Source organism: Mesorhizobium sp. B1-1-6, from assembly GCF_006443035.1.
Lineage (GTDB): Bacteria > Pseudomonadota > Alphaproteobacteria > Rhizobiales > Rhizobiaceae > Mesorhizobium.
On sequence record NZ_VFWR01000015.1, the window covers coordinates 57,672 to 115,031 of the forward strand.

Consider the following 57,360-nt stretch of genomic DNA (forward strand, 5'->3'; position numbering starts at 1 on the left):
TGACGGCGTCAACGAAGCCGCGCAGAAGCATCAGTGCCGCCAGCACGATATACATGACGCCGATCCGCTTGTGGTCGACGGAGGTTATCCACTCATGCCAAAGATAAGGCCAGTAGCCTTTGATCGTTACCCAGATCAGAACGGCGGCGGCGGCCAGGAAGACGATCAGGGCCGCGCCGAGCGGAATAGGCTGGTCAAAGGGAACGGCCGACCAGTCGAGCTTGCCGAGCATCGTCATCCTCCTTCATCGTGCTGGTGAGCCATGGGCGGCGCTCCCGCCTTGGGCTCAGCTTTCGGGCTCACCTGCGGCTCTCCGGCGGCGGTTCCAGCAGGTCCCGGCCCCGGAGGTAGCGTCTGGTGCACGACCGCATCGAACAAGCCCGGCTGCACATGGCCGAACGAGGATGCCGGCGCGTTGATGCTTTGCCTGGCAAGCTGGCGATAGGCGCTGGCGTTGAGCACGCCGCCTCCGCCATGCAAGGAGGAGGCCCAACTGGCGAAGGCGTCAGCCGAGACTGCCCTGACACGGAAATTCATGTCCGAAAAGCCATCGCCACTGAAATGCGCCGACAGGCCGAAATACTCGCCCTCGCGATCAGCCTGCAGGTTGACCTCGGTCTGCATGCCGTTCATGGCATAGACCATGCTGCCGAGCTGGGGCACAAAGAAGGTGTTCATGACGCTGGCCGAGGTCAATCTGAAACGCACCGGCATGCCGGTTGGAATAACCAGCTGGTTGACCGTTCCGACACCTTGATCGGGATAGAGGAACAGCCACTTCCAGTCGAGCGCCACCACTTGGATTTCGAGTGGCGGCCGGCTGGAGTCGATCGGCTTGCGAGGATCGAGATGGTACGATCCATAATAGATCAAGCCACCGAGGAAGAGGATGGTCAGCGTCGGAATCGACCAGACGATGAGCTCGATCCGGCCGGAATAGGTGAACTCTGGATCATACCGAGCCCTGCGGTTCGAGGCACGGTATATCCAGGCGAAGGCAAGCAGCGCGACCAGCGTCGGAATGACGATGACCAGCATGACGGCCAGTGAGTTCAGGAGGATCGTGCGGTTCCCCGCGCCGACCGGTCCCTGCGGGTCGAGCACGCCTCCCGCGCAACCCGACAGGGTTACCGCCGCGAAAATCCAGAGAAGCGATAGGCCTCGACTACAACGGTGTAACACTGGAAAACATCTTAGCCAGCCGCCGTCCCGGGGATGAGTACCTGCATAACTGAGGCGCGGGCTGCTTGTTCCGCAAAGATGCGCTTTTGTCTCCAACGGCGAAGGGCGCTGCATCGAGATGACGGAGCGTCTCGCGCGCCCCATGCTCCGATCTCAACTTGTTCTACGTCAGCGTTACGGCAAGCTGGCGCCCGTGTGGTCGGCCTGCCTTGTCGGCCACGCAATTCGCCTCAACATTTCGCGAAAAGAGACCGCGCCTAACGTGCTGCAGGCTGGATGCTTCTCCTGCGGAAACGGACAGCAAATGTCCAACTCGGGGGTACCGCCGGTGCTACGGCGAACGCGAGCCCTACAAGATGCAACCCAACCTCGGGCGAGACGCCGTTGCGCGCTGGGACGTTTCGCGATCACGCAATATCGGTTGGCTTGGCTCTTAAAGGTTCCGCCCCCGTGTGCTCCTCCCCGGCGAGCTGTTGAGCCCGCGGCTCGCGATCCGCGTCGGCACGTCTCCGATTGCCTGCTATGTAGGTGCGATTTCAGGCAACCAACTCGAGCTGCCAGCATTGATTTGGGATAGTCTCGGGAGAAATGCCATGCTGCAATTAAACCTGCCTCGAGAAGTTGCAATCGGTGATGAAGTTGCCCTGACGAGTACGGTCATGGACATGCTTCCCAGTGGGCGCGCCAGGGTGAGCATCCCCTCCTATGATCGTCCTTATGCGATCGATGCGCCCCCCAGAACTCACGTCGGAGACAAAGTCGTTCTTGTTGGGGACGTCACTCGGGTCGATCCTGAAACCAACAAGCTGAGCGTACGGATTGACTGTGGCGGGGTGGTTACCGTCCACAAATCGGCGATCATAAGGCTCAAGAAAAATTGCGCGGCCCGAAATGGCTGACGCATCACCCTGCGACGTAAGGCTCGCCAACGAGGCCGAGCTCGCGGGATGGGATTATCCACGCCATCTCACCGCGCCAGCCTTACCGACGGGCTGCGCTCGATGAAGCTTGACCCCAACCCGCGCGCTGTATCGGCTACGGGAAGCCCTGTGCGACGAGCCGTGACAGGCATGATCGAGATAGGTCGCGACGCTCCGCGTCCCATATGGCGTGACTGGTGAGGGGAGATGCCACACTGGGTTCGCGGTACCTGGATTCTCTTGAAGGACGCCGTCACCGGCTTCATCGACGATAATGCGTTGAGCCACGGGGCGGCGGTGGCTTTCTACGCCACGACATCGCTGGCGCCGATCCTTCTGATCGTCGTGGCGATCGCCGGTCTGGCCGTGGGCAAGGATGCGGCCCAGCTCGCCCTGTCAGCGGAGATATCCGGCGCGATGGGCGCGCAGAGTGCCGATCTGCTCAAGGCGACGATCGAGACGGCTTCGCACAGATGGTCCGGGACGCTTGCCACGCTCATCGGATTGGTGACGCTCTTCTTCACTGCCTCCGGTGTTTTCGGTGAGATGCAACAGTCGTTGAACGAGATCTGGAAGGTAAAAGCCGACGGCCTGTCGCTTTCGCGCCTGGTGCGGGCGCGGGCGGCAAGCCTCGGCCTGGTTGCCGCGTTGGGCTTCATGCTGCTGGTATCGCTGGCGGCAAGCGCAGCGATCACCGCGCTGAGCGATGTCATCAATCACCACCTGCCGTTCGGCGAACTGGTGCTCGGCACCGTCAACACCGTTGTCTCTTTCTTGCTAATTGGGCTGCTCTTCGCCGCGATCTACAAGGTCTTGCCGGATCGCACGCTCAAATGGCGCGATGTTGCCGTCGGTTCGGTGGTTACTGCGTTGCTGTTCACCATCGGCAAGTCGCTGATCGGCTGGTATATCGGCACCAGCGCGATAGCGACTTCCTACGGAGCGGCAGGCGCGCTTATGGTGGTGCTGCTTTGGGTCTACTATTCAGCGCAGATATTCCTCTTCGGTGCAGAAATTACGCGCGCTTACTCGGTCAGGCGCGGAAGCCGGCCAGACCTTGCGCCGGTAGTGGCGTTGAGCGGCGACAAGATAGACACGCCGCGCCGGCCTGAGGTGCATGACGGCGAGATCGGCGCATGGATTGTGGTAAGCAGCCTGATCACCGCGCTGCTCTCGCATTTGTCGCGGCGAAAGCAGGATTGACGCCGCGCGGGGGCACCGTTGGCATGGAAAGCCGCACCATCCGTGATGCGATCGCGTGCGTCGATGCTGATCAGGCGGGCGGAACGGAACGATCTGGCTGACGTTTGTGCCAAGGATCGGCGCGACAGGAGGACTGCATGGCGGCCCCACGAGCAGTTTGGAAAGGGTTTCTGAAAGTCGGGTCCGTGTCGTGCGGAGTGAAGCTTGTGGGTGCAACCAGTGAGGCATCGAAAATCCACTTCAAGATTTTGAATCGGAAAGATGGATTGCCCGTCAAGGCTGCCTATGTTGACGAAGAGACGGGCGATGTCGTCGATAGCGAAAACCAAGTCAAAGGCTACGAGGCAGACGCGGGCGATTTCATCAAGGTCGAACCGGACGAGATCAAAAAGCTAAAGATGACGTCTGAGCACACGCTTGAGGTCGACGAGTTTGTCGCCATCAAGGATATCGATACTCGCTACCTGGAAAAGCCTTATTACCTGATCCCTGCCGACGGTGCTTCCACCGAGGCCTTCTCCGTGCTGCGCGAAGCGATGGCCAAGAAGGGCGTGGCGGCGCGGTCCTGCGTGGTGCTGTACCAACGCGGGCGCGAAGTCGTGATACAGCCATATGGCAAGGGAATGCTGCTTACCGAGTTGCGGACCCATGACGAGATGATCTCGGAAGAGACCGTATTCAAAGACCTGGAAAGCCATGAATATGACCAGGAACTGCTCGAAATCGCAGGCCTGCTGATCGACAAAAAAGTGACCAAGTTTGATCCGTCGAAATTTGAAGACACCTACGAGGATGCGCTCATCGCGTTGATTGACGCAAAACGCAAGGGCAAGCAGCCGCCCAAACCGGTGCTCCCGCCCAAGGAGAACGTTATCGATCTGGCGTCGGTTCTCCGCAAGAGTCTCGCCAAGGAAGGGATCAAGGACCGCCCCAAAGCCAAAGCCGGACGCAAATCGGCATAGTCGCGGATCTGGTTGTCTGCTTTCTTCGAATTATGACCGAAAACGATCCTGTGCCGGGATCAGAAAAGATCGATTGGTCGCTCGGGCTCGGGGCTTCCGCCCGAGTCATTCGCGCGGTGCAGGGGCGCGTCGCCTTTAACCCCAAGATGCACGTCCCATCGACTGCGAAAAGGCGGGCTTTGCAGACAGGCGGTGACGGCTGCCGCCCCTTCAGTCAATAATGTGCTTCTTTTCACATGGAGATACTCACCGAAAGATACATTGATCAAATCATATTGTTCGATTTTGGGGTCGAAAGGGGAATCGCCAACATATGCACGTCGCAATAAGGAGAATTGGACGAGATGCAATTCATTGGGATAAATTGCACATAACGCAATGACTCGATGAATTGTAGGTTGAGCGGGCAACAAAGGCATTGCGAACATCTGTCGTCTTGTCTGTGATTTAACCATAGCTGGTACACGAAAAGGCAATTGGTGATCGTCGGGCCGGGCTAGCGCTATTCCTCCGCGGTTTGGAGATGGTGCGTCCGCTCCCGAATGTGCCCAGCGTCGCGATACAAGCGGCGTGAGTTGGATGTCCAAGAGAGGGCTTGCAGTGCACCAACGTGCATATCTCGACGAGTGTTGGTGTTGCCGGAACCGTGGTCGACCAGGCAGGGAGAACTCAGATGTACACTCATATCCTCGTGAGCACGGATGGCTCCGACGTCGCCAGGAAGGGCGTTGAGCAGGGGATAGCCCTGGCGAAAGCCTTGGCTGCCAAGGCGACAGTTGTCACGGTCACGGAGCCAATGCTGATTGACTATGGAACCGGATTTACCTCCGGGTCTATTCCTTCGCAGGAGGAGGTTGATAGTTTTGAGGCCGCGAGCAAGGAATTCGCAGGGCAAGTCCTCGATCAAGTCAGGGAGGCAGCCGACCGGATGGGGGTTTCCGCAGAATTTCTACATGTCCCGGATACCTACCCGGCCAAGGCGATTATCGACACCGCCAAGTCACGAGGCTGCGACCTGATTGTGATGGCTTCCCATGGCCGTCGTGGCATCAGAAAGCTTTTGCTGGGAAGCCAGACGTCGGAGGTTCTCGCGGATGGAAGTGTGCCTGTATTGGTCGTGCGGTAGCCAAACGAAACCGGAGAAGCGCCGGCTTCCTTTGCGCTCAACCTTCCGGAGAGACGGTGTCCTGTGACGAGGATGTCTCCACGCGTCGGCCTCGGCATTTAGAGGTGCCGCTCAATGGCATTCATGATTGCCGCAGGCTAGACAACGATAACGCGCGCGCCGTTGCGCACCGTTCCGAAGAGTTCAAAAATATGCTCGTTCAACATCCTGATGCAGCCGGATGATGCAGCTTTTCCAATGGTCCACGGCTCATTGGTCCCATGAATGCGATACAGCGTGTCCTGGCCATTGCGATACAGATACAGCGCCCGGGCGCCGAGAGGATTGTTTGGGCCTCCCGGAACGCGCTGCGGCAAGCTCGGATTACGGCGTCGCATGTTGGCGGTGGGGGTCCAGGTCGGCCATTGGGCTCTTCGTTCAACGATGGCCTCTCCACCCCATCGCTGTCCATCCCGACCGACAGCGATGCCGAAGCGGATCGCCCTGCCTGCGTCTTCGACATAGTACAGGAAGCGCTCCTGCTTGTTGATTAGGATTGTTCCGGCGGTTTCCCTACCCAAGTAAGGCACTGTTTGCCGACGGAATTGCTGGGGGATGCGCGTCTTGTCTACGAGAGGGATGTCAAAAGGCTTATCTGGAATTCTCCCGATATACCAACTCTTTTGGGAAGCTTCCGCATGCCCGGACAGCGCCAGAAATGATATTCCCCCAACGATCACGGATCGTCTGCTCAAAGAATTCACCAAATGAACCTCCGAAATTTAATGACTTCTTGGCTGGCATTTTATGAGCTTCGATGAGCCTGCGCTATCGGGACAAACATTTCTGACATCGGCCTCTCCGCTGAGGGTGCAATCTCTTATGTCATACGAGCGCCTCGTCAGACTGCGTGGTGTTCCCGGCGGGCAGTTCGAACCGGCGTCCAATCTCCAGCTTCGCCAAGGAATGGGTTCACTCTTGTCTTCGACAAGATTACCTCAGCCGAAGACTCCAATCACGTAGTCGAAAGCTGATGGCTGAGAAGGCAATTGTTGGCCAGGAGGCTGTTCAGAGAAGGTTTGCCGTTGTTCGACCGCTCCGCCAACGGAGGGTGCTTGAGGCCCAGCCAGCCCGCCTCCCGCGCCTCTTTGGGCGAGATTCCGAACTCGCGCCTGAATGTCCGGCTATATGTCGAGGGATCCATGAAGCCCCACTCCTCCGCAATGCTCGAAATCGGGCGTCCATCCGCGATGTTTCCGAGCGCGTCCCTCGTTTTCAGCAGCCGCTGTCGCCGGATATAGTGCGAGATTCCTCCGGCTGGTTCGAAAATCCGATAAAGTCGAGAGCGTGAAATGCCGAGGTCTTGCGAGAGCTTTCCCGGTGTCAGATTCCGGTCGGCCAGATTGGCTATTATGATCTTGTTCGCGCGGGCCATGATGACCGCGTCGATCGGCTCCTGTGCTTCGAAAAAGTGATCCCGGGACGGGGAAATGCACGCGGCAAGCAGGCTGGTGGTCGCCGATGCGACATACGGGACGTCGCTTTCCGTGCGATGGGGGAAGGAATGATAGAGCAGCAGAACATAGTCGGCGACGAATGCGGCCATCTCGGGCCGGATATCGAGCGTGAAGGGTTGCGAGAAGGCGAAATCCCGCGGAAGGAATAGCGCAAGGACACCGTCATCCTCACCCTGGTCTTCATGGGGTGCACCCAGGCATTGCCAGCGCAGCTGTCCCATTCTTGGCGTGCCGCCGCCCGCGGGGATTGTCTGGGGCACCGAAAGAGCCCAGTGGTCGAACACCGGATTCTTTCTGCTGCGCCACCGCCGACGGTACCCCATCCCGGGGTATTCGATGAAAGCCAGCACGAGGCTCTCCAACCGCCACGCCCGCTCGCGCGCAGAGAACGAGCCGAACTCGTCTCGCAGCAATTCGACGTCGGCTATATTTGAGTGCCAACTCCGGAAAAGGTCGAATTGCTCGGGCGGTGGCGCCTGCGAGGTATCAACGTCTACGACGCATCTTAGAGGTTCTGGGGTCCCGATCGTTTCGCTTTCGCTGACAATTGATGGCTTGTCTTGCATTGAGGCAAACTCATTGCTTGAAAGAGGGTGACGGCAACCCCATGGAATTCTCGATCAAGAGACCAGACGTATCGGGCTCATCCCCGGCGGATGTAGCCGCGGCGAGATCGAGGTTATGGGACTTGAAATCCTGACACCCGCACCTGCTTGGGTGGTATAGAACCAGTCGACAAGAACATCTCGCCCAGCCAGCAGAATCGATGATGTGCGGATGTCGGCAGCGTGTATGGCAACTGCTCCAGCGATCGGCTCGCCAAGAGTATCGCTTCGTACTGTTACCTCCATCACAAGCTCCTATCGAGCTAGCAGATCAACAATGAACGATGTGCTTTTCGCAAGGAGACGGTCCTGACAATTAAAAATCCAGAGTGGAGTTATCGAAAATCGTGATGCTAATGACGAGGACACGGCCGAGCTTAAACGGTCATCGATTTTTGAAAAATATGCGAGGAATCCATAATATGGGTTTGACGTATATTTCTTGTAGCTTGTGGGATGATCTCCAGGCGCCCCGACCTAGGCCAGGAATCCGTCACTGTCTTGAAGAAAGGGACAATCCCAATGAATTGTTGATCAGAAGGTTGCTCAGGATGCCAGCATCCGCGAGGGGCTCATCCACAGTCAGCCAGGTCGAATGCTTGACGCCCTGCCACCCGAGTTCGCGCGCTTCCCTTGGAGAGATGCCGAACTCTGTTTTGAACATCCGGCTGTAGGTAGACGGATCTTGGAAGCCCCATACTTCGGCAATGCTGGAGATCGTTCGCCTGTCCGAACTGTCCGCTAGAGCGTCGCGCGTTTTCAGCAGCCGCTTGCGCCGCACATAGTTGGACACACCGCCCACCGGCTCGAAAATCCGGTAGAGACGGGAGCGTGAGACACCGACCGCACGGCAGAGTTTGTTGGGCGTCAAGTCGGGATCGCTCAACCTCTCTGCGATACGCTTGGCAATCCGAGCGGCAGACACCGCGTTCACAGGCCCTTGCGCCTCTGCCAGATGATCTTTTGTCGGCATAAGAGCAGCCGCGGAAATGTTGGCAGTCGCGGTGACGATATGAGGCAGATCCGCTTCTCTCAAATGAGGAAGTGAGCGGTGCAGCAGAACGGCGTAGTGCGCAAGAAAATCCAGTGCCTCGTCGCTGACTTCGATTTTCGATGATCTGGTTGCCGGCCATGTGCGGGGCAGAAACAGTGTGATGAACAGATCATCGTTGCTCACTCCAACATCGGGCAAGGCCAGACACCTCATGCGGGGCCGACGAGATATCATCTCGCCGGCAGCAGACTGCGAGAACGGCACGGACAGCATCCAGTGATCCAACAGGGACCGTCTGCGATGTTCCCATTGTATCTCGTAGCCGGAGCCTGGGATTTCGATGGAACTCAACGCCAGATCGCCCAACTGCCATACCTGATGACGAGCCGGGAACACGGCGTGCTCGGCCCGAAGAAGCTGTATTTCGGCAACCCCGGCAAACCATGATCGATAGAAATCAAACTGTTCGGCTGGGGGTGCCGACAAGCTATTTACGTCGATGGCGCATCTTAGAGGCTCATCCGCAAAAGGGTCGGTGGGAATGCCGGCAGCGGTTACTCTCGCGTCCATAACAAACTCCTGTCGTACATGAGACGCCGAAGTATAGGCAGCTCAAGAGGTCGGCAGGCCGTTTCCCGCAAGGAAACCGACAATAAAACACACCCTCAACCTGCCGCCGCGGATGAGATTGATTTTGAGGCAATCTTAAGCCGGAGATGCTCCCCTAGAGTGGGCTAGGAATCCCAAACGTAGACAATGCGTTTATTTCTCGTGGAAGCTAGGACAGCGTTTTCGCATCGTATTTACCCTTGCGACTATGGCCATTCTCATCGGCGCCGAGCGCGCCATGTGGAGTGACCTTGCGTTTCTCTTGCTTGCGACCAACCGGTCGGAAGGTTTGTCGCGGCCCCACTGAGGTCGCGCCATCAGAATCTCCTGACGGCCAACCAATTTCTATCCACTTTCCGACGGAGTGCCCGAAAGCTCTCGGATTGGGGTGGTTCAGTAGGCAACTAGGCCGAATGCGGGCTGCACATAGCTGTGATGAGGCCCTACGCGTAGGTGTGTCGTTGGCTTTAGGATTCGCCGACCGCGGGGGATCCGGCATTTCTGCCGACTGCCTCCGTCCACAGGAGCCGACGGCTTCATCGTCTTCCATCCTGATCAAAATGCCTGGGGCACCGCGTTAACCAGCCTCGGATCGGCAGGTTTGAGCATCCCATCAGTCTGGTGCTGCGTGTCTCCAGAAGCGCCGACGCGCCTCACTGGGGGAGCATCCGAAGATTGACGTATAGGCTCCAGCGAAACGGCCCAGGTGCCAGAAACCAAAGCTCATGGCGATGTCGGTGATCGAGAGGCGATCGCCCTGCGTCAGGATAAGGCCGTGCGCGGCCCGAAGCCGCCGCTCCCGCTCGTAAGCTCGAGGGCTGACTCCCAGACGTTCCTGAAAGGCGCGCTCCAACATTCGCTCGCCAATGCCCAGTACCTCGCAGACTGCACTGACGGAAACAGGGCTATGAGGCCTTGCCTCCAGAATGGCCAGGGTGGCATCAACGATATCGCGCCGATCGCTGGAGCCGAGGGCGCGGGGGGATGGTTGCTCCGTGAGGGAAAGCACCCGCGCGAGCGCGGCGCCCGCTTCGCTCGCCGCAACGGCCAGGCCGGCACTTAGGTCATAGCCACGCTGTGCTGCAGCTTCCGCGAACCCGACGGTTCGCAGCAGCCTCTGCTGAAGCTCCAGCTCGGCTCCTGCCGTGAGGCGTTGCTCATGTATCCCTGGCATCAGCGCGGTCCTCTGGCCCAGGTGGGAGGCTGATGCCGTGCGCAGAGACTCGAGCGCGGACCCACGCAGACCGATCCGCATGAGGCGATAGCTTCCTGGCATCTCCAGCTTGAATTCTGTTCCCGGGCCGATGATCCGCAACTGCGGTACTTCACTCCGTTGTCCGTTGAAGGTCGTGCCTTCGCCCCAGAGGAACACCGCCGTCAACGCATCGTCATTGATCGCCCCGGACATGGCGATGCCACCCTTGTCCCGCAAATCGAGGACGAACGCGTCGCCATAGTCTATCGTTGCAAGGCTCGATGCATGGCGCTGCTCGCCAATCTGCTGGATATGGAATTCCGCGTCGGGATCGGACTCGCGGGTGCGCGCGACCACGGAATTATACTGGCGGGCGTACCAGTTAGGAGCCTCCAACAACGAGGGCCTCTCCAAGTCTTTTGTCCGGACTGGAGTTGGACGCGATCGCTTTCGTCCAACTCGATAAGTCAAGCAACCGAGTCCGGCTTGTTTCTGCGGGCGATCTTTATAATCAGAAGAATGATTCCGATAGCAAAGAGAAGACAGCCAACCATGATGCTCGATGGAGAGCCATAGCGATAGCCCGATGCAAAAATGAGAAAGCCTATGAGCAAGAGGCCGATAGCTATCAATTTGTTTGCCAACAAGGCCTTGGTGTTTCCTTCCATTGTAGCAGCTCCTTAAAATTTGACGTTTCGAGGTGGTGTCGAGGGTCTTTCTGGCTTTCGCTCTATTCGGTCTTTTCTTCCGGCTCCCAGGAAGCCGACTGAACATTCGAGTCGAGCGCGAGGTGAGCGACGACGCGTTCGACTGATTGCGCATCATCACGGTTGCTGAACAACGTTGCTTCTATTCTCATGGCGTCGCCCTCATTGATGGGATGGCTGTTAAGGGAGCGTAGGCGGAGGAGGTTTGTATTGATGGTCTGAAGCAGAATCGATCTGAGCAAATAAACATTATCTCGTGAGCATACGATCTCTACGGTGTACGTGTATTCGACGGCAGGTTGTTCCTGAGAGTGCCTTCGAAAGAATCTTGAGAAATTAGGAAGAAGCGAATTGAGTATAATAATGAGCATTGCGGTTTCCGCGGCCAGCAGCAGAAAGCCAAAGCCTACGAAGACCCCGACAGAGCCAGTGCTCCAGATCGTCGCGGACGTACTCAACCCTCTTATGTTGGAACCGTCCCTGATGATCAGGCCGGCGCCAAGGAAGCCAATGCCGGTTACGACCTGAGCCCCCATTCTAAGATCGAGACCTGAGCCAAGAGCGCCCGGCAGCGAGGAGTATGCCGCCGCGCCCAGTGCGACCAGCGCGTGCGTCACAAGTCCTGTATATTGTTGCCGGTACTGGCGTTCCGCACCGATCAGCGCGCCGAGCAGCAACGCAAGCACGAGCTTCAGCAGGATTGATTGAGTTATCGCGACTTCAGCTTCCAAATGTTCATTCCGTCTGATTCAAAATGCAGGGGCTTTCATCACATGGCGCCGATCTCGGACGCCGGCTGCTGGGACACGGATTGCCGGGATGCCGACAGCTTCAGGATTGTGAGCGGCAGATGGAGAACGAGGGAGGCGTTATCGAAGATGATCTGCCGGGTCTCTTCGGCTTTGTCTTCGACCGGCATATCTTCGTTCACGATGAGACGGCGCAGCAGGGGCCCGGACCTCAACAGCTTCATCAGTGTTTCCGACGTTGCAAAGCCGCTGTGGCCGCCGCCGTCCACGTCGGAAATGTCGATAACCTGAATGTCCTTTTTCTGAAGGAGCGGGATATCGAAGCCACTGCCGACTCGTGGCTGGCCACCTGCAATGCGCCGCGACAGGCTCAAGGCGCGATCTCGCCGAGAGACAACGATCGTGAAGGGGTGCGGCAGTTGGGGTATGTCCCTGACTTGGCTGCTGAAGACATCTGGATCGATATCGGGCGCGGCAAGCAAGACGCCGCGGATTCTTGAGGTAACCGCCGCCTTACCTTGCAATACAAGGGTGCGAAGCGCCTCCATTACGACATACGCGCCCATGGAATGGCCGACGATGAAAACACCGCTAGCGTTCGATCGAGCTGCGATTTCGATCGTTTCGGCCAAGCCGTCCCGCGCCTGGAGAGCGCTATCGCGATCGAAAAGATAGGCGCCGATAGATCCCGCCGACGCCCAGGAGAAATGAACCGGAACCGAGGAGATGCGGTAGTCGTGGACGACTTGGGCATTACGAAACAGGCCTTCGGCAAAATTGTTGTTGTAGCCGTGCACGAAGATAAACACCTCGCGCTCCGAAGGCGGACGCTTCGCCAGCATCCCGTTCAACCGACCTGCGAAGGATGCTCTGTTCTCGAAGCGGACAAGATCACGAGCGGAAAAATGGCGCTTCGGATCGGGTGATGTCGATGACGTCTCGACGACGCCCGGCCGGTGTGTGGCCGGCACGACGACAGTCAACTGCGAAAAACTCAATGTCGGGGAACGATCCCGCGAATAGGGCGGTTCGGAGGTGGGGAACCTTGTGCGCGTGGTGGCAATCAGGAAGGAAATAGCCGACATTTCGTTGCTAATTTGTACAGGCGAGGCAAGGCCCGTCACGGCTCTTGGACCGGCGCAGCTTTGCACCAGCAACGCCAGCGAGATAACCAACACAAATCGTCCTGCGGGGTTCTGCATGCTGCTGGCCGCGCCGGCTTATCTTCGTAAACTCACCAGCGTTTGGCCATCCTTGTCCAACAGTTGCACTCGTCCTGTCTGTGGGGCTTCAAAACGATGGACGGACCCGAGTGCCTTCAGAAGACTGCGCTCTTGATCCATGAGGGGCTGATCGCAGATCATCCTGGACGAGCCGGTTTCCGAGATCGTCAGCGCTTCTCCGGTCAAGGCGAAGCCGCCAAAGAACCGATTGCACGAGCCATTCCCATGGATGCGTCCATCTGGCTCGAAGGCAAGGGTGGGTTTCGAATCGGAGACCGTGGTTTCTTCTCGAATTTCGTCCACGAGCCAATCTCCGTGAAGGAGGTCGCCCGGCTCTCCGGCGCAGCCCCCAAATTTCCGGTCGCCAAGGATGACGGTCGCGGTTTGGGGGTATGGCATTCCGCTCATGGTATCGACGCATATTTTGGCAGCGATGGTCAGCGCGAGTTGCCGGCCGTCTACCGTCGCCAGATAGGTGTCGGCGTCGCCTTGCCTTGTGGGACGCGGAGCCGGCTGAACTGTGAAGGTCTCGCCCCCTAAGGCGTTAAAGCTGAGCGCGGTGTCCGAGATGCTGATTTGCCAACCGGGTTCGTTGCCGCGTGCAGCCAACGAGGCAGCCTCCGCATTGCTCGTTGCGGTGGCGTACAGCGACAACACCGCGAGCGAAGCGGCCAACGGCAAGGATGAGCAGGACTCTGGACTCACGGTTGCAGCCTCCAGACGATGCGTCACTGAACTCGAAGGCCGCCCGGAAACCGGCCTCTGGGGGCAACTTCGCCAAATATTGCGCCGAATGTACTTGCATCCGGCCGTCAGTCCATCGCCGCGGTTCGGAGAACGAGTCCATTCGGCGAAGAAATGGACGCAAAGCCAAGAATTGAGATTCCAAGAACATAAATGGTTGCCGCGGGCCATCTCGACCGCCCTTTGGCGAGAACGAACCTCAATGTGATGGTTCGATGGTGTCGAGGCGTTCCGTACGATCTCCCGGACGCCGGGACGACAGATACTCGGTTGCTTTCTGGACGACAAAATAGACGGAGGGGATGATCAACAGGCCAATCGTCGTAGCCGCGGCCATGCCCCCGAAAATTGTGACGCCAACAGCCCGCCGCGCGCCCGCGCCGGCGCCAGTCGACACGACAAGAGGAATGATCCCGAGGATGAAGGAAACCGCGGTCATCATGACGGCCCGGAAGCGCTGCTCGGCCCCGATCCGCGCCGCCTCCATTATGCTTAGTCCCTCATCGCGCCGCTCCTTGGCGAATTCCACGATCAGGATGGCATTCTTCGCCGCCAGTCCGATCAGCAGCACGATGGCGATCTGCACGTAGAGGCTGTTCTGCAACCCGAAAACCTTCAATGCCGCTATGGCGCCGAAGAGAGCCGCTCCGAGCGAAAGGATGACGATCAACGGAAGCGACCAGCTCTCGTATTGGGCGACAAGGAAAAGATAGGCAAAGAGGAACGCCAGCGCAAAGACCAGCCCCTCCTGGCCACTGCCGCGGCGCTCTTGAAACGACAGGCCTGACCACTCGAAGCCATAGCCATTCGGCAACAGTTGGGCCACTGTCTTCTCCATCGCGTCCATGGCGCCGCCGCTGCTGCTTCCAGGTGCGGTAATGGCGTTTATGGGAGCGGCGACCGACAGATTGTAACGCTGGATGGCGAATGGCGACAGGATCGTCGTCAACGACGCCAGATTGTTCAAGGGCACCATGGTGCCGTTCCGGCTGCGCACATGCAGGTTCAAGATGTCTTCCGCATGGGCACGGAAATCGGCATCGGCCTGCAGATTAACCTGGAACACGCGGCCATTGAGCGTAAAATCATTTACGTAGCGCGATCCGAAGGCCGCGCCGATGGTGGAATAGACGTCCGACACGCTTACCCCAAGCGCTTCGGCGCGCGTCCTGTCGACATCGACATAGACCTGCGGGACATTGGCGCTGAAGGTGGTGGCGGCGCCGCCGAGCTCCGGCAGGTGATTGAAGGCACCGAGTAGGGCGCCGACGACCTGCGCGATCTCCTGCGGCGGCTGTCCTTCAAGCGCTTGCAGGCGGAAGTCCAGGCCACCGACCGAGCCGATGCCGGCAATCGCCGGCGGCGCGAATACGGCGACGTTCGCGCCCGGAATTTGGGAGAACTTCACCCGCAGCGCCTGCAGGATGCCGGCGAGCTGCAGTTCGCTGGACCTGCGCTCGTCCCAGGGCTTCAGCGCCGCGACCGCCATTGCGCCGCTCGGCGAACTCGTCGACTGAAGGATGCTGAACCCCGCAACCGTGATGACGTCTTGCACGCCTCCGGTGTCGGTCAGAATCTTGCGCACGTCCTCCACGATGGCTTTCGTGCGGTCGAGCGAAGCGGCATTGGGCAACTGGATGTCGACGAACAGCGCGCCTTGGTCCTCGTCGGGCAGGAAAGTCGACGGTAGCCCGGTGAAGATCAGATAGGCGGCGGCAAAACAGGCAAGCAATCCCGCCACCGGCACGTACCAATGCCGCACCAGAAACCCGACGAGGCGTCCATAGCCGTCGCGCGTCTTGTTCATGAATGCCGTGAACCAGGCCAGCGGGCCACGCTTGAAATGGCCCACATCGCGCCGCAAAAGCAGTGCGGCCAGCGCCGGGCTTAGGGTCAATCCGACAAAGGAGGAAATCACCAGCGCCGAAGACAGCGTCACGGCGAACTGCCGGTAGAGCTGGCCGCCTATGCCGCCGAGAAACGCAGTCGGCGTCACCACGGCAAGCAGCACCAAGGTCGTGGAAATGATCGGCCCGGTGATCTGGTGCATCGCCTTGCGCGTGGCGTCGGCGACCGCGATGTCAGGGGTATCCTCCAGCACATGCTTGACGTTCTCGACGACAAGGATGGCATCGTCCACCACCAGGCCGATCGCCAGCACCAGCGCCAAAAGAGAAATCATGTTCAGCGAATAGCCGGCGGCAAACAGCACCGCCAAGGCGCCGAGCATGGAAACCGGGATGGCAAGCGCCGAGATGAACATGGCGCGCCAATCCTGCAGGAAGACGTAGGTGACTGCGAGAACGATCAGGAACGCCTCAAGCAGGGTTCTGGCCGTCAGCGAGATGCTGGCATTCACGAAGCGGGTCGCGTCGTAGACGATGTGATACTGCATGCCTTTGGGAAAGCGTGACGAGAGGCGCTCCAGTTCGGCGCGGACCGACGCCGCGGTCTGGATGGCGTTGGCGCCGGGCGACTGGTTGATCTGCATCATCGCCGAGGCGTGTCCGGCGAAGCTGGCGCTCGAAGCATAGCTTAGCGCGCCAAGCTCGAGCCGCGCGATATCGCGCAGGTAGACCTTGGCCCCCGCCGAGCCCGTGCGCACGACGATGTCCCCGAATTCCTCGACGCTTCTCAGCCGCCCCTGCGCGACCAGAGTGTATTGCAGCTCCGAGCCCTGCGCCTGCGGGGGGGCGCCGGCCTGTCCGAGCGTCGCCTGGATGTTTTGCCGCTGGATGGCGGCCGAGACATCGTCGGGCGTCAGGCTAAGCGCGTCCATGCGCTGCGGGTTGAGCCACACCCTCATCGAGTATTCCGAAGCCCCGGCGACCGAAGCCTCGCCGACGCCCCGCACGCGCGATATCGTGTCGGCGACGGTCGTGGTGATGAAATTAGTGATCGCCAGCGCATCGAGGCTGTCGTCCGGCGAATAGAAAGCGATGCCGAGGATAAAATCCGGCGAGCGGGCACGCACGGAGACACCTTGCTGCGCGACCGCTGCCGGCAGGCGCGAGATCGCCAGCTGAGCGCGGTTCTGCACGTTGATCTGTGCTGTCTCGGGATCGGTTCCGACCTCGAAGGTCACCGATAGCGTGTATTGGCCGGCATTGGAGCTGGTGGACGACATGTACATCATGTGGTCCACGCCATTGATGGCCGTCTCCAGCGGGCCGCCCACCACGTCGGCGATGACTTCCGCGCTTGCTCCCGGATAGGAGGCCGACACCGTCACCGTTGGAGGGGTGATCTGCGGATACTGCTGTATGGGAAGGGAAAACACCGCGATCCCGCCGGCGATCGAAATGATGATCGAGACGACGATCGCGAGCCGGGTGCGGCTGATGAAGAGGTCCGAGATCATTGCGTACCCTCCGCTTCGCGGGGGGTGACCTGCTGACCATCGGAAACGCGTTGCAGGCCCTCGACGACGATCGTTTCGCCGCCTTCCAATCCGCTCGTCGCCGCCCAGCGATTGTCGATGCGCGCACCGGTCGTGATCGCCTGCCTGGTCACGGTATTGTTGTCGTTGAGCACGAAGACGAACTTGCCCTGGCGGTCCTGAAGAACGGACGCCATCGGCACCATCGGCAATTTCCGGGCTTCTTCGTCGACGATTGTTAGCCGGACGAACTGGCCAGGCGCCAAAATGTGGTCGGGGTTGGGGAACAGCGCGCGGACAGCGACGGTACCGGTCTGCTGATTGACCTCGTTGTCGATGAACTGCACCCGCCCCGGCAAAGCAAATTGTGTGCCGTTGGCGAGAGACAGACTCAGGTGGAATTTGTTCGCATCGATCTTCTGGCCACCGGCAAGTTTCTGCCTGATGTCGACCAAAGTGCTGTCAGCGATCGAGAATGCGACGCGGATAGGATCGAGTTGTACGATGCGCGCCAATGATCCGGAGCCGGGCCCCACGAGATTACCGCGCGTCGCCAGGGAGCGGCCGATGGTGCCATTGATGGGAGACCTGATCTGAGCATAGGAAAGATTGAGTTCGGCCGTATTGAGGGCTGCATTGGCGCTTTGAACATCCGCCGCGGCGACATCGAATGCAGCCTGCGCGTCATCCAACGTGGCCTGAGAAATAGTCCTGCGGCTGAGCAGGTCCCTGGCGCGTGAGAGGCTTTGTCGCGCGGCGTTGCGGGTGGCTTCGGTCCTGGCCACCTGCGCCTGTGCGGACATTACCGCCGCCGACAGTTGATCCGGCTCGATTTCGAAAAGCAGATCGCCCTCGTTCACGTGCTGGCCTTCGGAGAACCTGATCTCCTTGAGCAGGCCGGACGCGCGCGCCTGAATGTCGACCGCATCGATCGCCTCGACCTGCGCGTTGTATGTCAGCGGCGCGTTTGCCGGACCGGACTGGACCTTCTGCACGACCACTGGCACCGTCGCCGCGGTCTGCGCACGTGCCGCTCCCGCGAAGCCACCCACGCTGACTAGCAATGCGGCCGCCACGACCCTGGCTCGAAAGTCAAAATTGCTTTTCATCATCGTCGGATCCTGCTCTCAAGACAAAATCTTCGTCCTGCGCACGCTCAGGGCAATGACGAGATACGCCAGTCCAGCAATCATCATGGAAAATCCGGCCACCAAGCCAGTCGGCATCTCTCTGACGATCGGCCACTTCAGCAGTATGGAGAAAGCAGCGAATATGGCCACGATTCCGGAAACGGCGAACCAATACCAGCCGCCGACTTTCCTGACTTCAGCGGCGATGATTAATTGAAGAACACCGTGGACAAATAGTACAAACGCTATGAACAGTGATATTGCGGCCGATGCTTTGATAGGATTGAAGTAAATCATGATGCCGCCGATGAGCTCGAAGAAGCCGGTCAGTTCCTGCCACACGAAGCCCACCCAACTTTTGATCCAGAGCGATTGGATGACCTTGATGACGCCGACTGCCATCAGGGCCACGGCGAACACGACGTTGGATGCGAAATTGGAAACGCTGGGAACTGCGACTGAAAACACGCCGCCCGCAAGCAGGAGGAGCCCAAAGAGCAGAAACCTGCGCCACTTGCCCTGCTCGATTTCGGCCCGTTCATATGGCGTTGCAGGTGGGTGATCCGATTTTTCTGGCATGTCCCCGTTCCATGCAGGTTCTAAATATCGATCTCGCACCCTGCGGGCAGAGAAGAGAGCCGAGAGCGCTCAATGGAAAGTATCAGGAAGAAGTCTGCCGGACGGAGCGTCAGGAGCCTGTCTGGTTGCCTCGCGGCGAGATTTCCCGATGACGACCACTGCCTAGTCGAGATTTTCTCACGGCCTTGCTTCGTCAGGACCATGAGGCCGTGTCGGATTAACTGATTGCTGGGAAGTGAAGGCGGCATACGGTTTTCCGCTGACTCTCAAAGGGTGCTCTTGTGAAGCCGGCCGTCCTTCATGATGACGACGAAGTTCTTATGCGGATCCTCGATCAGCCGGATGTCGTCGAGCGGGTTGCCGTCCACGATCAGAAGGTCCGCGAAAGCTCCTTCTTCGATGACGCCGAGCTTGCCCGGATAAGGGTTGCGCAGATTGGAGAGTGCGAGCAGTTCGGCATTGCCGGAGGTGGCCATCTGCAGGACTTCGGCGTTCTTGTACCAGTTGGCCAAATGCGTGAGCATCATGCTCTGGCGCGGACCCAACGCAGGCGAGAACAGCACGTCGGAACCCCAGGCCGTCTTTATGCCATGCTTGCGAGCAAAGGCATATATCCTCGGCGTCCCTGAGAAAAGCTCCTGGGCGCGGTCGGCGCTAGGTCCCGTCAGCGGGCCGGTGTCCTCCGCCGTCAGGAAGGGCTGGGTGCTTAGCCATGTGCCCTTCTCGGCGATCATCGCCGCCGTGTCCTCGTCCATCAGATGCGCGTGCTCGATCGACTGCACCCCAGCTGCCAGCGCGCGTCGTATCGCGCGAGACGTATAGGCGTGCACGGTAACGTAGGTGCTCCAATCCTGTGCCACCTCGACGCCTGCCCGCAGCTCTTCTTCGCTGAAGGTGACGATGTCCAGCGGACTGCGGGGCGACGATACGCCACCGCCGCCCACCAACTTTATCTGTGACGCGCCTTGGAGAAGCTGCTCCCGGATCCGCATCTTCAGGTCGCCGATATCGTCGACGATGGCCGCTCCCCCCAGGAGTTCACCTTTGCTGAGCTTGCCGCCGTCGCGCGGAATCTCGCTTGGCAGGCGAAGATCGGCGTGACCCCCGGAGGTCGTGATCATCGCGCCGGAGGGATAGATGCGCGGGCCAGGGATCAGCCCGGTGTCGATAGCCTGCTTGAAGGAGAAGGAGGGACCTCCCAGATCGCGTATGGTGGTGAAGCCGCGACTGAGCGTGCGATCCGCCTCGGCGGTGGACGCTGCGAAGATAATCCCCGGGTCGCCGTTAAGCAGGATGTTGACCGGGACCGCCGCGAAGATCGCATGCCAATGCGCGTCGATGAGCCCTGGCATGAGGACGCCATTGCGGCATTTGATGACGGTGGCGTCCTCCGGGGGAGGGGCGTTCGTCATATCGATTCCGGAAATCCTGCCGCCCTCCACCAGGATTTGCGCTCCGTCCTTCACCGTACCCGACTTGCCGTCGAATAGCCGGACTTCGCGAAACAGGATCTTGGAAGGGGGCGCGGCCGTCTGCGCGAAGGACGGCTTTGTCAGCACCCCGGCGATGGCGGCAGCCCCGAAACCGGAGAGAAAACTACGCCTGGAAAAGGCCTCCAGACGACGAGAGACTCGTTGAAGATCGGGATTGAGACAACCGCAACCAGAACTGTGAACGAGGTGACCGTACTTCGAGCCTAGCCGCAGCATGTCTTTTGCTTTCGGTTGAGCGACACTGACACCTGCCGGACGGCGCTTCGTGTCGCGGTTCTTGTCGTTTCAGGTCCCGTTACTCGACCAACACATCGCCGCCGACAGGATTGGCGCTGTCAAAGATGAGGAATACGATCGGAGTCCCCGACTCCGCTGTTGCATCGGTCCGCCTGGCGCCGACTTCGCCGCCGAGAGGCACGGAGTATTCCGCGACGATTTCCCCGAAGGTGTTCCTTTGGACTGCAACTTTCTGTCCGGGCCGAACGGTCTCATTGAGTTCGACCAACAATTCGATGAAACCGCCATGCGTCGCGGTGACGGGAAACATGCCGTCCGCGACGAAAACGCTCGAATCCTTGCTGGTTCTGCCGATAGGGCCTGAAATTATTCCGTGGTGCTTGATGACGTTCATCGTTCCTTCGACGAACAGGGCGATCATGTCGTGATCGAAGATCCGCGGCTTGCCGATCTCGGGCGTGAAGGCGGGAATGCCGGCATCGATGAGGGCATTGGCGAGAAGACCTCGCTCGCCAAAGTTGTCGAAAATCTGATCGACCGGATAGAGTTCCGCCATCGCCCGCACTTCGGGGAGATCCATGCGCGCAAGGTGGAACGCCGTCGCGTCCATGCCCGTGGCGGCTGTATGAAAATCGATCCCGTAGTCGAGGTTTGACCGCAGAAGCCGGTTGAATATCAGGCCGGCGTGGCGCGTCGGCGCGTCGGGAGCGTCCTCGTTGCCAGGGAACAACCGATTGATGTCGATCAGGTCGATCCCGCGCCCCGAATTCGGCCATCTCCGTTCCATGCCTTCCATTGCGGGGCGCGAAATGTCGAGTACCGCCATCACCGATCCCGACATCGCGGCCGGATCGAGCTCACGCATTACGGATTGCACGGTTTGAATGGGGCTCATTTCATCGCCATGCACGCCGCTCATCAGCCCCAGTCGTTTGCCTGGGGCTGCCCCCTTGGCGACCATCACCGAGACGTACCAGTGCTGGCCCGTCGGCATCTGTACGCCCTGGAAATAAAAGCTGTGCTTGCCTGGTTTCAGATCCGAGATGTCAAGCGAACTGATGACCTTCTTTCCGTCGATGACATCGCCGGTATAGACGGTCCCCGACGTCCCTGCGGGAGACGCGCTTGCAGGTGCCGAGCCCGTTTGCGCCTGCGCCGGCCCGGCCATGAGCGCAGCGGCAGCGCCGATGGTAGCGACCGATGCGATCATGAAGTCGCGACGTCCGAGGCCCTCGCTGGTTTCATGCGCCATGGCTGTGTGGTCCCTGCCGATGAGGATCATGCTGCAGATCTCGCGGTGACGCCTGCGAGGGCGGCTAGATCGTCCTTACCTATTCCCGTTGTGCGCGTGGTATCCGGGCATTAGTCCCACAAGACATTTCAGGGAGTATAGCCTCCAACAAGAAAAATGGACTGGTGGTCTATGATTGGGATGCCTTGCATACTGAGTTGAGAGCCACCACAACCGGTCTGATAAGCCTCGGATATCACGCAGCCACCTCCACAACTTCCGTCGGGTACAATTAAGCCCAGTTCACGAATTGCTGGTGGATACCTCAAATGGGCCAGATGGCATGTTAACGATTGATTAACATGCTTCTATGCTGGTAGTAGACAGGGTATTACATCCACCTTCAACATTGCTTGCCGGAGTTGTATATATTAGAATGAACTAATGTTCTTGCAATAACCCGTGTTGCACCAACAAAGACGGATAGTTGCTATGGATGCTATGGTTCATGCCGCCGGGCTATCTGGAGGAGCAGGTGCCGAGAAGTCCCTGCAATGCGCCGTCGACATCGATACCTCCACGGCACCACCTGCTAAGCAATTCGACCTGTTTCGAACCTGGTATCAAGGCGTTGCCGACACTGAACTTATGCAAGAACGGAGCCATTCGTTTCCAGCACATGAAACAGTGTGGGATCTGGGAACGTTGGCTGTCATGTTCCTCGAATTGCCTGGCAGTGGCTACCGCTGTCGCTGGCGGCATTTGAAAAACCCTTCGGTGGACAATTGGTATTTGAGCCTGCCCTTGTCCAAGGGCAGGCTTCCTGGAAGTTGGCAGGTCGTGAGAACGACCCTGCAATCTTTTGCAGAGCCCTACGAATGCGTGATGGAGAACGACGCCCTCCTTGCCGTTTTCCTGCCACGCGACCTGCCTTTCATCCAATCGTCCAGGATTGAAATACGTGAGGAGTCGAAAAGACTCCTGGCAGACTACATGCTTCTGCTGCACCGTTCCTTTTCCGATCTGAGGGCCGTGGATGTGTCGCACATTGCCACTGCCACCACCAATCTGCTGGCTGCGTGCGTGTCGCCATCACATGACCGCATCACCGAGGCGAAGCGTGTGATCGACGCCGTGATCGCCGAGCGCGCTGCCAAAATCATTGCACAAAGTTTGAATGATCAGTCCTTGGCATCCGACAGGCTTTGCCGCGAACTCGGTGTGTCCCGCTCTCGCCTCTACCGGATATTCGAACCGGCCGGAGGTGTTTCGAATTATATTCGCCACAAACGCCTGCTCAAGACACGCGATATACTTTCCGACAGCTTGGATGGGCGCCCGATCTCCGCCATTGCCGGGGATTGGGGCTTCACGGATCCATCGGCGTATAGCCGGATGTTCAGGAAGGAATTCGGCATTACGCCAAAGGAGGCACGCGTGGAAGGCTGGCAAGGCGCCCAGGCCACGAGCTCGCAGCAGATCAGCCAGCCTGACAGCAGGGCGCACACGCTGAGTGGTCTTCTGCTGCGAAACAGCTTTGGGCCCTAGACTGCGATGGCGCCGGCAAGGATGCCGTAGATTGCCGCGACCGCGCCAAGTGCGGCGACGACGAACATCCCCATCTCGGCGGGAGTAAACACCCTCTGCCCCCGCTCCTTCCGAGCCATGACGAAGAGGATCGTGCCCGGTCCGTAGATGACGGCCGAGAGCAGCAGGTGCTTGGCGCTGGCGGCGTAGATGAGACCGGCCGTATAGATCAATGCTATCGCCGCCCTTGCGAAGTCGACACGCCGCGCTACGGGGTCGTTCTCGTAGCTCTCGCCGCCCCATGCGAGCTTGACCCCGTAAGCGGCGACAAGAAGATATGGGATGAGGATCATGGAACTGGTCAGCTCGAGAGCGAGCCTGAAGGCCTGTTGAGCAAAGAGCGTCAGGACCAGAAAAACCTGCACGACCGTATTGGTCAGCCAGAGCGCCCGCGACGGCACGCCATGCTTGTTTCTATACGCAAGAAAACGCGGCATGGTCTGGTGATGTGATGCGGTGAACAGGATTTCAGCGGCCAGCAGCACCCAGGACAGATAGGCACCGGCAACGGAGATCAGCAGGCCGAAGCTGACGAACTTGGCGCCCCATGGCCCGACCACCGCTTCCAATACGCCGGCCATGGAGGGATTGCGCAGCGCTGTCAGTTCAGGACGAAGCATGATCCCGTAGGAGGGAATGGTGACCAGCACAAGCAGACAGAGCACGCCGAGAAAACCAAGGAGCGTCGCGACCCCGACATCCCCGCGGTTGCGTGCGTAACGCGAATAGACGCTCGCGCCTTCGATTCCGACAAAGACGAATACGGTCACCAACATGGTCCCGCGAACCTGGCTCGCGATGCTGCCAACGCTGACTTCTTCCCCGCCCCAGAAATTGGCCGTGAAGACATCGGCGCTGAAGCCGTAGATAACGAAGATGATAAAGAGAAAGATCGGAATGATCTTGGCGTAAGTGACAATGGTGTTGATCGCCGCCGCTTCCTTGACGCCCCGCAGGATCACCGAATGTACGATCCACAGAAGCATCGAGGAAATGACGATCGCCGTGATGGTATTGCCATCGCCGAACACAGGAAAGAAAAGCCCCAGCGTCGACTTTATCAGCACGAAATAGGAAACGTTGCCGAGAACGGCGGCAGACCAGTAACCGAGGGCCGAGAGGAAGCCGAGATAGTTGCCAAAGCCGGCCTTGGCATAGGCATACACGCCCGCATCGAGGTCCGGCTTGCGAACCGACAAGGTCTGGAAGACGAAGGCCAACATCAGCATTCCGACGCCAGCGATGGCCCAAGCGATCATGGCCCCGAACGGACCGGTCTCGCGACCAAAAGCCTGCGGCAAAGAGAAGATGCCCGCGCCGACCATCGAACCGACGACCATAGCCGTCAGGGTCCATATCGAGAATTTTTGCTGAACGGTCGAGTTCATTGAATTTGGATCAACAATTCCTTAGCGGACGGCGGTCCAGCGGCCTCATTGTTACGCCTGCAACCTATCTCGAATCTAGCGCCCACGTGATTGGCATAAAATCCCACTAGTATACCTGACGTCCAAAACCTTTGCCTTGGCTCGTTTAACCGGTTGCCGACATTCGCATTTACTGCTTCTGATCAGACCTAACCTTGCTGGACCGAGACGTGTCGGCGAGGCGTCTGATTGCGAACTCTGGTTCGCGCAGCCAGGAGAGCGGTTTATGACTTCAAACGAAAATCAGAAGCTTTCGCTGTTTGCGCTGACCAGCATGGTGGTGGGATCGATGGTCGGCGCGGGCATCTTCAATCTGCCTGGCCGGTTCGCGACTGCGACAGGTCCGTTCGGCGCAATCATTGCCTGGGCAATTGCGGGAACCGGCATGTACATGCTGGCGCGGGTGTTCCAGGCGTTGGCCGAGAAGAGGCCAGACATCGACTCAGGCGTCTTCGCCTATGCCAAGGCCGGCTTCGGCAACTACATGGGCTTCCTGTCCGCCTTCGGCTACTGGCTCGGTAGTTGCCTAGGCAACGTCTTCTATTGGGTGCTCATCGGCTCGACGCTGGGGCGGTTCTTTCCCGGGATCTTTGGGGACGGCAGCAGCGCCATCGCCATCATCGTCTCGTTGATCGGCATCTGGGCTTTCCACTTCATGATCCTGCGCGGCGTCGAGCAGGCGACCTTCATCAATACTGTCGTGACGATCGCCAAGATCGTGCCGATCCTGGTCTTCATCCTGCTCCTGATCTTCTTCTTCCATTTCGGGCAGTTCCGCGAGAATTTCTTTGGCGGCTTGGACATGCCGCCAAAGTCCCTGATCGCCCAGGTGCGCGACACAATGCTGATCACGGTCTTCGTCTTCCTCGGCATCGAGGGCGCCAGCGTCTATTCCCGCTTTGCCAAGGTGCGTTCCGACGTCGGTACGGCGACGATTCTCGGTTTCGTCGGCGTCACAGGCCTGATGGTAGCGGTCACGCTGCTGCCCTACGCGGCTCTGCCGCAATCGGCTGTCGCCGGTGTCCAGCAGCCGTCGATGGCCGGCGTTCTCGAAGCGGTCGTCGGTCACTGGGGTGCGGTCTTCATCTCGATCGGCGTTCTGATCTCGGTGCTCGGCGCCTATCTCGCCTGGTCCCTAATCTGCGCCGAGGTGCTGTTCGCGGCGGCGAAGTCGGAGGACATGCCAAGGCTCTTCGCAGCGCAGAATGGCAACAAGGTTCCCGCTAACGCACTCTGGCTCACCAACATCGTCGTATCGCTCTTCGTGATCTCCACCTACTGGTCGCGGGACGCGTTCAACTTCATGCTCGACATGACGAGCGTCACCGCGTTGCTGCCCTACCTGCTCGTGGCCGGCTACGGCATCCTGCTCGCTCGTAGCGGCGTTGGCTACGAAAAGACGCCGGATCAGCGCGGCCGCGACCAGATCTTCGCCTGGATCGCGGCGATTTACACGGTCTTCATGTTCGTCGCCGCCGGGCTCAAATACGTGCTGCTTGTTGCCGTCCTCTTCGCGCCCGGAACTATCCTCTACGTCTGGGCGCGGCGCGAGCAGAAATTGCAGCTGTTCACGCTCGCCGAACTCTTCGTGTTCGCCGTCACGCTCATCGCTGGCCTGATCGGAGCCTACGGGCTGCTGACGGGCGCCATCGCACCTTGAACAGAAAGAAGGAAGGTCATGACAAACAATACTTCATTCGGCGTTCATTCAGAGGTTGGTCAGTTGCGCAAGGTCATGGTGTGCGCTCCCGGCCGCGCCCACCAGCGGCTGACACCCAGCAATTGTGACGCACTCCTCTTCGACGACGTGCTCTGGGTAGACAATGCCAAGCGCGATCATTTCGACTTCATGACCAAGATGCGCGACAGGGGCGTCGAGGTGGTCGAGATGCACAATCTGCTCGCCGAGACGGTCGCCATTCCGGAAGCCAAGAAGTGGATCCTCGACCAGCAGATCGTACCGAACCAGGTCGGCCTCGGCCTCATCGACGAGGTCCGCTCCTATCTCGACGGCCTCTCTAATCGCGACCTCGCTGAAACACTGATCGGCGGGCTGTCGACCTTCGAATTCCCGGAAAGCATCGGCGGCGAACAACTGGCGCTGATCCGTGACGCGGCCGGCGTCAACGAATATCTGCTGCCGCCTTTGCCCAACACGCTCTACACCCGGGACACCACCTGCTGGATCTATGGCGGCGTGACGCTGAACGCCCTTTATTGGCCTGCGCGCCACGAGGAGACCATCCTCACCACGTCGATATACAAGTTCCACCCGGACTTCGCCGGCAAGGTCAATGTCTGGTGGGGTGACCCGACCAGGGATTGGGGGCTTGCCACATTCGAGGGTGGGGACGTCATGCCTATCGGCAAGGGCAATGTGCTTATCGGCATGAGCGAGCGCACTTCGCGCCAGGCTATCAGCCAAGTGGCGGCGGCCCTGTTTGAGAAAGGAGCTGCCGAACGTGTGATCGTCGCCGCAATGCCTAAGCTGCGCGCGGCGATGCATCTCGACACGGTATTCACGTTTGCCGATCGCGACTGCGTGCTGATGTATCCGGACATCGTCAACGGCATTGACGCATTCTCCTATCGCCCTGACGGCAAGGGGGGCGTCGAACTCCACAAGGACAAAGGCAGTTTCATTGAGACGGTGCGTGACTCGCTTGGTCTCAAGAAGATGCGCGTCGTTGAAACCGGCGGCAACGACTACATGCGCGAGCGCACCCAGTGGGACAGCGGCGCCAACTTGGTTTGCGCCTCGCCTGGTGTCGTCTTTGCCTACGATCGCAACACGTACACAAATACGCTGCTGCGCAAGGAAGGCATAGAAGTCATCACTATCTCAGGCGCGGAGCTCGGCCGTGGCCGAGGCGGGGGTCATTGCATGACATGTCCCATCATTCGTGATGCGGTCGACTATTGATAGCAATCCGGCCAGGCTCGGTACAGGCGGCCGGTCGGCTCCCAAATAGTCTGAAGGCCATGCCTGTCGGACGGCCTCCAGCACATAAAGACCGTCTACCCCAGAATTGCTCATAGAGCGTTGGAGTCGCTCCCAATCCTTTAGGAACAATCGGCACATTGTTTGGACGGAATGCTCGTTGTTGGCGAGCGGATGTAAATGTACCCAGGAGATGAAATCATGAGAAGTATTATATTTGTTTCTGCTTTGGCTCTGATGGCTGCGGGTTGTACTGCCACGGAACAGCGAACAGCAGGCACGGCGCTGGCAGGAGCCGGAACGGGTGCGGTCATCGGCGGCCTTGCAAACGGCAGTCGAGGTGCCCTTGTAGGCGCGGCGGTCGGTGGCGGCACAGGGGCTGTGGTCGGCGCTGCGACGGCACCGCGCGCGCATCATCGCGAATGCTGGGTTCGTGATCGCTGGGGCCACACGGTTCGCGATCGTCAGGGTCGACCCATCACAGAACGTTGCTAGGCGCGATGCGTAAGATCAGCTTTATTCAGCATGAATCGAGCTGGTTGAGCGATATCGATGAACATTGGTCTGGGCGCTGAGCAAGCTTCCGGACCAATTTCGGAGTTGTCTGTAACGTCATCCAGCCGGCCGGGAACAGACTATACCATGGCGAAGCGAACGCTCTTTGCGCCTACGTATATTCTGGCGGTTATCGCCGTCATATGGGCGCTGCAGGCCGCTGCCTCAATTTTCGCGCCAGTCGTGTGCGCTCTTTTCCTCATCGCGCTGGTGTGGCCATTGCAGCGCAGCCTGCAGCGGCTTCTTCCAAAGCTGATCGCACTGGCGATAGTCGTCTGTGTCGTCGTCCTGGCATTCTTCGCCTTTGCATCGATCGCCAGTTGGGGTTTTGGCCGCATTGGCCGATCGGTCCTCGCCGACAGCGCCCGCTTTCAAGGACTCTACAGTCAACTCGCCGAGTGGTTGGAAGGGCACGGTGTCGTGATGGCCGGCGCCTGGGCCGAGCATTTCAATGTCGGCTGGTTCGTGCGGATAGCTCAGGGCGTGACCGCAAGGCTGAATACCGTGATCTCGTTCTGGATCGTTGTCGTCGTTTACGTGCTTCTGGGTCTTCTCGACGCTGAAGCGGCGGCTCGCAATGCTCGTGTAGCGCTGAGCGCCCAGGCGGCGGCCGCACTGATCAATGGCAGCAGTCAGACAGCATCGAAATGGCGACGTTACATGCTGGTTCGGACATTGATGAGCCTTGCGACCGGTTCGATGGTGTGCGCGCTTTCGGCGGCTTTCGGACTGCGGTTTGCCGCCGAGTGGGGCGTTATCGCCTTCACCTTGAACTATATTCCGTTTATCGGGCCGTTCGTCGCGACATTCTTGCCGACGCTTTACGCGCTCGCGCAGTTCGGATCGCCACAGGCCGCCGTCTCGATTTTTGCCGGCCTCAACATCATTCAGTTCGTCATCGGCAGCTACATAGAACCGCGGGTTGCCGGTTACGTGTTGGCGATGTCGCCTTTTGTGGTGCTGTTTTCGGTCTTCTTCTGGTCGTTTCTTTGGGGTGTGTTCGGCGCGTTCATAGGTGTGCCCATCACCATCGCGCTGGTTACTTTTTGCTCGCAATCGCCGGCGACCCTTTGGATCGCTCAGTTGCTTGGGTCCGCCGATCGGCGGAACGCGTGATTGCCGCCAGGAAATTCGATTGGCCGGGCCCCTAGCGACGTCCGGATCCCGCGCCCCGGACGAGGCCGATGATACAAACCGACAGGATGCCGCCAAGAAGGCCGGCAATGCCGACGCCAATCAGCACGCCGGGCGTGAGGGTGCCGACACCACGAGCGGTGGCATCGACAGCATTTTCGACGTTGCCGAGGAAGTTTGCCAAGGCGGGAATCCGACCGGCCAGCGCTGTCAGGGTCAGTCCTCCCACGACGCCAGCCGCCGCGACAGATTTCCAACCCAGCGCAGCCATGCGCCAAAACCAAGTCGTAGCGAAAGCTCCGCCCGCGCCGCAGATGGCTTCAATCAAAAGCAGGGCCGCTGTCTCAAGGCCGGACATGCTTGCATCGCCCACTTACTATCGGGCCATCCATCGCCCTTGCCGACCAGCAGAGTTCCGATTCCGGGATGTTCCGTGACCGCGGTCAGGCGGTCGCGGCCGCGCCTTGGCCGGCCATCGCCGAAGCGCGTTGAAGCGCATCGCGCAGAACCTGCTCCTTCGTCTCATCCAGCGACGTCTTAAGCACCACGCCGCCAAAGGCCTGGATCTCCTTGAGCACCTTGTCCGCTGTCATCTCGTGCGCGAGCACGAACAGGGCAGCGTCCCCAGGCTGGATGCTGGCTGACAGATCGCGCATGAACGCATCGTTGATACCCACGTCCGTCAAAGCGCCGCCAAGGGCTCCGGAGGTGGCGCCGACCGCAAGTCCGATCAACGGATTCAGGAAGAGAACACCGATAAGCAAGCCCCAGAAGCTACCGGATACAGCGCCTGCCGCCGTCGTATTCACAAGTTGATTGAGCTTTATCGCACCCGCCTCGGTCTTGGTGGCAATAACCGCGTCGCCAAGTTTAATAACGTATTCCTTTTGAAGTCCTATGAGCCGTTGACGTACCTCTTCAGCCTTGGCCTCGTTTGGATAGACGATGACGATCAGATCGGACATGGGACCCTCCTAGGCTAAGACTTTCCAAGGGCACGTAATACACATCCTAGAAGGTGAAAGATTGAGCCGGAAATCCGAATAGTGTGCAGCACGTCTCATTTTGCTTGCCTGTCCGACTGGCAAGCCTGCGGTCTCGACATTGGTTGTCGGCCGCTTCGTCCGTTGCGCTCGGCTTTGTCGCGACGAATTCTCGTCCGGAGCCGCCCGAACTTCTCCTATGTGATCAGAGGCGCGCTGCTGGTCTCGAGGGGTGGCTGATCCCGATCATGCGGCATCGTGCGCATCGACGGGCCGTTCGCGACGTCCAGGACAAAATGAAACCCTACGCAAAAAGCTTGCCGCGCTTGGGAACCGTCGCGGCAGGACAGGAGCCAATGCCGCAAAGCGGGTAACGGTCACGGTGAAAATGGTTGGATCATCGGGTCGTATCCGTTGGCCGAAAGCCTGTAACGAGCCAGCCCAGGCCGTGAAGAACTAGGTCGATACCCATGAACGCCCCAATCACCCAAACCCCGGTCGATGGCCATCCGATGAGTATCAAGAAGCCAGCCGCGAGACCGAACAGGCCGGAAACAAGCATCATCCATCGGTCGGTGGACAGGTAGCGCAGGCTCAAAGACATTCTTCCGAGCCCAGATATCACGAGCACGACACCGAGCACCCATGTGAGGATGATAGATCCCAGCACCGGCAAGCTGATGAGCAGGCAGCCAAAAACGACGTACAGGATGCCGAGCATCGTCTGCCAGAGAAAACCACGCCACCCGCCGGCCCAGATGGCGAGGGCGATCTCGACAAAGCCGGCGCATACGATCGCAATTCCCAGGACAAGCGCGCTGATGGTCGTGGCCAGCGCCAGATCGCCCAACACGAAGATCCCTGCCAGGATAAAGACGATTCCGATCGCCGAGTTCGTCCACGCAGATCGTCTGGGTTGCTGGGTCTCGGACAACTGCGTCATTCCCTTGCCTCTCTGAGTCATCTACGAATGCGGTGGAAATCCACCACGCGGCCAGTACGGGCATTCAGCACTATTTCGAAAGTGCTGCCGCCAATGCGACGCGCGTGATAAACAAAATTGCGTCCCCGGCAGTCCACGCGACGCACGTCCCTGAAGCCTCTGCTCTGAATCAATCGCTGGCCTTGAGCGCAAGTAATCGCGCGGCCGTTGTTAAGGTTTGATCCGATATTTATATTTACGGTCACAGCTCCCGCTGGGGACACAGCGGCAAGAGGAATACCAAAGCCGAGTGCGGCACTTAACAGGGCAGCTAGTGCATATCTCCGCATATCTTTCGTCCTCTTTGGTGAATTAAGCCGACATCACGCGCATGCGAACACGTTGTCAATAATTCTGCATGGTGGCTCGGATATTTGGAGACACAATGCCTAGTTTCTGGATTCTTTGCATTTATGCACTGCCGTCAGAGCGCGTGCGTTTTCGGTATTATTGTCGAAGCGCATCTCTTGGGATTAAAGCGTGTCGCGTCGAAACAGATTCAGGCGACTCGCTTTAAGTCTTTGTTTTGATGCATATCGTTGTCCCAGAACCGCTGCGCACTTCTGGGCGACATGCATTAACCGCTGGTTTGACGGATGGAGATTGTCATGGGTGCCATTGTTCCTGCCGCCGGCCGCGCCGAGGCACCAGGCGTCCAGAAACACTGCAATGCACGAGGAGCCGACGCGTATCTGGATCTCGAAAGCTGCGATGAAGTGCGCGACCGAACTGGATAGTCTTCATCAGTTTTCCTGAGGTGGGAGGCTCAACCGCCGGCGCATAGAGATGGCACAGCTCGGCCAACACCCCAGGACAGGCGTCCCTGTATGATGGTCAGCGTCCACTGACCGTTCGAATACGTCGTTCCTTCCGGTCCCTTGGAGGGCAGATCGACCTCGGCCGCGTCGTTGACGGATACAGAAGCGCGATCCCCGAGGAGACGCACTGCCAGACGCGTGCCGTCCTGGCACTCGTAGTGACTGACTGGGTAGGGATTGCCCACGCCGATCGACGTGCCAAACGCGGAATGCTTGAAGCTTACAATCATGATGGCGCTGATTGCCGCGATCGATAGATTTTTTAGCACAATAGTCCTCCCAACTGGCGCATCGACGTGGATGAAAACAGAGAACCATGTCTTCCCTGCGGACCTGCGACTTTCGGACCGAGATTCGTCGCATCGACCAGAACGCCGGACATGTATCAATTGATCGGCAAACGCCTTCGCGGAGATGCTCTTTGAACAGGCGGGATACTTCCGCTGGCTCACGCCAATGGCCCCGCCGGCCTTTGCCAGGCTCGCTTTTGCTCCCGTCCAAGCTTGCATTCAGCCGTTTCAACAAATCCCAGTAGGCTTCCTAGCACCAGCGAGCCCAGAGCGCACTCAGAAGGGCGAGATGCACTGCCGGCGTGGGCCATTGTAGGGCTGCCAGCTATTGTCCGAGACCCGGTAGGAGCGGTACCGCTGCGAGCACCAGTTCACATGGTTGTTCCAAGCGCTGTGATTGTGCTGGCGGGCAGCCGAGATCGCCATCCCGCCGAGCAGCATTCCGCCAATGAGGCCCGCGGCGACGGCGCCGCTATTGTTCCTCGAATGCCGGTGATGGCGTGGCGGACGCGAGGGCCGATAATGGGGCGGCCTGTGGTGCGGTGGCCGTACTCCATGTCCCGGTCGATGGCGGGAAGGCCTCCTTAGGTCGATGTTCGTGACCGTATCGGAAACCGACGGCCTTAGCGCTCCGACGGGCATTGCCCAGGTGGGGGCTGCCATGCTTGCGATGATCGCAGCGACGATGATGCGCCTCATATGCTTCTCCGTGGACTTCATCCCGCCGTGCGACCTGCTGCTGCGGATGGCATCAAAGCCGAGTAATTTAAGGCAGTACCTGGTTTTCTTGGAATATGCGGTGAATCCCAAACGTGGATCGAGCGTTTATTTCTTGCTTGCGGCATGAATGAGGCTAGTCGAACAGCATGTCTTTCCGCCAATGACGCCCGTCGCGACAGGCGCCACCAGTGTTGCTCGAATGCCGGTGGCGATGCGGGACGGAGGGCCAGTGGTATGGTAGCGGTGCGCCGGTCTTTAGCGAGCTAGCGACAGACCCTCTCGACGCCTCGCTTGGACGATAATCACCTCCTGGGGAGGCTCTCACCCTGCGGAAAATCACCGCCCGGAGCGGCCTCTTGGCGTCCCGGCGACAAAGGCGCGCCCAATGCCATGCGCGCTACCTTCAAATGGCCTGCCATGCAATCAACACATAGAGAACTCGCGATGAAATTCGATCTGAAATCGCCGCCCGGCAAGCCCCGGCCCAATGTCGCGTAAACTCCGAATAAATCGGAAGGCACATTCACTTTTTCTAGTGTCGATTTAGATTGTCGTGACATCGCAAATCCACCGAATTCGATGTCACAGAATTGAATAATAATCGAACGTGCAAGTTACAAATTTGCAGTATTAGTGAAAATAACTATACATATCGTCTTTATAAATACTATGGAATGAAAATGACAAAACTTTCATGATATGGCAATGATGCCGTAATGTAGGTTCTTCTAACCATCCTGGCCAAGGATGCTCAGTGCATCTCACTCAAAAGGATGGAACCCCATGAATATTGTCCCCAATTCGTATTCCGGAACTCGTCGGCGCCTGGCGGCGGCTGTAGTGTCGCTGAGCGCTGTAGGCGCTGTAGGCGTCGGAGCTGTTGTTTCCGGCACTGCCCCCGTGCTGGCCGACGCGGTGCATGTCCAGGCGCCGCAGATGCCGAGCTTCGCCGATGTCGTCGAGCAGGTTTCGCCGGCGGTCGTCAGCGTCAAGGTCAAGTCCACGGTCCAGCCGGTCGCCGACGACGGTTCCGACGATCAGGATGGTTTCGAGAACCTGCCCGACAACCGGCAGCAGGGCGGCTTCAAACATGGTGACGGCAAGCCGCGCCCGGTGGCACAGGGTTCAGGCTTCTTCATCTCGGAGGACGGATATCTCGTCACCAACAATCACGTCGTCTCGGAAGGCTCGTCCTTCACCATCGTCACCAGTGACGGTAAGGAACTCGACGCCAAGCTGGTCGGCACCGATCCGCGGACGGACCTGGCTGTGCTGAAGGTCGATGGCGGCGGCAAGTTCACCTATGTCGACTTCGCCGACGACTCCAAGATCCGCATCGGTGATTGGGTGGTGGCAGTCGGCAACCCGTTCGGCCTCGGCGGCACCGTCACTTCCGGCATTGTATCCGCTCGGGGCCGCGATATCGGCGCCGGCCCCTATGACGACTTCATCCAGATCGATGCTCCGGTCAATCATGGCAATTCGGGGGGCCCGACTTTCAATCTCAATGGCCAGGTGATCGGTATCAACACAGCCATCTTCTCGCCGTCGGGCGGCAGTGTCGGCATTGGTTTCGACATCCCGGCCTCGACCGCCAAGCAGGTCGTGGAAGACCTGATGAAGGAAGGCTCCATCAAGCGAGGTTGGCTCGGCGTCCAGATCCAGCCGGTCACCGCTGAAATTGCTGAATCCCTTGGTCTGAAATCCGACAAGGGCACACTGGTCTCGAACGCCCAGGACGCTGGTCCCGGCAACAAGGCAGGCATTGCCGCCGGTGACGTCATCACCCAGGTCGACGGCAAGGATGTCGCCTCGCCGAAGGAACTCGCCCGCACGATCGGCGCCTATGCGCCGGGAAAATCGGTCGATCTTACCGTATTTCGTGACGGCAAAAGCCGGACGATCAAGGTCGATCTCGGCACACTGCCGTCCAGCGACAAGCGGGCCTCCGGCGATGACGGCAAGCAGGTCGCGCCTGCCAAGGCCGACGCATTGGCCGATCTTGGCCTGACCATCACCAAGTCAGACGATGGCAAAGGACTGGTCGTCACCGATGTGGATCCCAACAGCGATGCGGCCGATCGTGGCATCCAGCCGGGCGATGTCATCACCGCCGTCAGTTCGGCCAAGGTGAACACCACTGATGACGTCTCCAAGGCCATGGCCGAGGCAGCCAAGGCTGGCCGCAAGGCCGTACTGATGCAGATCACCCGCGACGACTCGAGCCGGTTCGTCGCGCTGCCCGTGGGCAAGGCCTGACAGAAGGCGGCCTGGAGCCTGGCGGTTTCAGGGCGCCCGCCCCAAATGCCGCCGCGATAGCCGCGGAACATCCAGCAATTTCCCGCGGCGATGTCTGCCGCCAAGCCGCTGCGGGAACAAGGAGCCGAGCACGTCAGTCCGTCGTCGTGCCTCGCTCCTGGCGGCAGCGGGCTCCCTTACGCCCGCTGCCGTTTTCCGCCATTTACATCAGTGGCAAATCGACTGCGGCGTGAACCTAAACAGATGTCGGGGCTCGCGGTGTTTCTTCTGCTCACCATGTTCGTCAGCACGCCCACGCTCGGCACGGGCCGCACGACGAGACTCCAGGGAGTGGTCCATCTCGGCATACTCGCCATGTTCCTGCTGATTTCGGCCGTGCCCTGAAGCCCCAGCTAGCCGCCTCTGTCGGCCTGTGCTGCAACCTTGCTGGCAAGATGGGTTTTGAGGGCGGCGAGGTCCTGTCGCGACCAGTCCTTCACGCCCAACACCGCACTCCAGGCTTCCACATAGTCCTGCGGCGCGTAGACATGGCCGTAGCCGATCGGCGTGGTTGTCGCCACGGCCATATCGAGACCGAGCTGCAGCATGGTCACCACCGGGTACCAGCTCAGTTGCGGCGAGACGTCCGGCCCGCGCGGCGCCTTCATCCAATCCGGCTGCCGGTAGGCGTCGCGATAATCGAAGAATACGATCGGGTCGCTGGCATATTGCAGGTAGACGATCCTCAGCGGGCCCCAGGGCGTGTCGGGCGCCACCGCCGGGCCGCTTTGGTTCATGAACCGGACCAGGCTGCTATTGCGGAAGATCGGCAGCCACTGCGGCGAGCCGTTGTTGCGCGTATCGCTCACCGAGCGCCAGATGCGGCTTTCGAAGGGCGGGCCGCTCCAGAGTGCGCCGCTGATCGGATCGCTGAATATCTCGAACAGCCCGGCCGATCTTTCGGAGTTCATGGCGCCAAGGCTGAGCCCGTGCAGGTAAAGCCTCGGCCGCCACTGCTTCGGCAGGGTGGTCCAGTAGCCGTAGATTTCGAGGAACAGCGCCCGGGCCGTCTCGGCGCCGTATTCCGGCTGCGCCAGCAGCGACAGCGGACTGCTCAGATAGGAATATTGCGCGGCGACGCTGGCGACATCGCCGCGGCACAGATATTCGAGCGCATCCATCGAGGCCGGATCGATCCATCCGGTCCCGGTCGGCGTGATGACCACAAGCGTGGATTTGCTGAAGCCGCCCGCCCGCTTCAGCTCCTCCAGCGCGAGTTTCGCGCGGGCTTGCGCACTGTTCGCCGCTCCCAGCCCGACATAGACCCGGACCGGCTGTTGCGCCGGCCGGCCGGTGAAGGTCCCTATCTCGGCGGCGGCGGGACCGTCCGCGATGAACTCGCGGCCGGCGCGGCCGAGCTCGTCCCACCTGACCAGCGAGGCGGGGCTTCCGGTCCTGGAGGGTTCGCTCGGCTGCTGGCGCTCCGGTTCCATGAGTGCGTCGAACTTGGCGAACGAGGAATCGAGCGCGCCGAAGATCGCGCGGATCGCAACGTCGCTCACCAGCAACCAGATGAGCAGCACGGCGACAGCGGCGCCGGCGACATTCGCCAGGCGCCGGGGTATGTAGCGTCTCAGTGCCCCGGCGATGGCGCGCACCAGCCAAGCGACAAGGCGCGCCAGCGCGAGCACGACGATGAAGGTGCAAATGGCCAGGGCGCAGACATTGAGGGGATGAGCGCCATCGACAGCCGGCATGCCCATCACCGCGCGGATGGAGTTCTGCCAGGCACCGGATCGCCACAGCGCCACAACGGCAAGGCCGAGGCACGGGACCAGGATGATCGCCTTGGACAGCAAACGCGGCCGTGGCGGCAGTTCCGGAATCTCGAGATATTTCCACAACCACCGCAAGGCGACGCCAAGGCTGTAGCCGATGGCGAAGCACGCGCCCGCCAGTACGCCTTGCGTCAGGTCGGTGCGGGGAACGAGCGTCGGCGTCAGGGCGGCCGCGAAGAACAGCATGCCGAGGGCCATGCCGACACCGGAGAGCGATCGCCAGATACTAAGGAAACGAGTAGTTGTCACTTGGGTGTTACGCCTCGAGTTGGACCGCAGGATAACGTTGGCCTATGGTTTTTATATCTTCGGAGTCGCGCGTCCGCTATTGGCCTCCTAACCAGTCGGGCTCATGCCCTGGGTCAACATGCATCGACCCCTTTGCGGGACAAGACAGAGATACTACGCGTAGTAAAAACTAGTGCTCCCCCGGTTCCTTAGGTTCGCCAGACCATACCAGAGAATATGAAGGAAACGGGTTGCCGAACCGTCCGCTAATTTGTTGACTTCCTCTAGAAAACGTTGACCCTCCGGGGCCACCATTGTCGTTGCTTCGCGCTTCGACTGGCGAAGGTCCCTAGGGAAGAGATTGTCTCGTGGGTCAAGGCGGCGGCCGAAATCCTTGGCCTGCAGGATCTGCTTGGCCGCATGCCGCGGCAGTTGTCCGGCGGCCAGCGCCAACGTGTCGCCATGGGCCGCGCCATCGTGCGCGATCCAGCCGCTTTCCTGTTTGATGAGCCGCTCAGCAACCTCGATGCCAAGTTGCGTGTTAAGATGCGCGCCGAAATCAAGAAGCTTCACCAACGGCTCGGCCGAACAAGCATCTATGTCACGCATGACCAGACCGAGGCGATGACGCTCGCCGACCGCATCGTGGTGTTGAACAAAGGCCGGATCGAACAGATCGGCCGCCCCTCCGAGCTCTACGAGAACCCAGTCAATCTGTTCGTCGCAAGCTTTATCGGCTCGCCGGAAATGAACCTGATCGAGGGCCGCATCGACAACGGCGCATTCGTCGCCGATCAGGGCTTGCGCTTACCCTTGCCGGCGGATGCTCGGATGGGCGACAAGGATGGGGTAGTTTATGGGATTCGTCCGCAGCACATTTCGGTTGGTGGCGACCACTCTCAGGCGAGGGTGCAAGTGGTCGAGCCGACCGGTGAGGCCCAGGAGCTTACATTAAGTGCAGGTGGAGTCGACCTCGTGGCCGAGGTGCGGGATCAGCCGCCCTTCAAACTTGATCAAGAGGTTGGGTTGGAGATCATGGTATCCAAGGTGCATCTGTTCGATGCTCGTAGTGGCACCAGGATTGCTTAGGGCGCGCTGACGGGCGAAAAACGGCCTATCCCATCATGCCCTTCATCAGTTGCCACTTGCTGCGAAACCACCGGTGATCGCCGTTTGCCCATCGGCCGTCACGGCAATCGCCCGCGGCGCTCCGGCATGACCAGGGATTTCGGCACCACGCGTTGTTACGCCACAGAGGAACGGACCGCGTCAGACATAGTGCGGGCGTCGTCCTCGTTGCACCCCGGGCCATTCCGTGCTCCGTTAGCGCAGCGCCGCCGTTGCGGGCACCAAGCTTGCCGGACCGGCCATATCGTCCACACCGTTCGAGGCAATCATATGACCCAGAATATGGAAACCGATCCCTTCAACGTCTCCATGCGCAAGTTCCTGAAGCAGGTCGGCGTGACTTCGCAGCAGGCAATCGAGAAAGCCGTGGCGGAGAAGGGCCTGAAAGGACAGGGCCGACTGACCGTGAGGGCCGTCATCACCTCGGAGCCGGCAGGCTTGCGCCATGTCGTGGAGGGCGAGATCGATCTTGGATGAGAGCTGCGGCTTGATCGGGGTCGGCTGCTACTTGAAGAACCGTATCTGCCCGGCGGGCGATGGATCGTATCCGCCAAGCTCGGCGGCGCGGCTGGCGAAGATTTCCTGCCCTAGCAAACGCAGGAGCGCCTGGATCGGTTGCTGGAAGTAGGTCCGCTGCCGCATCAGGAGATCGAAGCTTTCCCAGGCCAATGGAACGAAATCGAGGCCAGCGGCGCGGGCGGCCGCGCGCGTGGCAATTCCGCAATCGGCCCTACCAATGCGCACGGCAGCCGCGAGATCGGGTCCGGTCAGGCAGGGCGGCTCCAACCGGTTGACGTCGTCCTGTTTCGCGCCGGAGTCCGCCAGCAATTGCGTGAGCAGCATGTCCGCGCCTGCGCCGCGTTGACGAACCGCGATGCGTGCGCCGGTCGCAAGTACGTCGGTCAGGTTGTTGAGCGATTTTGGATTGCCTGGCGCGAGCAGCAGGCCTTGCTCGCGGCGGGCGAATCCGACCAGCACCGCATCGTAAAGCCGCGGTCTGGCCGCAATCGCGGCGACATTCGGGTCCGGGTCGGGGCTGTGGAAATGAATCGCGGCGACAGACACCTCGCCGCGCAGCAGGCGTGTCACGCCGGCTTCCGTGCCTTCCGTCAGAAAGGCCAGGCCGGAGGCTGATTGGCGGAGAGCCCATTCGAGCAGGTCGTCCTGGCTGCCACCGACGATCGGCGGCGGCTCGGATTGCGTAATTCCTGCGGGCCGGATCAACCCCGACATGACCCAACGGTCGAGTTCATGCCGAGGAAACAGCCACTTGCCCGCCACCTTGCTGCACGGGACACGCTCCTCCGCAATCAGCTCATAAAGCTTGCGCTCACCAATGCGCAGATAGTCGGCGGCTTCGGACGTCGTCAGCAAATCCATCCTGCATTGATATGCATATTCCTGTTCAGGTTCAAGGATTTGACAGTGACGGAGGAGTTGCAGGACATTGAACACGGGACAGGACTGCGAGGAGCAATGTCGGAAGGGCTGGGCATATGGCAACTGATCGCGAGCGGCGACGCCACGCTGTTTGCCATCGTGCGCCTGTCGCTCGCCGTGAGCCTTTCGGCTGTCGCGATCGCCATGGTCGCAGGCCTGCCGCTGGGCGCAATTATCGCGCTGGCACGTTTTCCCGGTCGTTCGGCGATCGTCGTGCTGCTGAACGGTTTCATGGGCCTGCCGCCGGTGGTGGTCGGGCTGACGGTCTATCTGCTGCTATCGCGATCCGGGCCGCTGGGTGAATTCGGCCTCTTGTTCACACCCGCCGCCATGGTCATCGCACAGGCGCTATTGGTGCTGCCCATCGTTGCCGTGCTGACTCGCCAGACGGTCGAGGATCTGTGGCGCGAGTACCGTGAGGAACTGACTGCGATGCAGGTCGGGCCGGCGAGCCTGGTCGCCACGCTTTTGTGGGACGGCCGCTTCAGCCTCGTCACGGCTCTGCTCGCGGGTTTCGGCAGGGCGGCGGCCGAGGTCGGCACCGTGATGATCGTCGGCGGCAACATTGATGGCTTCACCCGCACCATGACGACGGCAATCGCACTTGAAACCTCGAAGGGAAACCTGCCGCTCGCCATGGGGCTCGGCCTGATGCTGATTTTCCTCATCTTGCTGATCAACGCCGCCGCCTGGGGCGTGCGAGTTTGGTCCGAGCAACGGGCTGGCTAGGGATGCGGGCTGCTCAGAGCGATCTTCCACTTGTCCTCGATGACGTGTCGCTGGTCGCCGGTGCGACGACCATCCTGGACCGGGTGAACCTGACGATCGGGCCGCGCGCGCCGACTCTGGTCGTCGGCCCGAACGGGTCGGGCAAAACCTCCCTGCTGCGGCTCTGCATGGGGCTTGTTGCACCTTCTGCTGGAACCCTGACTTGGGGGGGACGAACGTTTTCCCCGCCGACACGGCGTGCAATCCTGTTCCAGAAGCCGGTGATGCTGCGTCGCTCGGCGGCCGCGAATGTCGCCTATGCACTGGCTCAAGCGGGCTGTCCGCGCCGGCTCCGGGCCCCGCGCGTGGAGGAACTGCTCGAGCGCGTCGGTCTTCTCGATCTCGCGACACGTCCGGCACGGCATCTCTCCGGTGGCGAGCAGCAGCGGCTGGCCCTCGCCCGCGCCCTGGCGCGCCAGCCCGAGATCCTGCTGCTCGACGAGCCGACAGCCAGCCTCGATCCGGCGGCGACGCGTTTTGTCGAGCAGATCATCATCACGGCTGCCCAATCGGGCACGAAGATCATCATGGCGTCGCACCACCTCGGCCAGGTACGCAGGATCGCGGGAGACGTCGTCTTTCTGCTCCGAGGGCGCGTTTGCGAGCATGCCGACGCCGACGACTTCCTTGACCGCCCCGCGACCCCGCAAGCCGCTGCCTTCGTGCGCGGCGAGCTCGTGCTTTGATCAACTGGACCGAGATTGAGATGCTGACCCGCCGAATATTCTCTGCGCTTGTGGTGCTTCTGATGCTAGCAGGCGGCGCGCCTGCCCAGGACCAGTCGATCGTCGTGGCGTCGACGACCTCGACCCAGGATTCCGGCCTGTTCGATCACATCCTGCCGCTGTTCGAGAAGAAAACCGGCATCGGCGTGAAGATTGTCGCTCAGGGCACCGGTCAGGCGCTCGACACCGGTCGGCGCGGCGATGCCGACGTGGTCTTCGTCCATGCCAAGGCGCAGGAGGAGAAGTTCATCGAGGAAGGCTTCGGGGTGAAGCGCTTCGACGTGATGTACAACGACTTCGTCCTCGTTGGCCCCAAGAGCGACCCGGCGGGCGTCAGCGGGACCAAGGACATCGCAGCCGCGCTGATCGCCATCAAAGCCAAGAAGGCGGCCTTCGTGTCGCGTGGTGACAGGTCCGGCACCCATTCGGCCGAATTGGGTCTGTGGAAGACGGCCGGCATCGACATCGAGGCGGCCAGGGGCCCGTGGTACAAGGAGATCGGGCAGGGCATGGGGGCGGCGCTCAACGCCGCGGCAGCCATGAACGCCTATACGCTTTCCGATCGTGGCACCTGGCTGTCGTTCAAGAATCGTGGCGAGTTGGACATCGCCGTCGAGGGTGACAAGCGGCTGTTCAATCAGTACGGCGTGATGCTGGTGAATCCTCACAAGCATCCAAGCGTCAAAGTGGAGGCCGGCCAGCGCTTCATCGATTGGCTGATTTCTCCGGAAGGCCAGAAGGCGATCGGAGAGTACAAGATCGACGGCCAGCAGCTCTTCTTCCCGAACGCGCAGCGCGGGCGTTCCTGAAGCTGGTTGCAAACAGGCTCGCGTCTGCTTCAATATCGCGCCATGACGAGAACGTTTTCTTCGACGGGCCCGCTGACTCTCCTGGAAGCGGCGCTCGACGCGCTGCTCGATGGTGTAATGCCCGTCACCCCCCGCTTGGTGCCGCTTGAACAAGCCTTGGGCTATGTCGCTGCCGGGATGCCGCCTGTCGTGCCGGCTCAGCCTGTGCGAGATATCGCTGCCATTGACGGCTGGGCGTGTCGCGCCCTCGACCTCGTGGGGGCATCAGCCTATTCGCCCTTAGTTTTGCCGGTCGCGCCGATCTGGGTCGAGACGGGTGAGGCCATGCCTGAAGATCGCGACTGTGTGCTGCAGGCCGGCCTCGTCGATTGCAGTGGACCGATGATCCAAGCAGCAGCTGAAGCGGTGCCCGGTCATGGTGTGCGCCGGGCGGGCGAGGATTTGGCGGCGGCCCGCCCGCCAATGCTTGAGGGAAAGGCGATCGGCGTCGCCGACCTGCTGGTCGCCCGCAAAGTGGGGCTGAGCCAGCTTGCCATACGGAGCCCGCGCGTGCGCGTGATCGATGTCGCTGCCGACAGCCACGAGACATTCTCCATGCGGCTCGTGGTCGAGAGCCTGAGTGCCTCGGGCGTTTCGATCGTCGGTATAGAGACCGTAGAGCGCGACGCGGCATCGATCATTGTCGCTCTTGATGGCGAGGCCTGCGATTTTCTGCTCCTGATCGGCGGTACTGGTGACGGCCACGCCGACGTGACCGCCGAGGCTCTGGCGCGGCGCGGGGTGTTGATTGGGCACGGCATTGCCTTACGGCCCGGAGGGACAACGGCAATAGGCCGGCTCGGCAAGACACCGGTGGTCGCATTGGCCGGATCGCCGTACCAAGCCTTCGCCGGGTTCCTTGCGCTTGTCCAGCCAGTCCTGGACCGCCTGTCGGGCAGATCTGAACGGTCCGGCATCATTTTGCCGCTCTCGCGGAAAATCTCATCCGCGGTCGGACTTTACGAGCTCGTTCTGCTCGGGAAGGAACGGGAGATGTGGACGCCGCTCGCCGTCGGCGACTTTTCGCTGGACGCCATGCGGCTTGCCGACGCCTGGCTTGCGGTCCCGGGCGATAGCGAAGGGTATGCCGCCGGCACGCCCGTCTCCGCCTTTCCGCTCCGCAACTTTTGATCGAGTGAGCCGCTATGACGAATTCTCCATCATCGGCCGGGCAGAACAGCGGGCAGGAGCAGTTCCTGACGATATTGTCGCGCGAAGCTGCGCTGGCGCGCTTCGAGGCAGCGCTGTTTCCCCGCTCGTTGCCGACCGAGACGCGGACGCTGGCCGACGCGCTCGGGCTGGTTCTTGCCGAAGACGTGGCGGCGCCGGTCGACGTGCCGCCCTTCGACCGCTCCAATGTCGATGGCTTCGCGGTACGTGCGGCCGATCTGGCTGCCGCCTCTGAAACCCGTCCCGTTCGGCTTGAGCTGAATGCGGAAGCGATTGCCTGCGGCACGGTTCCGCAACTCCCCGTTCTGACCGGAACCGCCACGCCCATCGCAACCGGCGGGCCGCTGCCGCGTGGCGCGGACGCCATCGTCATGGTGGAGCATACGCATCCGGTGGGGTTGAGTGCCATCGAGGTGGGGCGCGGCATCTCGCCCGGCCAGTTTGTCTCCAATGCAGGATCCGACATGGCGCGAGGAGAGGTCGTGCTGCGCACCGGAACGCAAATCGGCTCGCGCGAAATCGGCATGCTCGCCGCGTGCGGAATCGCACAAGTGGCCGTGGCGCGCAGGCCACGCGTGGCCGTGCTCTCCACTGGCGATGAACTCGTTCAGCCGGGCGAGCCGCTGCGGGCGGCCGGCATCTATGATGCCAACGGACCGATCATCGCTGCGGCGGTCACTGAAAATGGCGGCGAAGCGCATTTTATCGGCGCCTTCCCGGACGACGAGGCAACACTTGAGACGGCTATGCGCGAGGCGCTCGCCGCCCACGACGTAATGATCCTGTCGGGCGGCACGTCCAAAGGAGCAGGGGATATCACGCATCGCATTATCGGCCGACTGGGCAAACCCGGCATCATCGCCCACGGCGTGGCGCTGAAGCCCGGAAAGCCGCTTTGCCTGGCGGTGTGCGGGGGCAAGCCGGTCATCGTCCTGCCGGGATTTCCGACCTCGGCCATGTTCACCTTCCATGACATGGTGGTACCCGCCCTGCGGCGCATGGCGGGGCTGCCGCCGCGCGTCGATGCTCAGGTCACCGCAAGCCTTCCGTTGCGGGTTCCTTCAGAACTCGGACGGACCGAATTCGCGATGGTCTCCCTTGTGCAAGGGCAGGGAGGATTGACGGCCTATCCGACTGGTAAGGGCTCGGGAGCGATAACATCCTTTACGCAGGCGGATGGCTTCATGCGCATCGAGGCCCTGGCCGATCACGTGCCTGCCGGTGCCGACGTAGCGGTGACGCTGTTCACGCCGCGGGTCCGCGTTCCCGACCTCGTCGTCATCGGCAGTCATTGCGTCGGCCTCGATCTGGTCGTTGGCGAACTTTCGCGTCGCGGGATTTCGGTGCGCTCGCTTTCTGTGGGAAGCCTGGGCGGTCTTGCGGCGGCCAAGCGCGGCGAGTGCGATCTCGCTCCCATCCATCTCTTCGACCCGAAGACGCGGAACTACAACGCGCCCTTCCTCGGTGACGGTCTCGAACTCGTGCCAGGCTGGCGCCGCATGCAAGGTTTGGTGTTCCGCCGAGGGGACGAGCGCTTCGAGGGCCTCGGCGCGGAGGACGCGGTCCGTGCCGCGCTCGCCGATCCCGATTGCATGATGGTCAACCGCAACCAAGGCTCGGGAACGCGTATCCTGATCGACCAACTCCTCGGCGCGGAACGCCCGGACGGCTACTGGAACCAGCCGCGCACACACAATGCCGTGGCCGCGGCGGTAGCGCAGAAGCGCGCTGACTGGGGCGTCACCATCGCGCCGGTCGCGCGTGCGGCCGGGCTCGGTCTTATCCCGTTGACCGAAGAGCACTACGACTTCGCGCTGGTTTGCGCGCGAAAGGATCGGCCCGCGGTGCACGCGTTCCTCGAAGTCCTCCAGGCCGACGAGGTGCATTCGGCGCTGGAGCGCGCGGGGTTCAGCCGGCCGGGTTAGCGGCAAGCAACGCGGCCAGCCGCTCGGCTTCGGCGAGGTCATCGACTGTGTTGGCGTTGAAGAACGGGTCCACCGGCTCTACCGGCCAGGATACGGTGGCAAGGCCGTAGCGACTGGTCCACCGGTCGATCTTGCGCAGGCCCTCGTTGGTCAACGCATGCCGCAATTCGTCCCGCAGGGCGACTTTCCAGAGCCCGATGACCGGATGCGCCTGACCGCCGGACGCCGCCACCGCCAAATCCGCCCCCTCGGTCATGCGCGCCCGCTGGAGGCGTGCAACGAGGTCGCGCGGCAGGAAAGGACAATCACCGGCGGCGCTGACCACCCACTCGACGTCGGGCCTGTTGTCCGCCGTCCAATCGAGCGCGGCGAGCATGCCGGCGAGCGGCCCAGGATAATCCTCGATCGTGTCGGCAACGACTGGCAGGCCAAAACGGGCAAAGCGAACGGGGTCGCCATTGGCATTAAGCACGAGCCCGTCGCATTGAGGTCCTAGCCGTTCGATGACATGCTCGAGCATCGTGCGTCCGCCGATCACGCGCGTCGGCTTGTCCCCGCCGCCCATGCGCCGACCCAGACCGCCGGCGAGCACGACGCCCAGCGTCATGGGCCGCTCAGTCGTCATGCTCGGCACCCTTGCGGCGGTGGCGCGGCGCTTCCTCATCGACCGAAGCGATATCCTGGTCGAAGACGATCCGCTCCTGGCCCGAAAGTGCGGTGAAGCGCTTGCCGCGCGCCCGGCCGACCAGCGTCAGCCCCACTTGGCGGGCCAGCGCCACACCCCAGGCGGTGAAGCCGGAACGCGAAACCAGGATGGGAATGCCCATCCGAACCGTCTTGATCGTCATCTCGGAGGTCAGCCGCCCGGTCGTGTACATGATCTTGTCCCCCGGATCGATGGCGTGGCGGTACATCCAGCCGGCGATCTTGTCGACAGCGTTATGGCGGCCGACGTCTTCCATATAGCAGATTGGCGTGCCCTTCCTGCAAAGGACGCAGCCATGGATCGCGCCTGCCTCCAGATAGAGCGACGGCGTGGTGTTGATTTTGTGCGTCAGCTCGTAGAGCCAGGAGGTGCGAAGCTCAGCGGGCGGGAGCGTGATGTCCTCGATCGCCTCCAGCACGTCGCCGAAGGCAGTGCCTTGGGCGCAACCCGAAGTCTGCGTTCGCTTTCTGAGCTTCTGCTCGTAGTCGGTGTTGCGCTCGGTGCGAACGACCACGACCTGGAGGTCCTCGTCATACTCGACGTCCGTCACCATATCGGTGGGCAGAAGCATGTTCTGGTTCAGCAGATAGCCGAGCGCAAGATATTCCGGATAGTCGTTGACCGTCATCATCGTGACGATCTCCTGAGCGTTGAGATAGAGCGTCAGGGCACGTTCGATCGGTACGCGGACCTCTACCGCCGCGCCTGTATGGTCGACGCCCGCAACCAGCTCCGTCAGCCGTTGGTCTTGCGGATCGGGTGTGATGATAGCGTGTTCCGGTTGGCGTAGCATCAAAGGCATGGCAGTCTCCTGACGTCGTATTCTGGCTCGCGCCTGCGCTAGCTTGCCGTATCTTACAGGCTGTTCAACCGAAGCTGATTAAAAAAAGCCGGATTGATGCGATTACGAAGAAGCCGACACGCTCGTAGAGTGGGAATATAAATGGCGCAAATCTCGGATGACTGCTTCGCTTTCGGCGGACAGATGCGGCCCATCGACGAGACTGCCGCGCTGATCGCCTCGAAACTCAGCGCCGTACAGGAGGTCGAGACGGTCCCGCTCTTGCTGGCGGATGGGCGCGTCCTGGCAAAAAAGATGGTGGCATCGCTGCCGCTGCCGCCCTTCACGAATTCCGCGGTCGACGGCTACGCCGTGCGAGGGGCAGATCTGCCGCAGACCGTCGAGACGGCATTCGCCGTTGCCGGGAGGGTTCAGGCCGGCATGGCGGCGAATGAACCTGTGCGGCCGGGCCAGACGGTACGCATCTTCACTGGCGCTCCAATGCCCGACGGGGTCGACACGGTGTTCATGCAGGAAGACGTGAGCATCGACGGCTCCGGCAGGATCCTTCTCCCGCCCGGCCTGAAAAAGGGTGCCAATGTGCGCCCTGCGGGTGAAGATGTCGCATTGGGCGAGGCCGTCCTCCCGGCGGGCCATCGGATGCGGCCGCAAGATATCGCGCTCGCCGCCGCATTGGGGTTCACGGAACTCCAGGTTAGGCGCAGGATACGCGTCGCAGTGTTCTCGACCGGGGACGAAATCGTCGCGCCGGGAGACATGCGCGGACCGGCGCAGCTTTTCGACTCCAACCGTTTCATGCTGACGGCGATGCTCGCTCGACTCTGCTGCGACATCACCGATCTCGGTATCCTCGTGGACGATAGTAGTCTGATCGCTGAAAAGCTGAGCGAAGCGGCATTGAGCCATGACCTGATCCTGACTTCGGGCGGTGTGTCGACGGGCGAGGCAGATTGCGTGAAGGCCGCCGTCGAGAGTGCCGGAACCCTGGTGTTCTGGCGCGTCGCGATCAAGCCGGGCCGGCCGGTCGCCATGGGGGTGATCGATGGAACCCCGCTGATCGGACTTCCTGGCAATCCGGTGGCGAGCTTCGTCACCTTCGCGCATATTGCCCGCCCGGCAATCCTCGCCCTTGCGGGGGCCCTCCAGCAACCACCGACCCCGATCGCTATGCGGGCCGCCTTTTCCTATAGCAAAAAGCAGGGACGGCGCGAGTATGTGCGAGCAAGCGTACGCGCGGCCGCGGATGGATGCTACGAAGCGACGAAGTTTCCCAGGGAAGGCGCAGGACTGTTGTCATCCCTGGTCGCGACCGACGGTCTCGTCGAGTTGGGAGAGGAGATAGTCCGTGTCGAGCCAGGTCACACGGTCCAGTTCCTACCCTATTCCAGTCTTATGTGAGCGCCGTCGGATCGCGTCCTCGAAACGAGAGCCGGAACCCAGGCTCGATTGACGCGGCCAGGTCCCGTCGGGCATCATGCCGACCATGATAACCACGACGAAGTTGGATCTGACCGGGCTTAAGTGCCCTTTGCCAGCACTGAAGACTCGTAAGGCGCTGAAAGCCTTGAAGCCAGGCGAGCGGCTCGAGGTTCACTGCACGGACCCGCTGGCGGTCATCGATATCCCCAATCTGCTCAACGAGATGGGCGAGCGACTTGAAGTGACGGAACGCGACGGCGATCGCGTCGTGTTCATGATCGAAAAGACGCAGCCCGCGACGATGTGACGAGTTGCACCCCGTCGGCGGCGGCCCCAAGATTTGCGAGGCAATGCTTGCGCTGGTCGTGCAGGGGACATGTCGTGCCTCATAGTCGACATCCTGGTCCGCGGGGTATCGTTAAGAGGTAAGGGCGTTTCACTCGGGGAGGTGAGCACATGACGATCCAGGAACGACGGCCGCGTGATCGCGGACCAAAGGGCAGGCCGCTGGATGACGCCGCGCTCGCCGAGGTCCAGGCGCTCCTGGGCGCGCGCCAGCGACGGCGCGATTTGCTGATCGAATTCCTTCATCTGATCCAGGACCGATATGGCTGCCTGTCGGCGCGGCATTTGCGGGCGCTGGCGCAAGACATGCGCTTGTCGCAGGCCGAGATCTACGAGGTGGCGACCTTCTATGACCATTTCGACGTTGTGAAGGAAGGCGAGACGCCGCCTGCGCTGTTGACAATCCGCGTGTGCGATTCAGTGAGTTGCATGCTGGCGGGCGCCGACACGCTCCTGGCTGAATTGCAAGCGGGTGCCGATCCAGCGGCGATCAGGGTCATGCGCGCGCCCTGCATGGGCCGTTGCGCTGGCGCGCCTGCCGCGCGTATCGGTGATCGCGAGGTCGACCAGGCAACCGCCGAGGGCCTGAGGCGCATGGCCGCGGCAGCGGAGACCGGTGTGAGCCTGCCCGATTATGTCGGGCTGGAGGCGTATCGGCAGGCGGGCGGCTACCAGCTTTTGCAGCGGGTACGGATTGGGGCGCTGACCACGGACGAGCTCATCGCCACCCTGGGCGATGCAGGCTTGAGGGGTCTGGGCGGTGCGGGCTTTCCCGCTGGCAAGAAGTGGCAGTTCGTGCGTTCCTATCCGGGCCCGCGTCTGATGTCGATCAATGGCGACGAGGGGGAGCCCGGCACCTTCAAGGACCGCATCTATCTCGAGCGAGATCCGCACCGTGCCTTTGAGGGTGCATTGATCGCGGCGCACGCCGTCGAGGCGGAACGGATCTATCTTTACATGCGTGACGAATACCCTGCGGTGCTCGCCATTCTTCGTCAGGAGATCGCCGCACTCGAGGCCACCGGCATCGTCAAGCCGGGCTTCATCGAGCTCCGCCGCGGCGCTGGTGCGTATATCTGCGGCGAGGAGAGTGCGATGCTGGAAAGCATCGAGGGCAAGCGCGGCATGCCGCGCCACCGCCCCCCCTACATCGCCGAGGTCGGCCTGTTCGGACGACCGACGCTCAACCATAATGTCGAGACGCTCTGGTGGATCCGCGACATCGTCGAAAAGGGCGCGCAATGGTTCGCTGCGCAGGGCAGGCCCGGCCACCCTGGCATCCGCTCATGGTCCGTATCCGGCCGGGTGAAAAATCCCGGCGTCAAGCTGGCGCCGGCCGGCGTCACGGTACGCGAATTGATCGACGACTATTGCGGCGGTATGGCGGACGGTCATGAGTTCAAGGCCTATTTGCCGGGTGGCGCCTCAGGCGGCATCCTGCCAGCAGCACTGGGGGACATTCCGCTCGATTTCGGCGGCGATCTGGCCAAGCAGGGCGCCTTCGTCGGCTCCCATGCTATAGTCGTGTTCTCGCGGGCCGACAATATAAAGCAGGTCACGCTCAACCTCATGAAATTCTTCAAACATGAGAGCTGCGGGAAGTGCACGCCTTGTCGCGAGGGAACCGAAAAGTTGGTGGCTATCTTGCAGGAGCAGGGCCCGATGCCGGAAGATAAGATTCGCGACCTCGAAGCCGTGATGCGCGATTCGTCGATCTGCGGCCTGGGCCAGGCGGCGCCCAATCCGATCAACCATCTGCTGACGCATTTCCGGAGTGACCTCTGATGGCCGAGAGCGTGGTATTCACCCTCAATGGGCAAACCGTGAGCGCCGCCCCTGGCGAGACTATCTGGGATGTCGCCAAGCGCCAGGGAACAAAGATTCCGCATCTGTGCCATGTCGACATGCCGGGCTATCGTCCCGACGGCAATTGCCGCGCCTGCATGGTCGACATCGAAGGCGAGCGCGTGCTGGCTGCCTCCTGCGTTCGCCAGCCTTCCGCCGGCATGGTCGTGAAAACCGATACCGAACGCGCCCGCAAATCGCGCGAGATGGTATTCGAGCTTCTCGCAAGCAACATGCGACCGGCGAGCGACGGTCCAGACAACCAGTCGGCATTCTGGCAATGGGCCGGTTCGATGGGGATTTCGGGCAGCCGATACCGTTCCAAGTTCACCGAGGAGGGGCTAGCGCCAGAATTCGACATCACCAATCCGGCCATTGCCGTCAATCTCGACGCGTGCATCACCTGCGGCGCTTGCGTGCGCGCCTGCCGCGAGGTGCAGGTCAACGACGTGATCGGCATGGCCGAGCGCGGCAATCACTCGATTCCTGTCTTCGATATGCACGATCCGATGGGCCTGTCGACCTGCGTCACGTGTGGCGAATGCGTCCAGGCTTGCCCGACTGGTGCGCTCTACGAGAAATCGCTGATGGACGAGACCGGCAAGACGCGTGTCGTCCAGGCGTTCGACAAGGTCGTCGATACGGTTTGCCCGTTTTGCGGCGTTGGCTGCCAGACGCAGGTCGCTGTCAAGGACAATAAAATCGTCCAGGTTGACGGCCGTAACGGTCCGGCGAACGAGAACCGGCTCTGCGTCAAGGGGCGCTTTGGCTTCGACTATGTGATGTCGCCCGAACGGCTGACGAAGCCGCTGATCCGTCGCGACGACGCGCCGAAGGCCGGCGACATTGATCTGCGCAGTGTCGACCCGCTGACAGTGTTCCGCGAGGCCAGCTGGGAAGAGGCGCTGGAGCGCGCTGCCAGCGGGCTGAAACGCATCCGCGACCAGCATGGTGGCAAGGCGCTGGCTGGCTTCGGCTCGGCAAAGGGGTCGAATGAGGAGGCCTATCTCTTCCAGAAATTCGTCCGGCAGGGTTTCGGCACCAACAATATCGACCACTGCACCCGGCTCTGCCACGCCTCTTCCGTGGCCGCTCTGATGGAGGGCGTCGGCTCTGGCGCGGTCTCGGCGCCTTTCATGGACGCCATGAAGGCCGAATGCGTGATCATCATCGGGGCGCGGCCGGCGACAAACCATCCAGTGGCCGCCACCTATTTCAAGCAAGCGGCAAAGCGCGGCACCAAGCTGATCGTGATGGATCCGCGCGGCCAGGAACTGATGCGCCACGCCAGCTATGCGCTGCGCTTCAAGCCGGGCAGCGACGTGGCGATGCTCAACGCGCTGCTGCACGTCATCATAGAAGAGAGGCTCTATGACGAGCAGTACATCCAGGCCAATGTCTCCGGCTTCGAGGCATTGAAGGCCAAGGTGAAGGATTTTTCGCCCGAGGCGATGGCTCCCGTCTGCGGCATCGAGGCCGGTGTACTGCGCGAGGTGGCGCGCACCTATGCCAAGGCGGAGCGCTCGATGATTTTTTGGGGCATGGGCATTTCGCAGCACACCCACGGCACGGACAATTCGCGCTGCCTGATCGCGCTGGCGCTGATCACGGGGCATGTCGGGCGCGCCGGCACAGGCCTGCATCCGCTGCGCGGCCAGAACAATGTCCAGGGCGCCTCGGACGCGGGCCTCATCCCGATGTATTTCCCCGACTACAAATCGGTGGAGAATGCCGATATCCGCGGCCAGTACGAGAATTTCTGGGGCCAGACGCTCGACCCCAAACGCGGCTTGACCGTCGTCGAGATCGTCGACGCGATCCATGACGGCGAGATCCGGGGCATGTACATCATGGGCGAGAACCCGGCCATGTCCGATCCGGACCAGAGCCATGCGCGCGCCGCACTCGCCAAGCTAGAGCATCTGGTTGTTCAGGACATCTTCCTGACCGAAACAGCGTGGCATGCCGACGTGGTGCTCCCTGCCTCCGCGCATGCTGAGAAGCTCGGCACTTACACCAATACCAATCGGCAGGTGCAGATCGGCCGGCCGGCCGTCAACCTGCCGGGCGAGGCGCGGCAGGACCTCGATCTCATCATCGAGCTTGCCGGACGCATGGGGCTGGACTGGAACTACAGGCACGTTTCGGATGTCTTCGCCGAAATGGCGCAAGTAATGCCGTCGCTGAAGCACATTTCCTGGGAGCGCATCGAACGCGAGGAGTCCGTCGTCTATCCTGCCGATGGTCCTGATGTTCCTGGCAACGAGATCGTCTTCACCACCGGGTTTCCGACCGCGGATGGCCGCGGGCGCATCGTGCCCGCCGACCTCCTGCCTCCCGACGAGGTGCCCGACGACGAATATCCTCTGGTGCTAACCACTGGTCGCTTGCTGGAGCACTGGCACACGGGCGCCATGACGCGCCGCGCCGGGGTGCTCAACGCGATCGAGCCCTACGGCATTGCCGCGATGAATCCCTACGAGATCAAGCGCCGCGGCCTTGCGCAGGGAGACGTGATCAACGTGGAGACGCGGCGCGGCGTCGTCGAAGCCATTCTGCGGGCCGATCGAGAGGTCGCCGATGGCATGGTGTTCATGCCGTTCTGCTTTAACGAGAGCCCGGCCAACATGCTTACCAATCCTATGCTCGATCCTTACGGCAAGATCCCCGAGTTCAAATATTGTGCCGCGCGGATCGTGCCGGCATCGAGATCGGTCGAAGCTGCCGAATGACGTTTGGAAACTGCCCGCGGAGGTGGTGTTGGGCGATGGCTGACTTGAGGAAGTCCATTGTCCGACGGCCGCCGGAATAGTCGGGCAGGCCGTCGCGAAGGCTCGCGACAGGTGGGAGGGGCTCTGTCGGCGGCCAGATGTCAGCCATAGTTGTGCGGAACGCCTTCAACTCGGCGTTTTTCTCGCGAGGTTTGATTTGGCTGAAGGCGACGCGAGATGCGATCACCGGCCGACCAGCAGCAGCCTTCCGACGAGTGCTGCTGTTAGAGTATATCGTTAGGATAGATGCCCCAAAGGCGGGTTTGCCTGACGAAGCCTGCCAGCGAATTGACCGCGACCCTGCACCATTGGCCGTCGCAGCGCACCAGTTCGACAATTACTTCCGGCGCCAGCCATGCGGTAACGAGGCTGGAAACCGAAGGCTTCCCGCGCAGCGCGATCTTGTCCTTGCTCCATGGGGCGGTTACAGCGGTCCTTCGCCCCGAAAGAAGCGGACCGAAGACCCAGCCGGATGTTCCCTGCCAATCTCGCACGCGCCGCCAGTTTCCATATTCCTGGTAGATTTCAAGCGGAATCCTGGGCCGGACATAAACCCATTCGACGTCATATTGGGTGCCCGGTCCGACCCGCATATTCACAGGAGAACTCTTCAACGACGCGAAGCGGGGCAAGGCAATCCCGTTGACAGCAGCTTGAGGGCCGGCCTTTGTGACAGTTGCAACACATAGTGCAGCGATGAGGCAACAACGAAGGACGCTACCCGTGACGAAAAAGCCGCAACCGGTGTCTTGATAAGTCGACGAGACGACGTTGCTCCGAGGCGCACAACCGCGGCGTCTCACAGCGAAGCCCCATGCGAAGGATTGAAGAGGGCTCGAGGACATCTTTCGATATTGCCGCGTGGTCCTGGTGAGACAACGTCGGGAGAGGCGAGTTGCAGCGTTCGCATGGGCGTTCGATCCCACCTACCGAGTGAGCGCGTAGCAATCGATTTTTTTGAGCGCCAGTCGCCCGCAAGCGCGCCACGCTTCCGACTTGTTATCGAAGCCGGCATATCGGGCGCGGTAGTACACATCGCCATCTTTTTCGAAGGCCTCGGTAAAAGCAGAAGTGTTCGAAAGCAGTTTTGGCGCTTTGCGAGCCGCGAGTGAAAGGATTTCACGAGCTGCGGCCTTGCTTGGCATCGATCCAATCTGGATGATCCATTGACCTTCTTGGGTGGAAGCGGTGCTGATCGGATCGATGGCATCGGCAGACAAGGCCTGCTCCCTGGACACATCGCCCATCGCCTCAGCGGCGAAAGCGGCTCGGGAATCGGCCACCCGGGCTGGCTTCCACGTCGGAGTGGGCACCGATGCGTTCGAAGCCGCGGAGGCGACCAATGCGCTTTCTCCGCCACGATCGATCCTGAACCGGTCCGGACCGTTGGAAGCCTTAGCCAGATAGCGGCTGATGAGACGCTTCATGCGTGCATCTCGGCTCCTGACCGTATGTCCGCCCATCACCACCGCGACGATGCTGCGGCCCTGCGCCTCGACGGAAGAAACCAGGTTGAAGCCCGAGGCATTCGTGTATCCCGTTTTGATCCCATCCACGCCCTTCACCCGGCCGAGCAGATGGTTGTGATTGCCGAAGCGCCGACCTTTGTATTTGAAGGATCGGGTGTTGAAGTAGGAATAATAGCCAGGGTGATGATCCCTGAGCGCCAGGCCAAGGCGTGCCATGTCGCGCGCCGTGGTCTTCTGGGCTGTGTCGGGCAGTCCGTTAGCGTTCCTGAACGTGGTGGAGGTCATTCCCAACTGTCGTGCTTTTTGCGTCATGAGACGTGCAAAGCCGACCTCCGACCCGCCGAGGAACTCGCCAATGGCCGTCGCGGCATCGTTGGCGGACTTCGTTACCAGCGCCAATATGACCTGTTCGACGGTGATCGTTTGACCCTGCTTCAGTCCGAGTTTGGAGGGAGCCTCGTTGGCGGCATTGGCCGACACCGGTATCGCCGTGCCTTTCGAGATCCTGCCGCTCTCGAGCGCGTCGAAGATGAGGTAGAGCGTCATCATCTTGGTGAGAGACGCTGGATAGCGCGGAGCGTCCGCATGATCTCTGTAGAGGGTCTTGCCTGTCTTGGCATCGATGACAATGCCTGAAAATCTGGAATTGGCCTGCACGGCGGAAGCAGAGGCGGCGCAAAACACGATGACGACCGAGATCCTCAAGGCGAATTTCAACAATGACGCCGGGAAGGCGACAAGCTTCTCCATTACCAGATACATCCGCCCGCCCGTCGCCGCTCCGTGTAAAATGTGGCCGGGCGAGCCGGCCATCGGATCACGAAGCTAGGCAGGCACCGTTACCAATTGGTTATCGCATTCTTAACGAGAGGCCTCAAATTGTCTCGGCTCTATCCCTCGATTCCGCACCAGATAAGGTCGGCCGCCGTGACGGTTCGCGGAACGCCGCACGGCTCGAGGCGCGCATCGATTGCGGCATCGACTACCAGGATGCTTCCGCGGAAGACAAGTCGATCTTGCTAGAAGATTCTATTCCACATCCTCAGGTCCGTACCCTAAGCGCTTGCTCCATCCTGTCGGCGATCTGTGTGACGATATAGGCAATCACCATGTAGATCACGACGGCAATCACGAAGGCTTCGAGATAGTAGAAATTCAACGCGGCGGTCAGTTGTGATTGCGCGAAGATATCGACAACCTCGATGGCGAATCCGAGTGAAAGCGCCTTCATGATAACCATCATCGAGGTTGTCAGATCGGGAATTGCTGTCAGGGCGACCTGGGGAAATAGCACCCGTCGAAACAATTGGCCCCTTGTATAGCCAAGCGAATAGGCTGCGTCTGCCTGACCGGTGTCAAAGGCGTTGAGGGCTCCTTTGATAATCTCGGCCTGGAACGCGGCGACACAGCCGGTCACCGCAATGACAAGGATAACCCAATTGGGCGTTTGGTGGGCGTTGAAGTCTATGCCAACCAATGAAAACAGAAACTGAAGCGCGGGGGGAAGACCGAAATAGGCGAGGAAGATCACGATCACCATCGGAACGCCCTTGAAGACGACCTTGTAGGCCATGACGAGCTCTCGCAGTGCGGGAATCCGTCTATATTCCACAAGCGCAAACAGGCTGCCGACCATCGTCGAGAGCACGAAGATCGTGAGGGCCATTGCAAGCGTTACGGGTACGGCGCCCAGAATTTCCCGCGAGTCCTGGAGCAGGATATCGGTCTCAAACATGGTCAAATACCCTTGTTAGGTCACACGCTCGCGATCAGTGTGTTCTTGATCTGAGCAGATGTCGTAGCCTCCGGTGCCTGCATCGGGGAACGAAGCTCGAAGAAGCGGACGATGAGCCATGCGATCAGGCACATCACCGAATAGATGACCGCCAGCACGAGATAGGTTTCGAACTGGTACTGATTATAGTCGCGCTCCATGATCAAATGCGCGGTCGCCATGACATCCGCCGCCCCGATGTACATCACCAGCGCAACGTTATGGATCAGGTAGATGACGGAGTTCCCGTAGCCCGGCAATGCGAAGTGCACTGCTTGTGGCCCGATGACCCGCGTGATTTTCTGGCGAAAGGTATATCCAAGACTGTCTGCCGCATCATGCTGGCCGCGATCGACGGCCAGATATGCAGGTCGCAGGACTTCTGACAGGTAGCCGCCGTGATAAAAGCTTAATGCCACCATCGCGGCGATCGTCGGCGAGAAAAAATCTTCGGAGCCGAACAGGATTACCAACAAGGGAAGCCCGTAAAACGCAACGAACAATTGGAGGACGACGGGAACACTCCGGGCATAGGATACGTAGAGATCCGCCAGGTGACTGATCACTGGCACCCTGCGGACCCGGAGTGTTGTCGCAAGGAGAGCTAGGCAGAACCCAGCAATGAGGGCCGTAAAAGTGATGGCCAGCGTCAGCGGCAACGCCGAGAGCAACTCGGGAATTATAGCAGAAACGTCCACTTGGAACACTCCTTCTTGCAGT

General features: G+C 60.6%; 52 protein-coding genes and 1 pseudogene (1 of these 53 cut by a window edge). 23 read left to right on the top strand and 30 right to left on the bottom strand.

The annotated features are described in order from the left end of the window. Together cyoB and cyoA are read right to left on the bottom strand one after the other, a co-directional pair. On the bottom strand, window positions 1–232 hold the beginning of the coding sequence (gene cyoB / locus FJ979_RS26165; protein WP_181167678.1) for a cytochrome o ubiquinol oxidase subunit I. 1,772 nt of this gene lie to the left of the window's left edge; 232 of the gene's 2,004 nt are visible here — the first part of the coding sequence; the start codon lies at window positions 230–232; its stop codon lies beyond the left edge, outside the window. 2 nt (window positions 233–234) lie between these two features. Next, window positions 235–1,326 carry a ubiquinol oxidase subunit II gene (gene cyoA / locus FJ979_RS26170; RefSeq protein ID WP_348640427.1) on the bottom strand — a complete coding sequence of 364 codons (1,092 nt, stop codon included), beginning with the start codon at window positions 1,324–1,326 and terminating at the stop codon, window positions 235–237. A gap of 449 nt (window positions 1,327–1,775) precedes the next feature. Here cyoA and FJ979_RS26175 point away from each other — a divergent pair, with 449 nt between their 5' ends. From FJ979_RS26175 to FJ979_RS26185, 3 genes are all read left to right on the top strand, one after another. Then, the gene (locus FJ979_RS26175) at window positions 1,776–2,081 is read left to right on the top strand and encodes a hypothetical protein (protein WP_140584242.1); all 306 of its coding nucleotides are present in this window, start codon (window positions 1,776–1,778) and stop codon (window positions 2,079–2,081) included. A gap of 228 nt (window positions 2,082–2,309) precedes the next feature. Next, window positions 2,310–3,305 carry a YihY/virulence factor BrkB family protein gene (locus FJ979_RS26180; RefSeq protein ID WP_140584243.1) on the top strand — a complete coding sequence of 332 codons (996 nt, stop codon included), beginning with the start codon at window positions 2,310–2,312 and terminating at the stop codon, window positions 3,303–3,305. A gap of 137 nt (window positions 3,306–3,442) precedes the next feature. After that, window positions 3,443–4,267 carry a Ku protein gene (locus FJ979_RS26185; protein WP_140584244.1) on the top strand — a complete coding sequence of 275 codons (825 nt, stop codon included), beginning with the start codon at window positions 3,443–3,445 and terminating at the stop codon, window positions 4,265–4,267. Window positions 4,268–4,326: 59 nt separating this feature from the next. Here FJ979_RS26185 and FJ979_RS26190 read toward each other — a convergent pair whose 3' ends face one another. After that, entirely contained in the window at window positions 4,327–4,695 is a 369-nt protein-coding gene (locus FJ979_RS26190) for a hypothetical protein (RefSeq protein ID WP_140584245.1), read from the bottom strand. 245 nt (window positions 4,696–4,940) lie between these two features. Here FJ979_RS26190 and FJ979_RS26195 point away from each other — a divergent pair, with 245 nt between their 5' ends. Beyond that, window positions 4,941–5,393: a universal stress protein gene (locus tag FJ979_RS26195; RefSeq protein ID WP_140499425.1), complete on the top strand. Its 453-nt coding sequence runs from the start codon at window positions 4,941–4,943 to the stop codon at window positions 5,391–5,393. A gap of 137 nt (window positions 5,394–5,530) precedes the next feature. On the opposite strand, the gene FJ979_RS33405 is transcribed toward FJ979_RS26195, so the two are convergent. The 13 genes from FJ979_RS33405 to FJ979_RS26260 all read right to left on the bottom strand — a co-directional run bounded on the left by FJ979_RS33405 (window position 5,531) and on the right by FJ979_RS26260 (window position 21,785). Further along, window positions 5,531–6,136, bottom strand: coding sequence for a L,D-transpeptidase (locus tag FJ979_RS33405; protein ID WP_140558913.1), 606 nt, complete (start codon window positions 6,134–6,136; stop codon window positions 5,531–5,533). Between the two features lie 251 nt (window positions 6,137–6,387). After that, on the bottom strand, window positions 6,388–7,455 hold the full coding sequence (locus tag FJ979_RS26205) for a helix-turn-helix domain-containing protein (RefSeq protein ID WP_140517445.1): 1,068 nt from the start codon (window positions 7,453–7,455) through the stop codon (window positions 6,388–6,390). Window positions 7,456–7,987: 532 nt separating this feature from the next. Further along, window positions 7,988–9,058: an AraC family transcriptional regulator gene (locus FJ979_RS26210; protein ID WP_140584246.1), complete on the bottom strand. Its 1,071-nt coding sequence runs from the start codon at window positions 9,056–9,058 to the stop codon at window positions 7,988–7,990. A 652-nt stretch (window positions 9,059–9,710) separates the two neighbouring features. Next, window positions 9,711–10,649, bottom strand: a complete 939-nt coding sequence (locus FJ979_RS26215) for an AraC family transcriptional regulator (protein WP_140499419.1) — start codon at window positions 10,647–10,649, stop codon at window positions 9,711–9,713. A 110-nt stretch (window positions 10,650–10,759) separates the two neighbouring features. Then, window positions 10,760–10,960: a hypothetical protein gene (locus tag FJ979_RS26220; RefSeq protein ID WP_140499417.1), complete on the bottom strand. Its 201-nt coding sequence runs from the start codon at window positions 10,958–10,960 to the stop codon at window positions 10,760–10,762. A 62-nt stretch (window positions 10,961–11,022) separates the two neighbouring features. Beyond that, entirely contained in the window at window positions 11,023–11,730 is a 708-nt protein-coding gene (locus tag FJ979_RS26225; RefSeq protein WP_181174428.1) for an MgtC/SapB family protein, read from the bottom strand. Window positions 11,731–11,768: 38 nt separating this feature from the next. Next, on the bottom strand, window positions 11,769–12,950 hold the full coding sequence (locus tag FJ979_RS26230) for an alpha/beta fold hydrolase (protein ID WP_140584248.1): 1,182 nt from the start codon (window positions 12,948–12,950) through the stop codon (window positions 11,769–11,771). A gap of 18 nt (window positions 12,951–12,968) precedes the next feature. Continuing rightward, window positions 12,969–13,676, bottom strand: coding sequence for an META domain-containing protein (locus FJ979_RS26235; protein WP_181171825.1), 708 nt, complete (start codon window positions 13,674–13,676; stop codon window positions 12,969–12,971). Window positions 13,677–13,914: 238 nt separating this feature from the next. Further along, on the bottom strand, window positions 13,915–17,076 hold the full coding sequence (locus FJ979_RS26240) for an efflux RND transporter permease subunit (protein ID WP_140584249.1): 3,162 nt from the start codon (window positions 17,074–17,076) through the stop codon (window positions 13,915–13,917). Then, the gene (locus FJ979_RS26245) at window positions 17,073–18,206 is read right to left on the bottom strand and encodes an efflux RND transporter periplasmic adaptor subunit (RefSeq protein ID WP_140584250.1); all 1,134 of its coding nucleotides are present in this window, start codon (window positions 18,204–18,206) and stop codon (window positions 17,073–17,075) included. Before FJ979_RS26245 ends, FJ979_RS26240 begins: the two co-directional genes overlap by 4 nt. Before the next feature lie 15 nt (window positions 18,207–18,221). Further along, window positions 18,222–18,803 (bottom strand): HdeD family acid-resistance protein, encoded by a 582-nt coding sequence (locus tag FJ979_RS26250; RefSeq protein ID WP_140499407.1) that lies wholly within the window; start codon window positions 18,801–18,803, stop codon window positions 18,222–18,224. 266 nt (window positions 18,804–19,069) lie between these two features. Next, the gene (locus FJ979_RS26255) at window positions 19,070–20,512 is read right to left on the bottom strand and encodes an amidohydrolase family protein (RefSeq protein ID WP_140584251.1); all 1,443 of its coding nucleotides are present in this window, start codon (window positions 20,510–20,512) and stop codon (window positions 19,070–19,072) included. 79 nt (window positions 20,513–20,591) lie between these two features. Next, window positions 20,592–21,785, bottom strand: coding sequence for a succinylglutamate desuccinylase/aspartoacylase family protein (locus tag FJ979_RS26260; protein WP_140521572.1), 1,194 nt, complete (start codon window positions 21,783–21,785; stop codon window positions 20,592–20,594). Window positions 21,786–22,256: 471 nt separating this feature from the next. On the opposite strand from FJ979_RS26260, the gene FJ979_RS26265 reads away from it, so the two are divergent. After that, window positions 22,257–23,312, top strand: a complete 1,056-nt coding sequence (locus FJ979_RS26265) for a helix-turn-helix domain-containing protein (protein ID WP_140499403.1) — start codon at window positions 22,257–22,259, stop codon at window positions 23,310–23,312. Here the strand turns inward: FJ979_RS26265 and FJ979_RS26270 are convergent. Beyond that, complete coding sequence (locus FJ979_RS26270; RefSeq protein ID WP_140584252.1) at window positions 23,309–24,739, bottom strand: basic amino acid/polyamine antiporter; 1,431 nt, start codon at window positions 24,737–24,739, stop codon at window positions 23,309–23,311. The two genes, FJ979_RS26265 and FJ979_RS26270, sit on opposite strands and share 4 nt — an antisense overlap. A 265-nt stretch (window positions 24,740–25,004) precedes the next feature. Between FJ979_RS26270 and FJ979_RS26275 the strand changes: the two genes are divergently transcribed. From FJ979_RS26275 to FJ979_RS26290, 4 genes are all read left to right on the top strand, one after another. Beyond that, a complete protein-coding gene (locus FJ979_RS26275) occupies window positions 25,005–26,438 on the top strand; it encodes a basic amino acid/polyamine antiporter (protein ID WP_140499399.1) in 1,434 nt (477 codons plus the stop codon). 18 nt (window positions 26,439–26,456) lie between these two features. After that, complete coding sequence (gene arcA, locus FJ979_RS26280) at window positions 26,457–27,701, top strand: arginine deiminase (RefSeq protein WP_140499398.1); 1,245 nt, start codon at window positions 26,457–26,459, stop codon at window positions 27,699–27,701. A 255-nt stretch (window positions 27,702–27,956) separates the two neighbouring features. Next, window positions 27,957–28,214 carry a YMGG-like glycine zipper-containing protein gene (locus FJ979_RS33480; protein ID WP_348640082.1) on the top strand — a complete coding sequence of 86 codons (258 nt, stop codon included), beginning with the start codon at window positions 27,957–27,959 and terminating at the stop codon, window positions 28,212–28,214. A 147-nt stretch (window positions 28,215–28,361) separates the two neighbouring features. Next, a complete protein-coding gene (locus FJ979_RS26290; RefSeq protein WP_140584272.1) occupies window positions 28,362–29,390 on the top strand; it encodes an AI-2E family transporter in 1,029 nt (342 codons plus the stop codon). Window positions 29,391–29,421: 31 nt separating this feature from the next. Here the strand turns inward: FJ979_RS26290 and FJ979_RS26295 are convergent, their stop codons facing one another. From FJ979_RS26295 to FJ979_RS33485, 5 genes are all read right to left on the bottom strand, one after another. Further along, window positions 29,422–29,766, bottom strand: a complete 345-nt coding sequence (locus tag FJ979_RS26295) for a hypothetical protein (protein ID WP_140584253.1) — start codon at window positions 29,764–29,766, stop codon at window positions 29,422–29,424. 85 nt (window positions 29,767–29,851) lie between these two features. Further along, window positions 29,852–30,373, bottom strand: a complete 522-nt coding sequence (locus FJ979_RS26300; protein ID WP_140499392.1) for a DUF1269 domain-containing protein — start codon at window positions 30,371–30,373, stop codon at window positions 29,852–29,854. 415 nt (window positions 30,374–30,788) lie between these two features. After that, window positions 30,789–31,334, bottom strand: a complete 546-nt coding sequence (locus tag FJ979_RS26305) for a DUF308 domain-containing protein (protein WP_181167676.1) — start codon at window positions 31,332–31,334, stop codon at window positions 30,789–30,791. A gap of 805 nt (window positions 31,335–32,139) precedes the next feature. Beyond that, window positions 32,140–32,700: a hypothetical protein gene (locus FJ979_RS33175; RefSeq protein WP_224655847.1), complete on the bottom strand. Its 561-nt coding sequence runs from the start codon at window positions 32,698–32,700 to the stop codon at window positions 32,140–32,142. Between the two features lie 57 nt (window positions 32,701–32,757). Next, on the bottom strand, window positions 32,758–33,180 hold the full coding sequence (locus tag FJ979_RS33485) for a BA14K family protein (protein WP_318012677.1): 423 nt from the start codon (window positions 33,178–33,180) through the stop codon (window positions 32,758–32,760). Between FJ979_RS33485 and FJ979_RS33180 the strand changes: the two genes are divergently transcribed. The 3 genes and pseudogenes from FJ979_RS33180 to FJ979_RS26330 all read left to right on the top strand — a co-directional run. Then, entirely contained in the window at window positions 33,074–33,328 is a 255-nt protein-coding gene (locus tag FJ979_RS33180; RefSeq protein ID WP_224684683.1) for a hypothetical protein, read from the top strand. The genes FJ979_RS33485 and FJ979_RS33180 overlap by 107 nt on opposite strands. A gap of 656 nt (window positions 33,329–33,984) precedes the next feature. Further along, a complete protein-coding gene (locus FJ979_RS26325; protein ID WP_140584254.1) occupies window positions 33,985–35,460 on the top strand; it encodes a Do family serine endopeptidase in 1,476 nt (491 codons plus the stop codon). 258 nt (window positions 35,461–35,718) lie between these two features. Next, a pseudogene (locus FJ979_RS26330) lies at window positions 35,719–35,844 on the top strand (ionic transporter y4hA); the annotation flags it as partial. Window positions 35,845–35,852: 8 nt separating this feature from the next. On the opposite strand, the gene FJ979_RS26335 reads toward FJ979_RS26330, so the two are convergent. Further along, window positions 35,853–37,475 carry an alpha/beta-hydrolase family protein gene (locus FJ979_RS26335; protein WP_140517423.1) on the bottom strand — a complete coding sequence of 541 codons (1,623 nt, stop codon included), beginning with the start codon at window positions 37,473–37,475 and terminating at the stop codon, window positions 35,853–35,855. Window positions 37,476–38,051: 576 nt separating this feature from the next. Here FJ979_RS26335 and FJ979_RS26340 point away from each other — a divergent pair. Both FJ979_RS26340 and FJ979_RS26345 read left to right on the top strand, forming a co-directional pair. Further along, complete coding sequence (locus tag FJ979_RS26340; protein ID WP_281406010.1) at window positions 38,052–38,594, top strand: TOBE domain-containing protein; 543 nt, start codon at window positions 38,052–38,054, stop codon at window positions 38,592–38,594. A 309-nt stretch (window positions 38,595–38,903) separates the two neighbouring features. Continuing rightward, complete coding sequence (locus FJ979_RS26345; protein ID WP_140499366.1) at window positions 38,904–39,110, top strand: DUF6494 family protein; 207 nt, start codon at window positions 38,904–38,906, stop codon at window positions 39,108–39,110. A 27-nt stretch (window positions 39,111–39,137) separates the two neighbouring features. Here FJ979_RS26345 and FJ979_RS26350 read toward each other — a convergent pair whose 3' ends face one another. Beyond that, window positions 39,138–40,013 (bottom strand): helix-turn-helix transcriptional regulator, encoded by an 876-nt coding sequence (locus FJ979_RS26350; protein WP_140584255.1) that lies wholly within the window; start codon window positions 40,011–40,013, stop codon window positions 39,138–39,140. Window positions 40,014–40,109: 96 nt separating this feature from the next. On the opposite strand from FJ979_RS26350, the gene FJ979_RS26355 reads away from it, so the two are divergent. The 5 genes from FJ979_RS26355 (at window position 40,110) to FJ979_RS26375 (ending at window position 45,509) form a co-directional block, all read left to right on the top strand. Continuing rightward, a complete protein-coding gene (locus FJ979_RS26355; RefSeq protein WP_140584256.1) occupies window positions 40,110–40,802 on the top strand; it encodes an ABC transporter permease in 693 nt (230 codons plus the stop codon). Window positions 40,803–40,804: 2 nt separating this feature from the next. Further along, entirely contained in the window at window positions 40,805–41,527 is a 723-nt protein-coding gene (locus tag FJ979_RS26360) for an ATP-binding cassette domain-containing protein (RefSeq protein ID WP_140521330.1), read from the top strand. A 62-nt stretch (window positions 41,528–41,589) separates the two neighbouring features. After that, window positions 41,590–42,375: an extracellular solute-binding protein gene (locus FJ979_RS26365; protein ID WP_224519050.1), complete on the top strand. Its 786-nt coding sequence runs from the start codon at window positions 41,590–41,592 to the stop codon at window positions 42,373–42,375. Between the two features lie 6 nt (window positions 42,376–42,381). Beyond that, window positions 42,382–43,545: a molybdopterin-binding protein gene (locus FJ979_RS26370; RefSeq protein WP_348640428.1), complete on the top strand. Its 1,164-nt coding sequence runs from the start codon at window positions 42,382–42,384 to the stop codon at window positions 43,543–43,545. Window positions 43,546–43,559: 14 nt separating this feature from the next. Further along, window positions 43,560–45,509 carry a molybdopterin biosynthesis protein gene (locus tag FJ979_RS26375; protein ID WP_140584257.1) on the top strand — a complete coding sequence of 650 codons (1,950 nt, stop codon included), beginning with the start codon at window positions 43,560–43,562 and terminating at the stop codon, window positions 45,507–45,509. Here the strand turns inward: FJ979_RS26375 and mobA are convergent. Together mobA and FJ979_RS26385 are read right to left on the bottom strand one after the other, a co-directional pair. After that, window positions 45,493–46,134, bottom strand: a complete 642-nt coding sequence (gene mobA / locus FJ979_RS26380; protein ID WP_181168609.1) for a molybdenum cofactor guanylyltransferase MobA — start codon at window positions 46,132–46,134, stop codon at window positions 45,493–45,495. The genes FJ979_RS26375 and mobA overlap by 17 nt on opposite strands. Next, window positions 46,124–47,008 (bottom strand): formate dehydrogenase accessory sulfurtransferase FdhD, encoded by an 885-nt coding sequence (locus FJ979_RS26385; protein WP_140584274.1) that lies wholly within the window; start codon window positions 47,006–47,008, stop codon window positions 46,124–46,126. Before FJ979_RS26385 ends, mobA begins: the two co-directional genes overlap by 11 nt. A gap of 150 nt (window positions 47,009–47,158) precedes the next feature. Here FJ979_RS26385 and glp point away from each other — a divergent pair, with 150 nt between their 5' ends. The 4 genes from glp to fdhF all read left to right on the top strand — a co-directional run bounded on the left by glp (window position 47,159) and on the right by fdhF (window position 53,358). After that, entirely contained in the window at window positions 47,159–48,415 is a 1,257-nt protein-coding gene (gene glp, locus FJ979_RS26390) for a gephyrin-like molybdotransferase Glp (RefSeq protein WP_140499352.1), read from the top strand. An 85-nt stretch (window positions 48,416–48,500) separates the two neighbouring features. Continuing rightward, a complete protein-coding gene (locus tag FJ979_RS26395; RefSeq protein WP_140584275.1) occupies window positions 48,501–48,743 on the top strand; it encodes a sulfurtransferase TusA family protein in 243 nt (80 codons plus the stop codon). 149 nt (window positions 48,744–48,892) lie between these two features. Beyond that, a complete protein-coding gene (locus FJ979_RS26400) occupies window positions 48,893–50,566 on the top strand; it encodes an NAD(P)H-dependent oxidoreductase subunit E (RefSeq protein ID WP_140584258.1) in 1,674 nt (557 codons plus the stop codon). Continuing rightward, a complete protein-coding gene (gene fdhF, locus FJ979_RS26405) occupies window positions 50,566–53,358 on the top strand; it encodes a formate dehydrogenase subunit alpha (protein ID WP_140517397.1) in 2,793 nt (930 codons plus the stop codon). The genes FJ979_RS26400 and fdhF overlap by 1 nt, the downstream gene beginning before the upstream one ends. A gap of 263 nt (window positions 53,359–53,621) precedes the next feature. On the opposite strand, the gene FJ979_RS33185 is transcribed toward fdhF, so the two are convergent. From FJ979_RS33185 to FJ979_RS26425, 4 genes are all read right to left on the bottom strand, one after another. Beyond that, window positions 53,622–53,996 (bottom strand): SH3 domain-containing protein, encoded by a 375-nt coding sequence (locus FJ979_RS33185; protein WP_281405101.1) that lies wholly within the window; start codon window positions 53,994–53,996, stop codon window positions 53,622–53,624. Window positions 53,997–54,323: 327 nt separating this feature from the next. Further along, window positions 54,324–55,679, bottom strand: coding sequence for a D-alanyl-D-alanine carboxypeptidase family protein (locus tag FJ979_RS26415; protein WP_246679375.1), 1,356 nt, complete (start codon window positions 55,677–55,679; stop codon window positions 54,324–54,326). Between the two features lie 229 nt (window positions 55,680–55,908). Further along, entirely contained in the window at window positions 55,909–56,601 is a 693-nt protein-coding gene (locus tag FJ979_RS26420; protein WP_140499342.1) for an amino acid ABC transporter permease, read from the bottom strand. Window positions 56,602–56,621: 20 nt separating this feature from the next. Continuing rightward, window positions 56,622–57,338, bottom strand: a complete 717-nt coding sequence (locus FJ979_RS26425) for an amino acid ABC transporter permease (protein ID WP_140584260.1) — start codon at window positions 57,336–57,338, stop codon at window positions 56,622–56,624. Between the last annotated feature and the right edge of the window lie 22 nt (window positions 57,339–57,360).

Excerpts from the sequence above, each read along its gene's own strand:
- cyoA (WP_348640427.1), bottom strand. The coding sequence starts at position 1,326 with ATGGGGCGCGCGAGACGCTCCGTCATCTCGATGCAGCGCCCTTCGCCG.
- FJ979_RS26175 (WP_140584242.1), top strand. The coding sequence starts at position 1,776 with ATGCTGCAATTAAACCTGCCTCGAGAAGTTGCAATCGGTGATGAAGTT.
- FJ979_RS26180 (WP_140584243.1), top strand. The coding sequence starts at position 2,310 with ATGCCACACTGGGTTCGCGGTACCTGGATTCTCTTGAAGGACGCCGTC.
- FJ979_RS26185 (WP_140584244.1), top strand. The coding sequence starts at position 3,443 with ATGGCGGCCCCACGAGCAGTTTGGAAAGGGTTTCTGAAAGTCGGGTCC.
- FJ979_RS26190 (WP_140584245.1), bottom strand. The coding sequence starts at position 4,695 with ATGTTCGCAATGCCTTTGTTGCCCGCTCAACCTACAATTCATCGAGTC.
- FJ979_RS26195 (WP_140499425.1), top strand. The coding sequence starts at position 4,941 with ATGTACACTCATATCCTCGTGAGCACGGATGGCTCCGACGTCGCCAGG.
- FJ979_RS26205 (WP_140517445.1), bottom strand. The coding sequence starts at position 7,455 with ATGCAAGACAAGCCATCAATTGTCAGCGAAAGCGAAACGATCGGGACC.
- FJ979_RS26210 (WP_140584246.1), bottom strand. The coding sequence starts at position 9,058 with ATGGACGCGAGAGTAACCGCTGCCGGCATTCCCACCGACCCTTTTGCG.
- FJ979_RS26220 (WP_140499417.1), bottom strand. The coding sequence starts at position 10,960 with ATGGAAGGAAACACCAAGGCCTTGTTGGCAAACAAATTGATAGCTATC.
- FJ979_RS26230 (WP_140584248.1), bottom strand. The coding sequence starts at position 12,950 with ATGCAGAACCCCGCAGGACGATTTGTGTTGGTTATCTCGCTGGCGTTG.
- FJ979_RS26240 (WP_140584249.1), bottom strand. The coding sequence starts at position 17,076 with ATGATCTCGGACCTCTTCATCAGCCGCACCCGGCTCGCGATCGTCGTC.
- FJ979_RS26245 (WP_140584250.1), bottom strand. The coding sequence starts at position 18,206 with ATGATGAAAAGCAATTTTGACTTTCGAGCCAGGGTCGTGGCGGCCGCA.
- FJ979_RS26250 (WP_140499407.1), bottom strand. The coding sequence starts at position 18,803 with ATGCCAGAAAAATCGGATCACCCACCTGCAACGCCATATGAACGGGCC.
- FJ979_RS26255 (WP_140584251.1), bottom strand. The coding sequence starts at position 20,512 with ATGCTGCGGCTAGGCTCGAAGTACGGTCACCTCGTTCACAGTTCTGGT.
- FJ979_RS26260 (WP_140521572.1), bottom strand. The coding sequence starts at position 21,785 with ATGGCGCATGAAACCAGCGAGGGCCTCGGACGTCGCGACTTCATGATC.
- FJ979_RS26265 (WP_140499403.1), top strand. The coding sequence starts at position 22,257 with ATGGATGCTATGGTTCATGCCGCCGGGCTATCTGGAGGAGCAGGTGCC.
- FJ979_RS26270 (WP_140584252.1), bottom strand. The coding sequence starts at position 24,739 with ATGAACTCGACCGTTCAGCAAAAATTCTCGATATGGACCCTGACGGCT.
- FJ979_RS26275 (WP_140499399.1), top strand. The coding sequence starts at position 25,005 with ATGACTTCAAACGAAAATCAGAAGCTTTCGCTGTTTGCGCTGACCAGC.
- arcA (WP_140499398.1), top strand. The coding sequence starts at position 26,457 with ATGACAAACAATACTTCATTCGGCGTTCATTCAGAGGTTGGTCAGTTG.
- FJ979_RS33480 (WP_348640082.1), top strand. The coding sequence starts at position 27,957 with ATGGCTGCGGGTTGTACTGCCACGGAACAGCGAACAGCAGGCACGGCG.
- FJ979_RS26290 (WP_140584272.1), top strand. The coding sequence starts at position 28,362 with ATGGCGAAGCGAACGCTCTTTGCGCCTACGTATATTCTGGCGGTTATC.
- FJ979_RS26295 (WP_140584253.1), bottom strand. The coding sequence starts at position 29,766 with ATGTCCGGCCTTGAGACAGCGGCCCTGCTTTTGATTGAAGCCATCTGC.
- FJ979_RS26300 (WP_140499392.1), bottom strand. The coding sequence starts at position 30,373 with ATGTCCGATCTGATCGTCATCGTCTATCCAAACGAGGCCAAGGCTGAA.
- FJ979_RS26305 (WP_181167676.1), bottom strand. The coding sequence starts at position 31,334 with ATGACGCAGTTGTCCGAGACCCAGCAACCCAGACGATCTGCGTGGACG.
- FJ979_RS33175 (WP_224655847.1), bottom strand. The coding sequence starts at position 32,700 with ATGCAAGCTTGGACGGGAGCAAAAGCGAGCCTGGCAAAGGCCGGCGGG.
- FJ979_RS33180 (WP_224684683.1), top strand. The coding sequence starts at position 33,074 with ATGTTCGTGACCGTATCGGAAACCGACGGCCTTAGCGCTCCGACGGGC.
- FJ979_RS33485 (WP_318012677.1), bottom strand. The coding sequence starts at position 33,180 with ATGAGGCGCATCATCGTCGCTGCGATCATCGCAAGCATGGCAGCCCCC.
- FJ979_RS26325 (WP_140584254.1), top strand. The coding sequence starts at position 33,985 with ATGAATATTGTCCCCAATTCGTATTCCGGAACTCGTCGGCGCCTGGCG.
- FJ979_RS26335 (WP_140517423.1), bottom strand. The coding sequence starts at position 37,475 with ATGGCCCTCGGCATGCTGTTCTTCGCGGCCGCCCTGACGCCGACGCTC.
- FJ979_RS26340 (WP_281406010.1), top strand. The coding sequence starts at position 38,052 with ATGCGCGCCGAAATCAAGAAGCTTCACCAACGGCTCGGCCGAACAAGC.
- FJ979_RS26345 (WP_140499366.1), top strand. The coding sequence starts at position 38,904 with ATGACCCAGAATATGGAAACCGATCCCTTCAACGTCTCCATGCGCAAG.
- FJ979_RS26350 (WP_140584255.1), bottom strand. The coding sequence starts at position 40,013 with ATGGATTTGCTGACGACGTCCGAAGCCGCCGACTATCTGCGCATTGGT.
- FJ979_RS26355 (WP_140584256.1), top strand. The coding sequence starts at position 40,110 with ATGTCGGAAGGGCTGGGCATATGGCAACTGATCGCGAGCGGCGACGCC.
- FJ979_RS26360 (WP_140521330.1), top strand. The coding sequence starts at position 40,805 with ATGCGGGCTGCTCAGAGCGATCTTCCACTTGTCCTCGATGACGTGTCG.
- FJ979_RS26365 (WP_224519050.1), top strand. The coding sequence starts at position 41,590 with ATGCTAGCAGGCGGCGCGCCTGCCCAGGACCAGTCGATCGTCGTGGCG.
- FJ979_RS26375 (WP_140584257.1), top strand. The coding sequence starts at position 43,560 with ATGACGAATTCTCCATCATCGGCCGGGCAGAACAGCGGGCAGGAGCAG.
- mobA (WP_181168609.1), bottom strand. The coding sequence starts at position 46,134 with ATGACGACTGAGCGGCCCATGACGCTGGGCGTCGTGCTCGCCGGCGGT.
- FJ979_RS26385 (WP_140584274.1), bottom strand. The coding sequence starts at position 47,008 with ATGCTACGCCAACCGGAACACGCTATCATCACACCCGATCCGCAAGAC.
- glp (WP_140499352.1), top strand. The coding sequence starts at position 47,159 with ATGGCGCAAATCTCGGATGACTGCTTCGCTTTCGGCGGACAGATGCGG.
- FJ979_RS26395 (WP_140584275.1), top strand. The coding sequence starts at position 48,501 with ATGATAACCACGACGAAGTTGGATCTGACCGGGCTTAAGTGCCCTTTG.
- FJ979_RS26400 (WP_140584258.1), top strand. The coding sequence starts at position 48,893 with ATGACGATCCAGGAACGACGGCCGCGTGATCGCGGACCAAAGGGCAGG.
- fdhF (WP_140517397.1), top strand. The coding sequence starts at position 50,566 with ATGGCCGAGAGCGTGGTATTCACCCTCAATGGGCAAACCGTGAGCGCC.
- FJ979_RS26415 (WP_246679375.1), bottom strand. The coding sequence starts at position 55,679 with ATGGCCGGCTCGCCCGGCCACATTTTACACGGAGCGGCGACGGGCGGG.
- FJ979_RS26420 (WP_140499342.1), bottom strand. The coding sequence starts at position 56,601 with ATGTTTGAGACCGATATCCTGCTCCAGGACTCGCGGGAAATTCTGGGC.